Genomic DNA, 57,528 nt, shown 5'->3' on the forward strand with positions numbered 1-57,528 from the left:
ACTCTCCTCGTCCCCGTCAGGGGATCATAATTGGAAAATTCCAGTTCAGACTGGCCTAATTTGGCGGGGGCACGTCAGTCGCCACAAACAGCGCCAACACTAGAAGGTCCATCGCGGCCTCCCGGTTTTCCCTGATACATACCGAATCTGGGGCGGCACAAATAACCCGTCAACAGCCCAATAAATTCAATCTGAGGACTAACAAAGATCGCCCGCCATCCGCTAAGATGGCCGGATGACGAAAACAAAATCATGGCAGTCAAAGCTGCTCGATGAACCGAGGATAGGCTTTGTTGACGAGCACGGTTCGCGCGAGGCCAATGCAGAGCGCGCTAAGCTGGCCGAGGGCCGGCCCAGGTCGACGCCATCCCTTCAAACGATCACGAGGCCTGATCCTCTCGCGAAGATTTTAAACGAACAGCGGGTTGGGTTCGATGCGATCCGTCGGCCTGAGAGATCAAGATCGCCGAAATAAAAGAGGCCGCCCACCAGGGCGGCCTTTGGTTTTTTCCAGAGAGAGGTACGGGGCAACTCGGAAGAATGCACCGACCAAAAACAGCAAGGCCCAAACGGCAGGCATCGACCGGAACGGTGGCGGATCGTCGGCGCAATGCTCGGGCGGCTTTTGTGATAAAAGCATTCGGCCTTATGGGGGGATGTCGGCCAAACGGCGCCTGTCTTCCCCAGCGGTTTGACCTACGGCGCGCACGCGTATGGGCGATCCTGGCAATCGCATTTGCGACATCTTCGGCTGTGGGTGAGTGTCGTCCTGATCAAGCGATCTGAGAGCGGCGAGAATATCGCCGATCCTGACGGTCTCGTTAGAGCCGGGGATCTGTCGTAGCCAAGGCTTCCCTTCGACAGCAAAGGCGTCTGACGCCCAGGCTGCAAGAACACATCGCTTTTGCATGGTGTTTAAGAAGGGAGTCGCGCGAACCTCCCGCGGGTGCATGAAGGTGCCGGCAAGGAGAAAATTTGCGTGGATGTCATTCATCGACACGGCAGATATTGTCATGTGGCGCCTCCTAACTCCTTTCGTTTAAAGGCGTTTCTCGATGTGGATCTCCCATTGTGCCGGTCAAGGGGCGCCGTCAAAATTTTGTTCGTCTTTAAGCCTCAGCGACGGTTCGTTGCATCCACGCTGGGGCCGGCAAGGAGAGGTCCCCCTGCCATTGGCACTGAAACAATCAACGGCAGGGCTCGCACCAGCGAGGCTAGGCGGCCGCTTTGTCGACGGGCTGATTGCAATCGGCGTGACGCTCGGCAATCAGCTTCATTGCCTTATGCTGCCACATCTCTGCTTCAGCTAAATGTTTCCAGCTTTCCTCAGGGAAGAACGAAGCTCGCTGACGGCATAGACTTTCCTTGGCACGGCAGGTCTGAATATCTTCCATTTTATGCCTCCCCATGCGGGCTTACGGAATTGGGACTCAAGCGGCAGGCGGTTCGTTGGTTCCGAGGCGCGCAGCAAAAAAGCCCTCCGGTGAGAGCGGGCTTTTTCATCAAGGAAACGCTCGATTCCTTTTCCGCATGACCGGAGCCGGGCGATGCCGTCTCCGGCGAGGCCTCGCCGTCGAGCCAGTCCTCTAGCCGTCCTCTGCCTGGGCCAAACGCGAGCCATGCCGCTTCCATGCGCCTGAACCGATGCCTGGTCCCGGGAGCGGCGGAACAACCTCAGGCGCCGCGGCATAATATCGGCATGAAACCAACGAAGTCGCTGAGGAAGCAGGCCGAGAAAGCCGAGGCCGCAGCTCGTCGCTCGGAAGACACCGAGCATGCTGAGCGGATGCGGAATCTGGCTGACGCGTTCCGTGCGCAGGCCGATGCGCTGAAGGCCATAAGGAAGAGAGGGAAAGCGAAGAAATAGCGCAGTTCTCTCGTCCATCCCTTGGAGGAGGCCGGCACGATGCCGAGAACGAAAGAGGTCGCTGAAACGGCCTTACTTCTTTGGATTGAAGCGCCCGCCCAGGGTTTTGATACTTCCGGCCGAAGGTTGCTTGTTCGTGAACTCGGCTATGGCCTCCGCCAGCTCAGCGTCTGACATCGGATTGACGGGCTGATGCAACGAGCCGTCCCGAAAGCCACGCTCGATGGCCGCATAGTGTTCAGACTCATCTACAAGAATGAGTTTCCTAATTCTGGCCAGGATTGCAGAGAAGGGCATGGCGCGACTTCGGCAAGTTCTAATTCGTGAGACAGTCTACCTGTCGGGTACGGCGGGCAATATAGCTCCGGAGTTTGGGAAGAACTGAAGCACCTTACGCCTCGTTATCCCGGCCGGGGGATTTTAAGAACAAGTTGTTGCAGAGACTGACTGATGAGGCTGGCATCTAGCTGCGGTGCAGCAACTTGATGCTTCCGTCCCGAATGACTATCGACCACCCGAAATGAAAGAGGCCGCCCACTGAGGCGGCTTTAACTACTCAAATCCAGTCACTCCCTTGGTGCGCAGATTTTGTGTCATTTTGGCTATCCTGTCCCGGGCAACCGTTATCCAATTATAAGTAATCTCACCTTGCCGGTATGCTTCTCCGAACTGAGGTTTCACTAATTCACGCGTGCTCTCTGACGGGTTTTCGGGGAGCTTTTGCAGTGCATCAATTGCGTTTTTCAAGGCCCGACTTACCTCGCCTCTCGCAGCTTCATGTTCCAGCGCAAGTGCAAAACGTAACTGCTCTTTTACGCGACCGTATTTTTCCAAGAGAGCGTCAATTGGTTTCCAAACCTCATCTGGCAACGCCATGTTCATCTGCTGCAGGGCGTTAGCAAATCCCTGAACGCCTCTGTTGGGGATATTCCCTTGCCAGTTTGCTGTAGCTTCAGTGATTTTGTAAGTGGCAGGAAATATATGCTTCTCTATCAGATCGTGGGCATCTGCCAGACCGTCTAAGAGTTCGCGAATGTCGCGTTCTGAATATGTAATTCGTGTTTTTGGTGGCGCATCGACTTTGACGTCTGGCGACGCTGATGCTTGATTCTTAAATGTCGCAAGTTGTTCTTGCAGTGTAGCAATTTGAGGATCCGGCATTTCGGATCGACGCCACTGCCATATCAAGCCGGCGAGCGCGACAGCTAGGCCGGTCGCGATAATATGAGAAGGTTGCACTCCAGCCATAAGCCAATCTCTGTTTGTTGCAAGCCATACCACCAAACAGACGAGTGCGAAGAAGCCCGACAAGTAAAAAATAGAGTCGGCAAGCCATTTGTGTTGGGGCCATTTCATCGGGGCCACCCCAGCGGACGTCTGAACCGCAAAAAGAAATAGTGTGAGAAATAGAGCGGTGTCCAAAGGTAAGCCCATCCATCCAGCGCAGTGAACGACAGGCTAAGACATTTTTGAAAACAGGCCACTGCCATTTTCAAACTAGGCCACTGAGGTCCGAAACGGGCCAGTACCCAAATTCTCAAAAGAACATATTGCGAACATAGAACGAATAGGGTACATTGATTTCACCCCGAACAGCGCTGCCGTCCTTTGGCGCTTGCCGTTTGTCCCTGTCGCGAATCCCTTCATAAGGAGCTAGATCAATGGCTACCACTCCGACTGCCCTGCGTATCGTTGAAGGATCCTCCATGGACAAGACCAAGGCCCTGTCGGCCGCGCTCTCCCAGATCGAGCGCCAGTTCGGCAAGGGCTCGGTGATGAAGCTCGGCAAGAATGATCGCTCGATGGATATCGAGGTGATCTCGTCGGGCTCGCTCGGCCTCGATATCGCGCTCGGCGTCGGTGGCCTGCCCAAGGGCCGCGTGATCGAAATCTACGGGCCGGAATCCTCGGGCAAGACGACTTTGGCGCTGCATTGCGTGGCCGAAGCCCAGAAGAAGGGCGGCATCTGCGCCTTTATTGACGCCGAACACGCGCTCGATCCGGTCTATGCCCGCAAGCTGGGCGTCAATGTTGATGAACTCCTGATCTCGCAGCCGGACCACGGCGAACAGGCGCTGGAAATCGCCGACACCCTGGTGCGCTCCGGCGCGGTGGATGTGCTGATCGTCGACTCCGTGGCCGCGCTGGTGCCGCGCGCCGAACTCGAAGGCGAAATGGGCGATGCGCTGCCCGGCCTGCAGGCCCGTCTGATGAGCCAGGCGCTGCGCAAGCTGACCGCCTCGATCAACAAATCCAATACGATGGTGATCTTCATCAACCAGATCCGCATGAAGATCGGTGTGATGTACGGCTCGCCGGAAACCACCACCGGCGGCAATGCGCTGAAATTCTACGCCTCGGTGCGTCTCGACATCCGCCGCATCGGTGCGATCAAGGAACGCGACGAAGTGGTTGGCAACTCCACCCGCGTCAAGGTCGTCAAGAACAAGCTGGCGCCGCCCTTCAAGCAGGTCGAATTCGACATCATGTATGGCGAAGGCGTCTCCAAGATGGGCGAAATCCTCGATCTCGGCGTGAAAGCGGGAATCGTCGAGAAGTCAGGCGCCTGGTTCTCCTATGACAGCCAGCGTCTCGGCCAGGGTCGCGAGAATTCCAAGGCCTTCCTGAAGGCCAATCCGGACATGACCGCCAAGATCGAAGCCTCGATCCGGCAGAATTCCGGCCTGATCGCCGAGCAGATTCTCGCCGGTCCCGTCGAGCGCGACGAAGACGGCGGCGACGGCGAGGAGCCGGCAGAAGATTAATCGGATCGGGTTCGGTGGATCTTGCCGGACCGATCTTGCAGCCGACATTTTCGGCTGAATGATTTCGCGGTGGGTGCTGTGGGGGTCTGTTGCCGATACCCTGCGGTGCCTGCCGCGTTGTCGTTTGCAGGCGCTCTGATTTTAGTGCGCTCAGGTCCCAGCTATCGCCGCGTGGCGGGAGCAGCCTCGCTTGGCGGCGCGATCAGTTTATTGACTGCATGACAGGCGACGCCGTCGACCAGATCCGGCACGACCTTCCGGCAGAGATCGAACACTTCAGGGCAGCGCGGATGAAACGTGCAGCCGGAGGGCGGATCGATCGGATTGGGAATCTCGCCGGAGATCGCAATGCGCGCACGGCCTGACATTGCAAGGTCAGGCACTGCGCCCAGCAGCATGCGCGTATAGGGCATCCGCGGTGCGCGGAAGAGTTCGCGCCCTTCCGCAATCTCCACGATCCGGCCGAGATACATGACCCCAATCCTATCCGCCATGTGCCTGACCACGGCAAGGTTGTGGCTGATGAACAGATAGGTCAGACCGAATTTGTCCTGCAGCTCGCGCATCAGGTTGAGAATCTGCGCCTGCACCGACACATCCAGCGCCGAGGTCGGCTCGTCGCAGACGATGAACTCGGCCTCCGAGGCGAGCGCGCGGGCAATGGCAATACGCTGGCGTTGGCCCCCGGAGAACTGATGCGGATATTTCTGCCCGTCGTCGGGATGCAACCCTACCAGCGTCAGTAGTTCGCCGACGCGGGCGCGAATGTCGCGCTCGCCCTGAATGAGATCGAAGGCGCGGATCGGCTCGGCAATGATGGCATCGACCCGCAGCCGCGGATTGAGGCTGGCATAGGGATCCTGGAAGATCATCTGGATCCGCTTGCGCAGCAGTTTGCGCGCGCTGGCCTGCCCGGGATCGCTCATCGAGACGCCGTCGATGATAACCTCGCCCGAGGTCGGCGGCAGCAGCCCGACCACCATGCGCGCCACCGTGCTCTTGCCGGAGCCGGATTCGCCGACCAGCGCAAAGGTCTCGCCGCGCCTGATCTCGAACGACACGCCGTCGACCGCTTTGAGAAACTCCATCGGGCTGCGCTCGATGAGGCGGTTGAGCCAGGGCTTCGAGACGTCGAATGCGCGTTTGAGATTGCGTGCCTGCACCAGCGCCGTCATGCCGCGCTCTCCGCATGGGCATGATCGTAGAGATGACAGGCCACCTGCTGCGTGCCCACAGAGATCAGCTCCGGCCGCTCCACCCGACAGCGATCGAACGCAAAACTGCAGCGCGGATTGAAGGCGCAGCCTGGTGGAATGGCCGAGAGGCGCGGCATGCTTCCCGGAATCTGCACCAGCCGCTGCGACGCATCGCCCGTCAGCGTCGGGATCGCACCCATCAGCCCCTTGGCATAGGGATGCAGCGGGTTCTGTACGACATCGCGCACCGGTCCGATCTCGGCGATGCGCCCGGAATACATCACGGCGACGCGGTCGGACGTCTCGGCGATCACGCCCATGTCGTGGGTCACCAGCATCACCGCCGTGCCGTGGTCGCGGCCGAGCCGCTTGATCAGCGCGATGATCTGCGCCTGCACGGAGACATCGAGCGCGGTGGTCGGCTCGTCTGCGATAATCAGTTCGGGCTCGGCCGCAATCGCCAGCGCGATCACCACGCGCTGCCGCATGCCACCCGAGAACTCATGCGGATAGGCATCGACGCGCTTCTCCGGCGCGGGAATGCCGACTTCTGCCAGCAGGTCCACTGCGCGCCGGCGCGCCTGCGTCTCCGACAGATTGAGATGGGTGCGGATGGTCTCCACCAGCTGGTCGCCGATCCGATACAACGGATTGAGGCTGGTTAGCGGATCCTGAAAGATCATGGCGATGCGCTTGCCGCGAATCCGGCGCATCTGCTCCGCCGGCAGATTGTCGATGCGCAGTCCGGACAGCAGGATCTCGCCACCCGAGATGCGCCCGGGCGGATCTATCAGTCCGATGGCTGCGAGTCCCGTCACCGATTTGCCGGCGCCGGATTCGCCGACCACGCCCAGCACCTCGCCCCTGGCGATATCGAACGACACGCCATCGATGGCGCGCAGCACGCCGCGCCGTCCGGCGAATTCGACGCGCAGGTTGCGTACGGAGAGGACGGGCACGCTCATATCGGGCACTGTCGGATGCGACATATCATTGCAGCTTCGGGTTCAGCGCGTCGCGCAGCCAGTCGCCGAGCAGGTTGATCGACAGGATCAGCGAGGCCAGCGCGAGACCGGGGAAGGCGATCACCCACCATTCGCCGGAGAACAGATAGTTGTTGCCGATGCGGATCAGCGTGCCCAATGACGGCATGGTGTCGGGCATGCCGGAGCCGAGAAACGACAGCGTCGCCTCGGTGATGATGGCGAGCGCCAGATTGATCGTGGCGATCACCAAGATCGGGCCCATGGTGTTGGGCAGCACATGGCGGATCATGATCACCCGCGCGGGCAGGCCGATCAGCTGCGCCGCCGCAACGTAGTCCTTGTTCTTCTCCACCATCACCGAGCCGCGCACGGTGCGGGCATATTGCACCCAGAAGCTCAGCCCGATGGCGACCACCAGCACGATCAGCGTGGTCGATGCATCCAGGTGATTGCCCAGCGCGGACTTCACCACGCCGTCGATCAAGAGCGCGATGAGGATCGCCGGAAAAGTGAGCTGCACATCGGCGATGCGCATGATCAGGCTGTCCACCGCGCCGCCGACATAGCCGGCGATGAGGCCGAGCCCGATGCCGAGTACCGCCGCAAAACTGACGCCGAGTACGCCGACAACCAGCGAGATCCGCATGCCGTAGAGGATTGCGGAATAGATATCGCGCCCCTGTTCGTCGGTGCCGAGCAGGAACGGCCTCTGCCCCTCCGCCGTCCAGAGCGGCGCGATGCGGGAGTTGATCAGTTCGAGCTGGGCCGGATCGAACGGATTCTGCACTACGAGGACGGGTGCGAACAACGCCATCATCAACAGCACGAACACGATCGCTGCGGCAACCATCGTGAGTTTGGAGCGGCGGAACGAATAGAAGATGTCGCTGTCGGCGATGGCCGCGAGCCAGCGGAGCGGGAAGGCGCGGGGTGAGGTTGTGATGTCTGTCATGACGCCCTCATGCCGGCCGGTTGATAGTGGCACGCAGACGCGGATCGACCACGGTATAGAGGATGTCGACGATCAGGTTGATGGTGACGAAGATCAGCGACACCACCAGCAGATAGGCCGCCATGATCGGGATATCGACATTCTGCACCGCCTGCACGAACAGCAGCCCCATGCCTGGCCACTGGAACACGGTCTCGGTGATGATGGCGAAGGCGATGACCGAGCCGAATTGCAGGCCGGCGACGGTGATCACAGGCACCAGCGTGTTCTTCAGCGCATGGCCGAAATGGATCGCGCGGGTGGTCAGGCCGCGGGCGCGCGCGAAGCGGATATAGTCGGTGCGCAGCACTTCCAGCATCTCGGCGCGGACGAGGCGCATGATCAGCGTCATCTGGAACAGCCCGAGCGTGATCGACGGCATGATCAGCGCCTTCAGGCCGGAGATCGTCAGCAGGCCGGTGGTCCACCAGCCGAACTTGACGACATCGCCGCGCCCGAAGGATGGCAGCCATCCCAAAGTGACCGCGAACAGATAGATCAGGAGAATGCCAATGAGGAAGGTCGGCAGCGAGATGCCGATCAGCGACACCGCCTGCAGGACCTTGGCGAAAAACGAATCCTTCCGCAGCGCCGAATAGATCCCCATCAGGATGCCGAACACCAGGGCGATTACGGTGGCGCAGGTCGCGAGCTCCAGCGTTGCCGGCATGCGCTCCTTCAGCAGCGCCGACACCGGCTGGCGAAACTGGTAGGAGACCCCGAACTTGAACTGGACGGCGTTGATGAAGTAGCGCGCGAATTGCACCGGGACGGGATCGTCGAGGCCGAGCGACGCGCGCACCTCGGCGCGCTGCGCTGGCGTGGTGTCCATCGCCACCATCTGGTTTACCGGATCGCCGGCGAAGCGGAACATGGTGAAGGCGATGATGCCGACGGCAATCATCACACCAATGGACTGCAATGCGCGGCGCAGGATGAAAGCGAGCATGGGCTATTTCGCTTTCTGTTATTGAAACATCTGGGACCTCATGGGGAGGAGGCGCTTCTTCAGCGCCGTCTCGAACCATGAGATGATGCAGGCCACCATCCTTCGAGACGCGGCGAAGGCGCCGCTCCTCAGGATGAGGACTGAGATCGGGGCGACCTGGCCTTCCACGCGGATGCCAGACCTATTCCGACTTCACCGCCCAGTATGGCAGCACCTGATTGTCCGGGCGCTGCACGATCTTCACCTTCTTGGCGACGCCCCAGGCCAGCGCCTGCTGATGCAGCGGGATATAGGCCCAGTCCTTGGCGGCGATCTCATAGGCCTGTTTGATGAGCTGGTCGCGCTTCGCGGTATCAGTCTCCTGCAGCACCTGATCGGTGAGGGCGTCGAACTGCTTGTTGCAATAGCCACCGAGATTGGTGGCGCCGCGCGGGCTGTTCGGATCGTCGCGGCAGCCCATGATGTCGAACATCACATTGTGCGAATCCTGCGTGCCGGGTGTCCAGCCGAGCAGATAGAACGAGGTGTTGAAGCCGCCGGTCTTGAAGACCTTGGCAAAATACAGCGCCTTCGGCTGCGCGTTCAGCGTGACCTTGACGCCGATGCGCGCGAGCATGCCGACCACCGCCTGACAGATCGCGGCGTCATTGACGTAGCGATCATTCGGGCAATCCATGCCGACTTCGAAGCCGTCCGGATAGCCGGCCTCTGCCATCAACTTCTTGGCGCCGTCGGCGTCGTATTTCGGCCGCATGAAGTCACCGGAGAGCTTGAACAGCGGCGGTGCGATCATCAGCGCCGACGGCGTCGACAGGCCGCGCATGACCCGTGTCTTGATCAGTTCGATGTCGATGGCCTTGTAGAAGGCCTCGCGGACGCGGATGTCCTTGAACGGGTTCTTGCCCTTGATGTTCGAGAACAGCAGCTCGTCGCGGATCTGGTCCATGCCGAGGAAGATGGTGCGCAGCTCCGGCCCGGCCATGACGGCGGCGTTGGCTGATCCATTGACGCGCGCGATGTCCTGCACCGGCACCGGCTCGATAATATCGACCTCGCCGGACAGCAGCGCCGCGACGCGGGTGGCATCGGACGCGATCGGCGTGAAGATGATCTCCTTGAGATTATGCTCGGGCTTGCCCCACCAGTTCGGGTTGACCTTGAAGACTGTCTTTACGCCCGGCTGGTGGCTCTCGATGGTGAAGGGGCCCGTGCCGTTCGCATTCAGCGATGCGAAGCTCGGCGAGGTCGCCGCGGCCGGCGTGGGCGCGAGGGCATTGTTCGCCTCCGCCCATTTCTTGTCCATGATGTACCAGACGTCCCATTGTGACGTCAGGATCGGGTTCGGCTTGGTCAGCACGAAATCGACGGTGTAGTCGTCGATCTTGAGTACTTTGGCATCGGCCGGAATGACCGTCGTGAAGTCGGAGCCCTTGGCGCGCACGCGGTCAGCGGAGAACACGACGTCATCGGCGGTGAAGGGGTCGCCATTGTGGAATTTGACACCCTTGCGCAGGTGGAAGCGCCAGCGCGTCGGCTCCGGTGTTTCCCAGCTTTCGGCAAGCGCAGGGATGATCTGCAGATCCTTGCCGCGCCCGACCAGGCCTTCATAGACCTGGCCGTGATGGGCGATGGTCGTGGTCTCGCGCAGCGTATAGGGATCGAGCGATTTCAGATCGCCCTGATTGGCATAGCGCAGCGTTTGCGCGGAGGCGGGCAGTGTGGAGGCAGGGAGTGCAGCGAGGGCAATCAGCGATGCAGCGGCGGCAATCAAGGTCTGGCGGATCGACATACTGAGCTTCTCCATTGCATGACCGCGATTGCATCACCACGCGGCCGCCCGACAGTTGAGCGACCGTCACATTGTTGGCAGAGATTGCACGTCGTGCAAGCGGCATTTGTCAGCTATGCGCTGCACAATGAGGCGGCTGGCGCGATCCTTGCTAGGATTGGGCATAGGCAATTCCACGCATTGCGCGCGTGCATCATTCGGTCACGACAAAGCGCTAACAGGACCGCCAGAACGGCAAGTTTTCGGAGCAGGAATGGCGGAACTCAAGGCTGATGTGCTTGTGCTCGGCGCAGGCATGGTCGGTGTGTCGGCAGCGCTGCATCTGCAGGCGCGCGGTCGCAATGTGGTGTTGGTCGATCGGCATGAGAAGGCCGGCGAGGAGACCAGCTATGGCAATGCCGGTCTGATCCAGTGCTGCTCGGTTTTTCTCCACATGCTGCCGCGCGATCTCGGCAAGCTCTTCAGATTTGCGCTGAACCGCGCGCCGGAGGTGCATTATCATCTCAATGCACTGCCCGGCATGCTGCCGTGGATCACCAGATATTTCCTGAACTCGTCGCCGGAGGGATCGCTCCGCAGCGCCATGGCGGCGCTGCCGCTGATCCAGCGCAGTCTGACCGAACATGAGGCGCTGATCGCCGAGGCCGGCGTGCCCGAACTGCTGCGCCGGATGGGATGGATCAACCTGTTCCGCTCCGAGGCGACCCTTGCGAAAGGTATTGCAGATCTCGAACGCCATGGCGCCTATGGCGTTCCGGGCGATATTCTGGATGCCGCCGCCATCGCCGGGCGGGAGCCGAACCTGTCCACGGATTTTGCCGGCGGCGTCCACTGGACCTCGCCGGGCTTCGTTCCCGATCCCGGCGGTCTCGCCAAGGCCTATGCCTCGCTGTTCATCCGCAAGGGCGGACGCTTCATCGCGGCCGACGCGCGAACGCTGGAGCAGGGCGACCGCAACTGGCGCGTCGCCGGGCCGAACGGGGCGCTGGTTGCGCGGGATGTCGTGCTCGCAATGGGGCCATGGTCGGATCACGTGTTTCGGCCGCTCGGCTATAACATCCCGCTCAAGAGCAAGCGGGGCTACCACATTCATCTCAAGCCGTCAGGTAACGCGGTGCTGCGTCATCCCGTGCTTGATGCCGATCGCGGCTATCTGCTGGCGCCGATGAATCGCGGTATCCGCCTGACGACGGGGGCCGAGTTCGCGCTCCGCGATGCACCGCCGACCCCGGTGCAGATCGAGCGGACGCTCCGGGTGGCGCGCCAGACCTTCCCGCTTGGCGATCCCGTCGAGGCCACACCCTGGATGGGCGCGCGTCCCTGTCTGCCGGACATGCTGCCGGTGATCGGTCACGCACCACGCCACAAGGGCCTGTGGTTCGACTTCGGCCACCAGCATCACGGCTTCACGCTGGGGCCCGTGACCGGGCGTCTGATCGCGGACATGGTGACGGGCGTCACGCCGTTCACCGATCCCAAAGCTTTTGCGGTCGAACGCTTCGGCTGACATCTCGCAACTGCAATGTGGATGTCACATCGCTTGCATCGGGCAGGCGTCAGCGGCGATACTGCCGCTGCGTCGCCATCTTCGCGAGAGCGGCGGCTTTGCCTGGGGAGTTGAGAATGAAAGTGATCGTCACCGTGGACTGCACGCCGCTCGAGGCGCGCGAATTCCTGGGGCTGCCTGATGTGCAGCCGATGCAGTCGGCGATGATGGATCAGATGCAGAAGAAGATGATGGAGAACATCGACAAGTTCTCGCCGGAGTCGATCATGCAGAGCTGGTTCTCATTCGACCCGAAGATGGGCGAGCGCTTTCAGGAGATGTTCGCCAACATGGCCGGTCTCGGCGCTGCGCGTCCGAAGGACAAGAAGTAAGCGGAAATGTCCTAGGATGGGTGGAGCGAAGCGAAACCCATCATCTTCTACCGCGACCATGATGGGTTTCACTCCGGCGCGATGCGCCTTCGCTCTACCCGTCCTATGGACTGCGATTTGCGATACTAGCCCGCGCGGCGCGCGCCGGCCTGCAGCGGCTGCTGCAGCTTCGCGCCATGCGCATGCCGCGAGATGGCGTCGATCACCATGGACCACATCGAGATCGGCAGGGCGTGGCCCATCCGGTCGACCATCATCAGCTTGGCGCCGGGAATCGACGCGGCCGTATCGCGGCCGGCGGCCGGATGCACCAGAGGATCGATCTTGCCGTGGATCACCAGCGTCGGCGCGGTGACCGTGGCGAGACGCTCCTTGCGGCTGCCCGACGCGAGGATGGCGCGGAGCTGCCGGCCGACGCCCTCGGGATTGAGGCCGCGGGCATAGGTCCGCTCAGCGCGGTCAAGATCGCGTGCCTCGTCGTCGGGGAAACTGCCGACGCGCAGGAACAACCATGTCTGCTTGAAACGTTCGAGGAACGCCTCGTAGCCTACGGGCTGCGGCTTCAGCAGCAACAGCGACACCGCGCGGCTCGGCTGCGGCAGGCGCGGATTGCCCGTGGTCGACATGATCGAGGTCAGCGAGCGCAGGCGCTCCGGATAGGTGATCGCCATTTCCTGCGCGATCATGCCGCCCATGGAGGCGCCGACCACATGCGCGGAGCGGATACGCAGCACGTCGAGCAGGGCCACCACGTCGGTCGCCATGTCGCTGAGCTTGTAGGGGGCGGAGACAGGCGTACCGAGAAAACGCAGCTTGGCCAGTTCGAACAGGGTGAACGGCTTGCCGCCGGCCATCTTGGAGGACAGGCCGATATCGCGGTTGTCGAAGCGGATCACGCGAAAGCCATTGCTGGCCAGTTCGCGGCAGAAGTCGTCGTCCCAGTGGATCATCTGGGCGCCGAGGCCCATGATCATCACCATCGGTTCCGCGTCCGAATAGCCAAAGATGTCGTAACAGATTTCGATCCCGTTCGCGCGCGCCAGCTGTGGCGGCTCGTACGGCACATCAATCGGTTCGGGGGATCGGGCGGAACGTGGGCTCATGTCAAACATATGACATGGAAAGTCCCTGCGAAAAAGTGACAAGCGCGTCATGCGCCAAACAAATCGTCGCAGCGATTAATGAGAGATTGCGCGCACGGCAATTATGACAGTGCGCGCGGTCTTTTATGACAGCGATTGTGACAATGGAACTGGTATCAGCCTCTCGCTAGCTCCCGGCCCAGACGTCGAGCACGTAGCGATTGCGCGTGCCGAGGTCGTCGATCCAGGTCAGCGCCGCCGCTTCGTCGCCGCCGCTGCGCTCGCGCTGGATCGCCATCAGGGACGCCTTCACATCCGGCTCCATCTTGCCGCCATCGCCGCAGACATAAGTAATGGCGCCCTGCTGGATCAGATCCCAGACGCGGTCCTTCTGCTGGGTGATGAGGTGCTGCACATAGGTCTTCGGCCCATCGCCGCGCGAGAAGGCGATGTGTAGTTCACAGATACCATCGGCAGCGAAGCCCTTGAGCTCCTCGGCATAGAGAAAGTCCTGATCGGGATGGCGGCAGCCGAAGAACAAGAGTGCCGGGCCGAGCCTGGCACCTTGCGCCTTGAGCGCCGCGCGCTCCTGCAGGAAGCCGCGGAACGGCGCGAGGCCCGTCCCCGGTCCGATCATGATCAGCGGCACGAGGGGATCGCCGGGCAGGCGGAAGCCGGCCTTGGTCTCGCGCACAATGGCATGCACGGTATCGCCGGCACGCCGACCGCTGAGATAGTTCGAGCAGACGCCCTTATAGATGCCGCGGCCCGAATGCGCCGGGCCATGAACGACGGCCGTGGTGACGCTGCAGCGTGACGTCTCGCCCTGCGGCGACGACGAGATCGAGTAATAGCGCGGCGCCAGCAGTGACAGCATTTCCAGATAAGTGTGGAACGGCAATTCGCAGGCCGGATGTTCTTCGAGCAGGTCGAACACCGATTTACGCTTGGCGAGGACGTCACTGCGATAGCGCTCGCTTGCGGCGGGATCGTCGCCGACATAACCGAGCAGTTTCGGCCTTGTCATCGGGCAGCGCGTGTTCTCCGCCATGATCTGGATTTGCTTGCGGGTCGCGACCTGCTGCAACTCCACGAATTCCGTGAGCAGGCGGCCGACCGAGACGACGTCGCCGACCGGCAGTTGCGCGCGACGACCTTCCGCGACCTGCAGCCGGATCTGGTCGTCCGGCAGGAAGCCGAAACGGCGCGCGACTGCATCGACAAGCGCGGGATCGTTGCGCGGCACCACGCTGAGATGATCGCCGACGCGGTAACTGGTCCCGGCAGGAAGTTCGATCTCGATATGCCGCGTCGAGCGATCGGACGCGCCGTTCTGCAGCTCGCGATTGCCCAGCACCTTCATCGGCACCACGCCGCCCAGCGCAACGACGGTATTCACCGCGCTCGGTGCAACAGGTTCGATCCGATAAAGCGGTGCATCGTCGGCGCTGCGCTCGAATCCAGTGTCGAGCCCGAACTCCTTCACCGCAAGTGGTCGTAATTTGGCGAACCAGTCCTCGAACTGGCCGTCGAGGTCGTCGCGCGCATCGCCTTCGCCGCGGACATAGGCGTTGGTCGCGCCGTGTTCGCGGAGCTTGTCGTCAATGTATCGTGGGATCGACTGATAGGTCGCCAGCCAGTCGCTGTTGCCGCAGCCGAACACGGCATAGCGCACCTTGGCGAAGGCGTCCTTCGGCAGGTCGGTGCCGAGCCAGTTGACGAATTGCGTGGCATTGTCCGGTGCTGCGCCGTTGTAGGAAGCGCAGAAAATGAGAACGCCGCCTTCGGTCGGCAGTTTGCCAACGAAGTCGTCGAGCGGCGCGAGTTTGGTGGCGAAGCCGTTGACCTCGGCGAGATCGGCAACACGCGTCGCCAGTTCCTCGGCGGTGCCCAGGTTGGAGCCGTAGAGCACCAGCAGTGGCGTGTTGTGACTCGGCCGCGCGCGGCCGGTGACGACAGGCGCGAGCGGCGCGGCCGCGGTGGCTGCGTTCGCGCGTCCAGCATAGGCGCCGCGCTCGTGATCGTGGCGTGGGCGCACCTTGATCTTGAAACCATCGGGCTTGATGGTCAGTGTTTCCTTGAGCACCATCTGGTAGCGCTTGTGATCCATCATCTTGAAACGCTGCAGGATCATGCCGAGCGCCAGCGCAGCTTCGTGCATGGCGAAGCCGCGGCCGATACAGGCGCGCTGGCCGTTGCCGAACGGTTTCCACGCGTTGATAGGTCGTGCGGCTTCGGCCTCCTTCGAGAAATTTTCGGGGTCGAAGGCGTCGGGATTGGGTCCCCAGACCGAGGGATCGCGATGCAGCGCCAATACCAGGATGGTGACGAAGGTGCCCTTGCGGAGCTTGTACTTGCCGCCGCCGATGGTTTCGTCCTGCACCGGTGCGATGCCATAGGCCGGTGCCGGTGGCCACAGCCGCAGCGACTCCTTCAGGATCTGCGTGATGTAATGAAGCTGCGTGACCTGCTGATAGGTCGGCTTGGCATTCACATCGGGTCCGAAGACGCGGTCGACTTCCTCATAGGCCTTCTTCAGCACCTCCGGATGTTTCAGCATCGCATAGATCGCGCATGACAGCAGACCCGATGTGGTCTCGTGGCCGGCGATCAGGAAGGTGTTGATCTGGTAGCGGATGTTGACGTCGTCGAGCTGTTCGCCGGTGGCGCGGTCGACGCCGGTCATCATGGCGCCGAGCATGTCCTTCTTGGCCTCGGTCGCCTCGGCATTCTTGCGGCGCTCGGCGATGATCTCGTCGACCATGGAATTCATGAAGGCGACGTCGCCGGCGAGATCGCGGCGGCGCTTCTGCATCCACAGACTCTCCAGCGGCAGGCCGCGGGTCATCATGATGGTCTCGAGCGAACGCACCAGCGATTCCACGAAGGGGTGGTAGTCGCTCCGGTAGAACGAATTGAAGCGATAGTCGAAACCGCACAGGCCGATCGTGTCCAGCGTCAGCGCCGTCATGTCATGGACGACGTCGATCTCCTCATCGGTGTTGAGGCGTTCCCATTTCTTTACCAGCTGCTCGGCGATATCCACCATGCTCGGGTGATAGGACTGCATCGCGCGGTTGCCGAACGGCTGCAGCAGGATGTTGTGCGCCTTGGCCCAGTTCGGCTCTTTGGTGTCCGCCGTGAACAGCCCGTCGCCGCCGACGGCGCGGACCCGGCGCAGCGCGCCGCGCACCGCCTTGTCGAAGCGCTTCTCGTCGCTGAGCTCGTCCACAAGATCGTGGCCGCCGACGATGACGATGGGCGAGCCCATCATGTCCAGCCAGAAGATCGGCCCGAGCTCCTTGGCTAGCCGTGCCAGATCCTGCACCGGCGCATTGGCATCCAGCGACAGCATGTTGCCCACCACCGGCTTCTTCGGCGGATGCGGGATCGGAGCGAGTTTGTTGGTGGAGGACATGTCGCGACGTTTCCTGCTGCGTCTTTGCGTAGGATGGGTAGAGCACTTGCGAAACCCATCGCGGCAATGTTTTGTTTGATGGGTTTCGCTGCGCTCTACCCATCCTACGAACTAACCAAACCGTCTTCGCCGCCAGTCGATCAGCACCTGGCTGACCTCGTCGGGCTTCTCCTGCTGGGTCCAGTGGCCGCTATCCTTCACCAGATATTTCTCCAGGTCGGGAATGATGTTCTCCATGCCATCGGCGGAGGAGGGCGGCAGCACCGCATCGTTCTCCGCCATGATCATCAGCGAGGGCACGCGCACGGTGTGATCGAGTCCCTCGGCGCGCGCCCAGTTGGCACTCATGTTGCGGTACCAGTTGATGCCGCCGGTGAAGCCGGATTCCTTGAAGGCGTCGACAAAGATCTTCTTTTCCTCGTCGGAGAGGATTTTCTGGCGTGGGTCCTTCGCCGGATCGTAAGCAGCGACCATCTGCGGGAATGCGAGATTGGTCTTCGACGAGGCACCGATGCCGCCGACGGGCGCCTCACCCACATTGGCGTGCTTGCGCGGCATCGGCTTGCGCATGAAGAAGTCGAAGGCCTTGTCGACATTCTCGCCGAAGATGCGATCCGGCTCGTGTGCGGGATCCTGGAACTGGACGATATACATCGTCTCGCCGAAGCGCTTCCTGTAGATCAGCAAGGGATCGACCGGCGCGCGGTCGGTGTGCGGCGTATTAACGCCGACCACGCCGGCGACGCGATCGCGATGCCGCAGCGGCATCTGCCAGACGATGAAGCCGCCCCAGTCATGGCCGACGAAAATCGCCTTGTCGATCTTGAGGTGATCGAGCAATGCGACGAGATCGCCGGTGAGATGTTCGATGCTGTAATCCTCGACGGCGTCAGGCCGCGACGTCGCGCCATAGCCGCGCTGGTCCGGCGCGATGACACGGATGCCGGCGGCGGCCAGTGCCTTGATCTGATGGCGCCAGGAGAACGCCATTTCCGGCCAGCCGTGACACAACACTATCGGCGGTGTGTCGCTCATGGGGCCGGCATCGTAATATCCCATGCGAATGCCATTCAGCTTGGCGAACTGCAACGGGGGCATTTCAATCATGATGGGTCCTTAGCTGGCGGTCTTGAGAGCGTCGGGCGGGGCAAACGCCGCCTGCAGCAGCGCGAATTCACCCGGCAGCATGTCGGCAAGCACCTGCACATGCGGAATGATGTTGGCGCCCGCGATGAAGCCGAAATCGAGCTGGTCGCGATAGCTCTGCACGGTGATGTTCAGCGCCAGCCCATGGGTGGCGATGGATACAGGGAAAATGTGCAGCAGCTCGGCGCCGGCCGCATAGAGCGTCTGCCGCGGGCCGGGTACGTTGGAGACGGTGATGTTGGCCGCTGGCGGCAGCACGTCGGAGAGATTGGTGCGGCTGTAAAGCAGCGCCAGGATCTGCACCATGATGGGGGCGCCGAGCATCGACAGGTTCGATACCTGGGGCATCAGCGCCCGCAGCGGATGCGACATCTCCTTGGACTTGGTGGACTGCGCGATAATGGCTTCCAGCCGCTCCTTGGGATCCTCGATATTGCTGGCGATCGAGCAGATCATGCCGAACACCTGATTGTTCGAATCCGTGTTGCCTTCCTCGCGCAGCGAGATCGGCACCGCGGCGGTCATCGCCTTGGCGGGCAGGGCACCCCTCTCTTTCAGGTAGCGCCGGACCACACCCGACGAGAGCGCCAGCACCACGTCATTGAGCTTGCCGCCCGCCTGCTTCGCCACCGCCTTCGCGGCCGAGAGCGGCACCGAGACGCCGGCAAAACTGCGTTCAGACGAGATCGTCTTGTTGAGCAGCGTGGGCGGCGACAGCATGCTGTTGAGATTGTCGCGCGATTTCGGGTCGGCGATCCTGGCCATCACGTCGGAGGCGCTTTTCACGATGGTCGGGATCGAGCCGGCGAACTTCACCGCGCTCTCGATCTGGAACATGGCGTTGTCGAACAGGATCGAGCCGATATCGCTCTTGCCGGAGCGCGGCAATTCGATGCCCTTGGTCGTGCTCTCCAGCGGCTGGCGCCAGAGCTGCTGATAGGAATCGATGAAGCTCGCAGCTATGTCGCGCGGCTCCTGCCGCAGCTTGGCGCGTACCTCCGGCTTCTCGATCTCGCGGGGGATCGGCGTCACGTCATAGATCATGCTGGTGAGCGCGGCGCCGGCGCCGCCATCGATGCAGGCATGATGCATCTTCGAATACAGGCCGATCTCGTTGTCCTTCATGCCTTCGAAGACATAGAACTCCCACAGCGGCCGGGCGCGGTTGAGCAGCTTGGCATGCATCCAGCCGACGATGCGTTCCAGCGTGGCGCGGTCATGGGGGGCGGGCAGGCTGCCGCGAAAGATGTGACGGTCGATGTCGAACTGGTCGTCCTCGACCCAGGAGGGATGGTCGATATCCAGCGGGGCCTTTTCCAGCCGTGCCTTGAGGATCGGCGCCATATGTAGGCGCGAGGCGATCATTGCCTTGAAGTCCTCGAAGAAGTCGCCCTTGTAGTCGTCGGGCAGGCGAAAGATCGCCATGCTGCCGACATGCATCGGCATCTCCGGCGTTTCCAGATACAGAAACGACGCGTCCATTGAGGACAGCTTCCTGCTGGCTTCCGCCATGATACGTCCCTCCCTCGAACATTACTTTGACGTCGCTTGGCGCCTTTGCGGCGCTCTACCGATGAGTGTGCCCATCCGGAACGGGAATATGCAATGGCAAAGGCGATAGGGAGTTAGTCTGAGCACCGCTCCCTTCGAAATGTCCCGAAAAGCATGAGTTTGACAGCTATGCGCGCCGATTAGGCGGAAGCTTCCGATGAGTGCTCGTTCGGATGCCCGAAGTCGCTCCGCCCGAAACACTAAGTTGTAAAGCTAAATCAAGGGGTCAGGCGCGGTCCCCTTTTTGCAGTTCAGCGGTAGCCCGTTAGTGCATCGTTGGGTGCCCAGTAATATCGCAATTCACGTATTCGTGATGTTGCGATGCACCATCAATGTTGCGGTGCATTATTTACTATGTCATAGAAGTTGCACCCCGGGCCCACAACGGCGGGACGGGGCGAGCCGAGCCTTATTTGAAGGATGGCTGAAACCCGAGGATGACCCCCGAGGATGGAGACGAACATGACGATCGAGACCGAAACCAATTCCGTGCTGAACAACGTCAAGCAGGCTTTCGCGCCCGTCACCGAGGCGTTCACCAAGCTGCAGAACCTGGAAGTGCCCGAGGCGACCCGTGACTTCGTCAAGCGCGCTGCCGGCACTGCCAAGGACAAGGCCGCCGACTTCCAGGCCAATTCCGAGAAGGTGACCTCTGCCATCGAGACCGCCGTGTCGAACTCGGTCAGCGAAGCCACCAAGATCAGCCGCAACGTCCAGGACGCATTCTATGCGGACGTCCAGTCGTTCTTCGCCGGCATCGACAAGCTCGCTTCGGCCAAATCGCTGAGCGAAGCCTTCCAGGTGCAGACCGATCTCGTGCGCGCCCATGGCGAAGTGCTGAGCTCGCGCGCCAAGGCTTCGACCGAATATCTCGGCAAGCTGGTGTCGGAAAGCGCCAAGACCGCGCAGGACAACTTCTCGAAGGTTGCGTCGCTCGCCAAGACCGCCTGATCCATACGCGATCACGCGACATGAGTTCAAAAGGCCCGCGCAAGCGGGCCTTTTTTGTTGCTCGTTCTGGCAAAGCAGGTCGTGCATCCGGGCGTCGGAAGCATGCTCACTTGATTGTCACGGTAATCTTGTTCGAGACGATTGGTGGGCTGAAGGGATAATGAGCGCCGTCTCCCAGCACGAGCTGGAGCGTATGTTTGCCGGGGGGCAATTCGATGCGTGCTTCGGTCTGGCCGGCTCCGAAATGAAGATGCGACTTGTCCTGCGGGATCGGTTCCTTGGGATCGAGCGGGTCGTTCACATCGACCAGCAGATGATGATGGCCGCTGTTCTGGAAATTATCCCCTGCATGCGTGACACCCATGTTGCGTAAACCGAAACGACACCAGAACGCGCCCTTGATCACCGCTTTATCCTGCGGCCACACGAAATAGAGAACCGCATCTTTCGGCGCGGGCTTTCCTTGCGCATGGACTGCAAGGGGCTCCATTGACAGCATTGCGGATAACACGATGAGCCCGGTGATCCTCATGACGCAGCCTTTCTCTTGGGGGCGGTCTCAGGACGAAATGGCAATCCGGAAGCCGTGGGTCGGATATCGCACATTGGTGTCGTAGCTATCGCGGCTTGCGGGCCGGACGTAACGCGCATCGTTTTTCCAGGAGCCCGATCGAATGACGTGCGACACGCAGTCGTTCTCGACCCACGGCAGGCCATTCTGCGGGGCGCCCTGATAGTTCTTGTGCCAGCAATCCTCTGTCCATTGATTGACGCCGCCACCCATATCGTAGAGTCCGAATGGATTTGGTTTCAGGCTGCCGAGCTTGAGCGGCTGTTCAGCCGCTGCGGTGTCCGCGCAGTTCTTGCAATTGGCCATGCCGGGTTGCAGCTGGTCGCCCCACCAGTATTTCGTTTGCGTGCCGCCACGCGCGGCATACTCCCATTCAGCTTCGCTCGGGAGCCGGAAGGCTTTTTGCGTTTCCTTCGCGAGCCATGCGACGAACTGCTTGGCATCGGTCCAGCTCACATCCGTGACCGGAATGTCCTCCCGCCCAGTCACCAGGAACGGGCATGCATTCGCAGCAGCACACGCGTTCCACTCCCGGACCGAGACCGGATACTTGCTGATCGCGAAGGGCTTGATCGTGACCTGGTGGATCGGCTTTTCCGATATGTCGTCATTGCTGCCCATCGCGAAGGTCCCGCCGGGGACCGGGACCATGACGGGCTCTATGACCGGCTTTGGTGGTGCTGGCGGCGCGACAGGCGTGACCGCCGGAGCAGGTTCAGGCCGGGCTTGCTTGGCGGCGGGCGCTGACCGGGGGCTCGCATTTCCTGTCTCTTGCGCAGGCGCTGCGGGAGCTGACGCCTGATTGCCGGTTTCACCGCGCGGGTAAGCCCTCAGGTACCAGACGCCGGCGCCTGCGATGGCCAGCAAGATCGCGCAAAACGAAATGATCAGAACATGTTCACGCCGCTTCCGCGCCTTGTTGAATGCCGCGGGATCGGGAAGCACCCGGTAGACGCGCACAGGGTCGGTAATGTTCTTGATCTTGCGATCTCCAAGGGACTCATAGCCGCAGACGAGCTTGTGCTTGATCTGCTCGTAGATCCCACCCGAGATGTACACTTGGCCGGGGTCGGCAATCCCCTCGAGGCGCGCAGCGATATTGACGCCATCGCCGAAGACATCATCGGGCTCGATGATCACGTCTCCCAGATTGACGCCAATGCGATATTCGATCCAGGAATTCTTCGGCAGCGCCGCATTGCGTCCGATCATGCTTTGCTGGATGACGATCCCGCATCGTACGGCTTCGACCGGACTATCGAATATCGCAATGAACCCATCGCCGGTCGTTTTGACGAGTTTGCCGTCGTGCTCGGCAATGCTCGGCTCGATGAGGTCACGCTCGATGCGCCTGACGCGCGCATGCGTCCCTTCCTCGTCCAGTTCCATGAGGCGGCTATATCCGCAGATGTCGCCCACAACGATCGCCGCGAGGCGGCGCGGCGTTCCGACGCGCGGAACGGAGGGGTCTTTATCCCTGCCTGAACTGATGTCACGAATCTCGCCGCGCATGACTTCGCGCCTCTCACTGGACACACGAGGTTCACTAGCTGTTCGGTCGACCGTCATGACGCTACGCTCAACGTCTCCGTCAGACAATTAGCTGAAAACGTTAATCGGATGATCCCGGCGGAGGCGCGCGGTAGCGAGATGACGAAGTCTCTCGCTTTCGCAGTATCGATATACCCGGCGCCAATAGAATACGGCCGCCGCGAAACAGGTTCTCAGTTCACCTGCCGTTCTTTGCCCACCCAATACGGGTCGCGCAGCTGCCGGCGCAGGATCTTTCCCGAGGCATTCCTTGGCAGTGCGGCGATGAAGTCGATGGTCTTCGGCGCCTTGAATCCTGCGATGCGCTCGCGCGTAAATTTCATCAGGTCGGTCGCGCTCAGCTCCTTGCCGGGCTTCAACACCACTACGGCCTTCACCGCTTCGCCCCAGGTATCATCGGGTACGCCGACCACCGCGACCTCGGCCACATCCGGATGGTCGCAGATCGCGCTCTCCACTTCGGCGGGATAGATGTTCTCGCCGCCGGAGATGATCATGTCCTTGATGCGATCGTGGATGTAGAGGAAGCCGTCCTTGTCGAGATAGCCGGCATCGCCGGTGCGCAGCCAGTTGTCGCGGTCCAGCGTGCGCGCGGTGGCGTCCGGCAGGTTCCAGTAGCCGACCATGTTCGACGCCGAGCGCGTCGCGATCTCGCCGACTTCGCCCACCGGCAGGGGCTTGCCGTCGGCATCGAGAATGGCGATCTCGATTCCCGGCAGTGCCTTGCCGGCCGAGCGCATGCAGTCGCGGCCCTCGACATGATCTTCTGGGGCCAGCACCACGATGGTGCCGGTGGTCTCGGTCATGCCGTACATCTGCACGAAGCCGCAGCCGAACACGCTGATACATTCCTTGAGCAGGGCGGCGGGGATCGGCGATGCGCCATACATGATGTAGCGCAGCTTGCTGAAATCCATCTCGCGCGCGCGCGGCTGGCGGACGATGAACTGCATCGCGGCCGGCACCAGGAACAGCTTGCTGATGCCGTAGTCGCGGAAGAAATCCAGCACCTTGTTCGGGTCGAACTCCCGCGCGATCACGCTCTTGGCGCCGTGATAGAGTCCGAACACCGCCCAGCCGACACCGCCGATGTGAAATACCGGCATCGCCACCAGCGAGACGTCGTCGGCGGTCCAGACATTCCAGTCCGGGTTTTCGTCGGTGCCGCCGATGCGCAGCAACGACAGGAAATTCTGGTGCGACAGCATCGCGCCCTTTGGTTTTCCTGTGGTGCCCGACGTATAGAGCTGGATCGCCACATCATCCCTGGTCGTGGCGATGTTCGGATCGTTGTCGCTCTGCGCGTCGCGCCAGGCCGCAAAGTCCTGCCACTCCGGTGCACCGCCTTCCATGGTCATGATAATGCGCACATTCGGCAGTTGCGACTGCAGGCTGCGTACAAGGTCGACGAATTCCGGGCTGACGAACAGGATGGCTGCCTTGGCATCGTCGACGATGAAGGCAATCTCCGGTGCGGCGAGGCGCCAGTTCACGGGGGCCGTCACCACCTTGGCCTTCACGGCGCCGATCAGGAGTTCGATGAAGAGGTCGCTGTTCTTGCCGAGATAGGCAATGCGTTCATTCGGCTTGACGCCGAGCGCCATCAGCCCGTTGGCGACGCGATTGGCATTGCGATCGAGTGTCTTGTAGCTGGTCTCGCGGCCCTCGAACACCAGCGCAATTGAATCGCCGCGTGTCTTTGCTTGCACCCGAATGACATCGGCCAGTGTGGCCGCTTCCGCAACGGACATGTGTCTCCCTCCCGCAGTTTATTAGTTGTGGAGAGTGTGCGGGTGTCCGGTTGTGCTGACAAGATGAGAAAGGTGCTGCGGTGCGGTGATATCGCCACATACGCCTGGTCTTCATGCGGCGAAAGTCGTCGCCTGCGAAGCGGACGCGTTGCTTGTTGCGCGAGAGCTGCTGCAGCAGCCGCGTGGCTGAGAAAGCAAGGCAACGCCTTGCGCGTGGTGATGCTTCGTAGGATGGGTAGCGCGTCTTCGCGAAACCCATCGCTTTCTTCGGGGGTGATTGATGGGTTTCGCTTCGGCGCGGTGCGCCTTCGCTCGACCCATCCTGCACCGGCGCAGCTCAGCCCCGCTGCGCCTTGTCCTTCTCGTTCTGCGCCTTGATGCTGTCGCGGGCCTGGATCCACTCGGCGTCGGACCAGTCGCGCAGCTGATAGAAGTTGCCGCCCATGGCCAGCGCCTGTGCGCCGTCCATGGCGATGGTCTCGCCACTGATCCAGTCGCAGCCGCCGGAGATCAGGAACACTGCGAGGTTCTGCAGCTCTTCCATCTTGCCGACGCGGCCCATCGGATTCCAGGCGCGGGTACGTGCGCCGGCTTCATCGCCCGGCTTGATGCGCTTGCTCATGCCTTCGGTGGGAATTTCACCGGGCGCGATGGTGTTGAGGCGGATGCCGTAGCGGCCCCATTCGGTGGCCAGCGACATGGTCATGGCGTGGATCGCCGACTTGCTCATGGCGGAGGGCACCACATAGGGGCTGCCGTTGCGTACCCAGGTCACGGTGATCGAGACCACGTTGCCCGGCACCTTGTCGGCGATCCAGCGGCGTCCGACGGCATGGGTCATGTAGAACGTGCCGTGCATCACCGTATTGGCGACGGCGTCGAAGCCGCGCGCCGACAGGTCCTGTGTCCGCGAGATGAAATTTCCGGCGGCGTTGTTGATCAGGTCGGTGAGGGGGCCGTCGGCCCAGATGCCTTCGATCATCGCATCGACCGCCGCGGCATCGCGGATGTCGACGCCGTGGCTGGTGACCTTGCCGCCATATTCCGCCATCAGCTCGGTTGCGGTTTCGTCGCATACAGCCTTGCGGCGACCGCAAATATGCACTTCGGCGCCGAGCTCGAGAAATTTCGCCGCCATCGACTTTCCGAGGCCAGTGCCGCCGCCTGTAACGAGGATTTTCCGGCCTGCGAGAAGCTGCTGATTGAACATGGGAGCCACCTGATTTAAGAGGATGCGGACGGATTAATTAGTTGATTGACTAAATCCCGACAACGCTTTCCTGTAAAGCGACGATAAGAACAAGTCTAGGAAGGAAACCTCCCATGGAAGACCGCATCTCTGTGTCCATGACGGACGGCGTTGCCGATGTTCGGCTGGTCCGCGCGGACAAGATGAATGCGCTGGATGCGGCGATGTTTGCGGCATTGGTCGATACCGCCGATCGGCTCAGCCGCGAGAAGGGACTGCGCGCGGTCGTGCTGTCCGGCGAGGGCCGGGCGTTCTGCGCCGGCCTCGACATGGGACGATTCGCCGCGATGAAGGAGAGCGGCGGCGACGGTATCGGCGGCGGGCAGAAGCGTGACCTGGCGCTGCGCACCCACGGTCTTTGCAATCACTCCCAGCAGGCGGTGTGGGGCTGGCGCCAGTTGCCGGTGCCGGTGATCGCGGCGGTGCATGGCGTCGCCTTCGGCGGCGGTTTTCAGGTCGCGCTCGGCGCCGACATGCGGTTTCTCGCGCCGGACACGCGAATGTCGGTGATGGAAATCAAATGGGGCCTGGTGCCCGACATGGCGGGCACGCCGATCCTCGCCAGCCTCGTGCGCGACGACATCCTGCGCGACCTCACTTACACCGGCCGCGTCTTCTCGGCGCAGGAGGCTTTGAGCTACGGCCTCGCCACGCGCATCTGCGACGACCCGCGCGCCGCGGCACTCGAGACCGCGCGCGAGATCGCCGGCAAGAGCCCGGATGCAATCCGCGCCGCCAAGCGCATGCTCAATAATCTGACGATCGATCCCGGTCCCGCGCTGCTCGCCGAATCCGTCGAGCAGATGAAACTGATGGGCGGGCCGAACCAGACCGAAGCCGTGCGCGCCAATATCGAGAAGCGCGCGCCGAAATTTGTGGATTAACAGACCAACACCCCGCCCTCATCCCAGCCTGAACGCAATTGCGTTCAGGCGAGAGAAGCGACTTCTTTGTCGCGTTTCGAAGGATGGTGGCGCACACCAACTCATGGTGCGAGACGCGCGAAGATGCGCTCCTCACCATGAGGGCCTCGGAGTGACGCGCTAGCTTCTCTCTTCAATCAAAAACAAAAATCCGGAAACGTATCCATGTCGACAAATTCCCTGTTTCAAGGCGTCATGTCAGGCGATCGCCGTCGCGGCTTTACCGAACTGACCGAACGTGCGAGCCGCATCGCCGGCGGGTTGTCGCGGCTCGGCGTCAAGCAGGGCGACAGCGTCAGCATCCTGATGCGCAATGACATCGCGTTTCTCGAGGCGGCCTATGCGGTGGCGCAGCTCGGCGCTTACGGCGTGCCGGTGAACTGGCACTTCAAGCCGGAAGAGATCACTTATGTGATCAAGGATTCCGGCAGCAACATCCTGATCGCCCATGCCGACATGCTGCATCAGCTGCGCGATGCGATCCCGCAAGGCATCGTGTCGCTGAGCGTGCCGACGCCGCCGGAAATCGTTGCCAATTACAAGGTCGATCCCGCGCGTCTCGGCACCCCGGACGGCGCCATCGATCTGGAGAGCTGGCTCAAGGAGCAGGCGCCCTATGACGGTCCCGCGCTGCCGCAGCCGCACAACATGATCTACACATCGGGTACGACGGGTCATCCCAAGGGCGTGCGCCGCTTTGCGCCGACGCCGGAGCAGGCCGCGTCCGCCGACCAGATGCGCGCACGCGTCTATGGTCTCAAGCCTGGCGCGCGCGCATTGCTGCCCGGGCCGCTGTATCACTCGGCTCCCAATGCCTTTGCGCTGCGTGCCGGGCGCCTCGGTGGCGCGCTGGTGCTGATGCCACGCTTTGATCCCGAAGAATTCCTGCGCGTGGTGCAGGACGAGAAGATCGACACCATCTTCATGGTGCCGACCATGTTCATTCGTCTGATGAAACTGCCGGAGGATATCCGTAAGAAATACGACATGTCGTCGCTGCGCCACATCATCCATGCCGCTGCGCCGTGCCCGGCCGACGTCAAGACGGCGATGATCGACTGGTGGGGCCCGGTGATCTACGAATTCTACGGCTCGACGGAATCCGGCGCCGTGACCTTCGCCAATTCCGAAGATGCGCTGAAGAAGCCCGGCACCGTCGGAAAGATCGCGCCCGGCGCTGAGTTGCGCTTTCTCGACGATGACGGGAAGATCCTGCCTCAGGGCGAGATCGGCGAAATCTATTCACGTATCGCCGGCAATCCGGATTTCACCTATCATAACAAGCCGGAGAAGCGCGCCGAGATCGACCGCGACGGTTTCATCACCTCCGGCGATGTCGGCTATCTCGATGCCGACGGCTATGTCTTCATCTGCGATCGCAAGCGTGACATGGTGATCTCCGGCGGCGTCAACATCTATCCCGCCGAAATCGAATCCGCATTGCATGCGCTGCCCGGTGTGCATGACTGCGCCGTGTTCGGCATTCCCGATGAGGAGTTCGGCGAGTCCCTGATGGCGGTGATCGAGCCGCAGCCGGGTGTCGTGCTCGATCTCGCAGTGGTGCGTGCCGATCTGAAAAAGGCGCTGGCCGATTACAAGGTGCCGAAGCAGATGGAAATACAATCGAACTTGCCACGGGAAGATTCTGGCAAGATCTTCAAGCGCCGGCTGCGCGATCCCTATTGGGCCAAGGCAGGACGAACAATCTAGGAGGTGATGCGTGGCAACGATTGGAAACAGAGTTGCCGCGCAGATCGCGGCGATCGCTCTGCTGGCGGCGGCGTTTGCCGGGCCTGCGATGGCCGTCGATCCTGATATACGGCAGGTGCTCGCCCCAAGCGGCAAGCTGCGTGTCGGGCTCTATCCGGCCACGCCGACGTCTATTCTCGTATCGCAAACCGAAGGTCCGCGCGGCGTCGGCTACGATCTCGGCAAGGAGCTCGCGCGACAGCTGGGCGTGCCCTATGAGCCGGTGGTGTTCTCCAGGAACGCCGAGGTGCTCGAAGCGGTGAAGACAGGCCATGTCGATGCCGCCTTTACAAATGCGTCGGCATCTCGCGCCAAGGACATGGATTTCGGCCCGTCTTATCTGGAAAGCGATCTCGGCTATCTTGTTGCGAAGGATTCCAGGGTTGCAGGGCCCGATGACGTCGATGTCAAAGGCATCCGTGTCGGCGTGACGGCGAGCAGCTCATCCGACGCGGCGTTGTCGCGTGATCTGAAGAATGCGGAGGTCGTCCGCGTGCCGGCGATCACGCTCGTTCCGGAGATGCTGGCAAGCGGGAAGATCAATGTATTCGCCACCAACAAGGCGACCCTGTTCGAACTGGCGGTGCAGGCGCCGGGCGCGAAAATCTTGGAAGGGCGCTGGGGCGTCGAGCGGCATGCCATCGCGATCCCCAAGGGGCGCGATCAGGGGATGGCATTTGTCCGCAAATTCACCGAGGATGTGAAAGCGCAGGGGCTGGTTGACGCTGCCATCGCACGATCCGGACTGCGCGCTGCGACCACAGCCAGGTAGCACTATCAAGTAGCAACGACACGAGATTGTTGCGCAATATTACAAGAGGGACGACCACCCATGCCCGTGTCTTTGCCTGCGCCCATGAAACTGGCCATCGCCACGGCGGCTGCGCTGCTGTCTTTCGCCAGTCCGTCGCTGCAAGCCCAGACGTTTCCGAGCAAGCAGGTGACGATCCTGGTGCCCTATGCGGCAGGCGGCGCGGTCGATGTGCTGGCGCGGACCTTTGCACAATCGCTGTCGAAGACCTGGGGCCAACAGCCCGTCGTGGACAACCGTCCGGGCGCTGGCGGCATCATCGCCTCGCAGGCCCTCGCGAAGTCGCCGCCCGATGGATACACGCTGATCCTCGTCGCATCGGGGCACCCGCTCAACCAGTTCTTTTATCCAAAGCTGCCCTACGACACGTTCAAGGATTTCACGGCGATCAGCGAAGTCGCCTATTCGCCGCTGGCCATCGTGGTGTCGAAGGACAATCCGGCAAAGAACCTGCAGGAGTTGCTGGCGCAGGCGAAAGCCAAGCCGGACTCGCTGTCCTACGGCATGTCCGGCAACGGCACCTCGGCGCATCTCGCCGGTGAGTTGCTGAACCATATGGCGGGCACGAAGATCGTCTCGATTCCTTACAAGGGCGGCGCACCGGCGCTTACCGCGGTGATCGCCGGCGACATTCCCATGAGCATCAACCCGCTGCCCGAGATCGTCGGCCAGCTCGAAGGCGGCGCAGTCCGCGCCATGGCCGTGACGACGGCGACGCGTTCCGCGGCGCTGCCCAACGTGCCGACCGTCGCCGAATCCGGCGTCGCCGGTTATGATACGGCGGTGTGGTGGGGCTTCCTCGGACCTGCCGGCATGCCGGCCGATGTCGTGTCGAAGATCCATGCGGATCTCGTGACAGCCTTGAAGGATCCGGTGGTGCTCGCGGCGTTGAAGAAGATCGATGCCACGCCCGTCGGTTCCTCGCCCGCAGACTTCGACAAGTTCATGCATGCCGAAGCCGACAAATGGGGGCCGGTGCTGAAGGCGGCAAACATCAAGGTCCAATAGACAATATGACGGAACGTTCGAACCAGTGGCATGTCGGCCTGATCGGCTATGGCGAAGTCGGGCGCATTCTCGCCGAAGACCTGCGCAAGCAGGATCTCCGCGTCAGCGCCTATGATCTCAAGCTCGACGGCAAAGATGCCGGGGCGCTCCGCGACCATGCCGCGACCCATGGTGTCACGCTCGCATCCTCGCATGCGGATCTGGCCTCGCGCGCCGACTTAATCGTCTGCGCTGTCACCGCGAGCCAGACTGTGCCGGCGGCGCAGGCCTGCGTGTCCGGTCTGAAGCCGCAGGCGTGGTTTCTCGATTTCAACTCGGCATCTCCCGGCGCCAAGCAGCGTGCGGCCGCGCTGATCGATGGCGCAGGCGGCCGCTATGTCGAGGGCGCCGTCATGACCTCGATCCCGCCATGCCGCATCAAGGTGCCGCTGCTGCTCGGCGGTGCCGGGGCGCGCGATCTCGCGCCGCTGCTCAACGCCATCGGCTTCGATGCGAAAGTCGCCAGCGACAGGCTCGGCGTCGCCTCGGCCACCAAGATGTGCCGCAGCATCATGATCAAGGGCCTCGAGGCCATGGTGATCGAGAGCTTCACCACGGCGCGCGCCTATGGCGTCGAGGACGCCGTGATCGCCTCGCTGGTCGAGACGTTTCCGTCCATCGACTGGGAGAAGCAGGGCGCCTATTTCTTCCAGCGTGTCATCGAGCACGGCCGCCGCCGCAGCGAGGAAGTCCGCGAAGTCGCCGAGACCGTGCGCGAGATCGGGCTGACGCCATGGTCGGCCGAAGGCACGGCGGAGCGGCAGGGCTGGATCGCCGATCTCGCCGATGACGGCCTGTTCGGCGCTAGGGGTGAGGCGGGTTTCGCGCGCAGTGCTGACTGGCGCATCGAGGCGGATCGGATTTTGGCTAAAGTGAAGCCGAAGGGCTGAGTTCCGACCGGCGCTGCGCACCGCAACTTCGTCTTGCATCGCAGCATGAGTTGCGACCAAATGGGGCGCCGGCAACTTCCTGGAGCGTCCTTGTGTCCCTGACCCTGTCCACCGAAGAACCTGCACTCCAGCGCGGTGACGATCCTGCTCACCAGGAGGCCGATGCCCGGCTGCGCGAGGACATCCGGCTGCTCGGCCGCATCCTCGGCGACACCGTGCGGGATCAGGAAGGCGAGGCGGTGTTCGCCCTGGTCGAGAATATCCGGCAGACCTCGGTCCGCTTCCACCGTGACGAAGACAAGCTGGCGCGGCGCGAGCTCGAAGCCATTCTCGACGGCATGTCGATCGCCGAGACCGTGCGCATCGTCCGCGCCTACAGCTATTTCTCGCATCTCGCCAATATCGCCGAGGACCAGAACAACATCCGCCGCATGCGGGCACAGCGCGCGAATGCGGCCAACGCATCCGGTACGCTGGCCCATGCGGTGAAGCGTGCGCGCGAGGCCGGCATCGATGCCACACTGCTCAGCAAGTTCTTCGGCCAGGCGCTGATCTCACCGGTGCTGACGGCGCATCCGACGGAAGTCCGGCGCAAGAGCACCATCGATCGCGAAATGGAAATCGCGGCATTGCTGGACCGGCGCGAGCGCATGCAACTCACCGCCGAGGAGATCGAGGCGTCGGAAGAGCAATTGCGCCGCGCCGTCGTCACCCTGTGGCAGACCAACCTGCTGCGCCGGAGCAAGCTCACGGTGCTCGACGAAGTCGCCAACGGATTGTCATTCTACGATTACACGTTTTTGTGCGAAGTGCCGCGGCTGCATTGCGCGCTGGAAGACAGCCTGCGCGCGCAGGGCGGCGCTACCGAACTCGGCTCGTTCCTGCGTATGGGAAGCTGGATCGGCGGCGACCGCGACGGCAATCCATTCGTCACCGCCGATGTCATGCGCGGCACCATGCTGCTGCAGAGCAGGCGCGCCTTCAGCTTCTATCTCGACGAGCTCCACGCGCTGGGCGCGGAGCTGTCGATGGCGGCGCATCTCGCCGACGTCTCTGACGAGCTGCGCGCATTGGCCGAACGCTCCCCGGATCCATCGCCGCACCGCGCCGGCGAGCCCTATCGTCTCGCGATATCCGGCGTCTACGCACGCATGGCGGCAACGGCACATGCGCTCGAACTGCCGAACCGCCGCGCGGCGGTGGGCGATGCCCCGCCCTATACGTCGGCGACTGAGTTCAAGGCCGATCTCGACGTGCTCGACCGCTCGCTGATCGCTGATAATTCCGCTGTCATCGCCCGCGGCCGGCTGCGCCAGCTTCGCCGCGCGGTGGATTGTTTCGGCTTCTATCTCGCCAGCCTCGACATCCGCCAGAACTCGGCGGTGCATGAACGCACCGTCGCCGAGCTGATCGATGCGGCGATGCCCGGCACGTCCTATCTCGCGCTCGGCGAGGAAGCCCGCATCACATTGCTGGCGGGCGAATTGAAGAATGCGCGGCCGCTGGGCTCGCTGTTCGTCAAATACAGCGACGAGACGCTGGGCGAACTCGCGCTGTTCCGCATGGCGGCGCAGGTGCACGCGAAATTCGGCGCGGCGGCGATCCCCCAATGCATCATCTCCATGTGCAAGGGCGTCTCCGACATGCTCGAAGTAGCGGTGCTGCTGAAGGAGGTCGGGCTGGTGGATTGCTCCGGCCGCAGCGCCATCAATATCGTGCCGCTGTTCGAGACCATCGAGGATCTGCAGGCCTCTGCAGCCATCATGGACCGGATGTTCTCGCTGCATGATTACCGCAAACTGGTGGACAGCCGCGGCGCGATGCAGGAAGTCATGCTCGGCTATTCCGACAGCAACAAGGACGGCGGCTTCGTCACCTCGGGCTGGGAACTGTACAAGGCCGAGATCGAGCTCATCGAAGTGTTCGAACGGCATCACATCCGTCTCAGGCTATTCCACGGCCGCGGTGGCTCCGTAGGCCGCGGCGGCGGCCCGAGCCATGATGCGATCCTGGCGCAACCCGGTGGCGCGGTGGACGGCCAGATCCGCATCACCGAACAGGGCGAGATCATCTCCAGCAAATATTCCAATGCCGAAGTCGGCCGCAACAATCTGGAGATTCTTGCGGCCGCGACGCTGGAAGCGAGTCTGCTGGCGCCGAAGCACAGCGCGCCGCGCCGCGAATATCTCGAAGCCATGGAGGAGATTTCCGGATTGGCCTTCAAGGCCTATCGCGGTCTGGTCTACGAGACCGAGGGCTTTGTTGATTATTTCTGGGAATCCACCGTCATCAACGAGATCTCGACGCTGAACATCGGCAGCCGTCCGGCCTCGCGCAAGAAGACCCGCGCCATCGAGGATTTGCGCGCCATTCCCTGGGTGTTCTCCTGGGCGCAGTGCCGCTTGATGCTGCCCGGCTGGTACGGTTTCGGCAGCGCCATCGAGGCGTGGCTCGCCAATCATCCCGACAAGGGCATGGCCTTCCTGCAGGAGATGCACCGCGAATGGCCGTTCTTCCGCACGCTGCTGTCGAACATGGACATGGTGCTGGCCAAGAGCTCCATCGCCATCGCCTCGCGCTATGCCGAACTCGTCGCCGACCAGAAGCTGCGCGAGACCATCTTCGGCCGCATCCGCGGCGAATGGCATCTGTGCATCGAGACGCTGCTCGACATCATGGAGCAGGAGCGCCTGCTGCAGAACAATCCGCTGCTCGACCGCTCCATCCGTAACCGCTTTCCTTATCTCGATCCGCTCAACCATGTGCAGGTCGAACTGCTCAAGGAGCATCGCGCGAACAATCCGGACGAGCAGGTGCTGCGCGGGATTCAGCTGACCATCAACGGCATCTCGGCTGGGCTGCGCAATAGCGGGTAGGGAGTCCTCCCTTAAGCACCGACGCGTAGGATGGGTAGAGCGGAGGCGCATCGCGCCGGAACGAAACCCGTCGACCATACGGAAGCTGATGGGTTTCGCTGCGCTCTACCCATCTACGCACTTGCATTATCCCTGCGTCATGCCCGGGCTACCGTTGCGATGAGGATGCTGCACAATTCGATGCTGCGCGCGGCCATGGCGGTGCACAAGCGCGCATCGCCGCGCGGTGAACGTTTTGATAGTTCCACGCGACCAACACCAAATCCCTCAATTGGTGTGTGGTCCCGATGTCATACTTTCCCTCTCGCATGCTCGTTGCTGCCGCCACGATCACAGTTGTGCTGTATGGAACATTGCTGCCGGCATCGGCCGAGATGAGCGCCAAATGTCGTCTGCCGATCAATGAGCGCATGATCGCGGGATGCACGGAGATCATCGATGACGCCGCGACGGCGCCTGCGGAGCGCGCGGAAGCCATGAGCTATCGTGGGGCCGCACAGATGTCTCGCGGCAATCTGGAGCGTGCGCTGGCCGACTTCTCGGCTTTCATCGCGATGAGCCCGGACAGCGCACACGGCTATTACCTGCGAGCGACGGCCCATGAAAGGCAGGACAATCACGAACTCGCCCTCGCCGATTACGACAAGTCCATCGCGCTCAATCCGAACTATCCGTTTGCCTATGCGGCACGTGGTGCCATCTATGCCGCCAAGGGTGATTTCGATCGCGCACTGAAAAACCACGACGAGGCGATCCGGCTGAAGCCGGAACTGGCTGCGCTTTATAACAACCGTGGTCTGGTGCGACGGAACAGCGGGGATATGAAGGGCGCGATCGCCGATTTTTCCACGGCTATCCGCCTCGATCCGAAAAATACACTGGCGCTGGCGTTTCGCGGCAACGCCTATCTGTCGCGCAACGAGTCCGGCCATGCGCTCGCCGATTTCGAAGCCGCGCTGCGCCTGTCAACAACCAATCAGGACATGGCCTATTACGGCCGTGCCGAGATCAAGCTGGAGCGCGGCGACAATGACGGCGCGATTGCTGACTATAGCAAGGCGCTCGAATTCGCTCCCGATATGGTCGATGCCTATATCAACCGCGGCGTTGCGTTTGTCCGCAAGGGAGATTACGCCGCCTCTATCCCGAACTATGACGCTGCGCTGAAGCTGACGCCGAATGATCCCGCCATTCGCAACCGACGCTCGCACGCGAATTTCATTACCGGTCACTTCGCCGAAGCGGCAGAGGATTTCGGCGATGTCGTGGAGAAGAGCCCGGAATATGGTCTCGCCAAGCTGCTGCGCTATATCGCGCGGGCGCGCAGCGGCGACTACGACTTGGGCGAGTTGAAGCGCAATACCGAGACGCTTGACCGCACGGGCTGGCCGTGGCCGATGGTGGCGGTCTATCTCGGCCAGATGACGCGCGACGAGATGCTCGCCAAAATGAAGAACATGCGGCTCGAGGACGACTTCGGCCCTTGCGGCGTGTCGTTCTATCTCGGCCAGTATCTGATGGTGAAGCGCAAGCCGCAGGAGGCGTTGCCCTATCTGAAACAGGCAGCCGAGGTGTGCCGGGGCGATGGCGAATTCGAGCGCGACGCTGCGCGTAACGAGCTCAAGCGGCAGCAGGCGTCGAACTGACAAACAAAAAAGGGGCAGCGCCAGCGCTGCCCCTTGAGCTCGTCATGCGAGCGCGCTCAGACCTCGTGTTTGTCCGATGCGAAGATCGCGATGAGCGTGATCACTGCGGCGGCGAGCACGTAATAGCCGATATAAGCGAGACCGTAATTCGCCTGCAGCCAGGTGGCGATATAGGGCGCCAGCGAGGCACCGAAGATGCTTGCCAGGTTGAACGTCATCGACGAGCCGGTATAGCGCACGGTGGTCGGGAACGGTGCCGCGAGTGCGGCGCCGATCAGGCCGTAGTTGATGCCGAAGATCGCCAGACCGATCAGCGCGAAGGCATAGATGCCCGCTACGCCGCCTGACAGCAGCGGCGCCAGGAAGAACGAGAACACGATCACCATCAGGCAATTGGCGATCAGGAGCGTGCGGCGACCGATCTTGTCGGCGAGCAGGCCGGCCAGGATGTTGGTGGTGCCGAAGGCGACGGCGCCGGCGATCTGCACCTTGAGCGCATCGAGCAACGACATCTTCGCCACGCCGACATTGTAGGACAGCAGATAGGCCGTGCAGACATAGAAGAACACGAAGGTCATCAGACCGACCAACGTACCGAGCAGGAGACTGCGCTTGTGCTTGCGCAGCAGCTCCATGGCGGGCACAGCCACGCGCTCGGCCTTCTCGATTGCCTTCTGGAATTCAGGCGTCTCGGTGATCGAGAGGCGGACCCACAAGCCGATGGCGATCAGCACGATGGAGGCGAGGAACGGCACGCGCCAGGCCCAGCTCAGGAAGGATTCCGGCGAGACGACATGCAGCAGGATCCAGAACGTGCCGGACGAGAGGAACAGTCCGAGCGGCGCGCCGAGCTGCGGGAACATGGCGTACCAGTTGCGCTTGCCTTCCGGTGCGTTCTCGGTGGCGAGCAGCACCGCGCCGCCCCATTCGCCGCCGAGACCGAAGCCCTGGCCGAAACGGCACAGCACCAGCAGCAGCGGCGCGGCGAGGCCGATCTGGGCATGGGTCGGCAGCAGGCCGATCACAACGGTGGAAATGCCCATGGTCAGCAAGGCTGCCACCAGCGTGGTCTTGCGGCCGACGCGATCGCCGAAATGGCCGAACACGATGGCACCGAATGGACGCGCGAAGAAGGCGATCGAGAACACCGCGAAGGACGCGAGCAGCGCCGCCGTGTCATTGCCGGCGGGGAAGAACAATTTGGGAAACACCAGCACCGCGGCAGTGGCGTAGACGTAGAAGTCGAAGAATTCGATCGTGGTGCCGATCAGGCTCGCCAGCAGCACGCGGGCAGGGGAGTTCAGCGGCTTGGTAAGCGGCGCCGTCGCAGCGGAGGGCAAAGCGCCCGCGTGATCTGTCATGATGTATGTCCAGCAAATGCGGTTTCGTCCGCAGATGCGTGACGTCAAACCCGTTGATTGCTGGTGACATAGCCGGTCTTGGCCGGTGTTTGAATTCTTTATGACGAAATTAGCGCGATATGGGGTCAGATAAGACCGATATGCATAGCTATTTGAGTAATATTGTTTCGCTTTCTAGTTTTGGTTGTAAGGGTAGCAATTGTAGGATGGGTAGAGCGAAGCGAAACCCATCGCTTCGTCTCGGAAATGATGGGTTTCGCAAGGGCTCTACCCATCCTACAAAACGTCCTAGACCGGATCCCAGCTGAAAATGTCAGCCGAGCGGTCGAGCTTGTAGAATGACGGCTTCAGCGCCGGCATGCCGTGTTCGGCCAGGGTCTGCGGGGTCCAGCCTTCGTCGCGATGGACCGAGCGCAGCGGGCGCGACTGGCCCATCAGGAAGATCTCGTTCATGCGCGCGGCGAAGATCTGCCCGGTGACGTCCTTGCCGGCGTCCGAGAGCAGATAGGCGACGAGCGGTGCGATCTTTTCCGGGCCCATGCGCTGGATGCGTTCGACGCGGGCCTTCTCGGCCTCGGTCTCGGTCGGGATGCTGCCGATCATGCGGCTCCAGGCGAAGGGCGAGACGCAGTTCGAATTGACGCCGAAGCGGCCCATGTCGAGCGCGATCGACTTCGACAGGCCGACGATGCCGAGCTTGGCAGCCGCGTAATTGGCCTGGCCGAAATTACCAATGAGGCCAGAGGTCGAGGTGAAGTGCACGAACGAGCCGGAATTCTGCTCGCGGAAGTAACGCGCGGCGGCATGCGAGGTGTAGAACGAGCCCATCAGATGGACCTTGATCACCATCTCGAAGGCGTCGATGGACATCTTGTGGAAGATCGCATCGCGCAGAATGCCGGCATTGTTCACCACGCCGTCGATCTTGCCATAGGTGTCCACGGCCTGCTTGATGATCTTGCTGGCCGGGATGGCTTCCGCAACGGATTCGAAGTTGGCAACGGCAGTGCCGCCGGCCTTCTTGATTTCCTCGACGACTTCTTCCGCCGGAGCGGCACCATCGCCGCCCGATCCGTCGGTGGCGACGCCGGGATCGTTGACGACGACCTTGGCGCCTTCGGCGGCGCAGAGCAGCGCGATGCCACGGCCGATGCCGCGGCCCGCGCCGGTGACGACGATGACCTTGCCGTCGAGTGATTTGGTTTGTGCCATATGGTGTTCCTTCTTGGTTGGATTTCAATGTTGCGGACTAACCTCTCCCCGCCTGCGGGGAGAGGTCGCCGCGTCTTCGCGGCGGGTGAGAGGGCTCTCCACAAACTCCGAGCCTGCGGGGGCTCCCCCTCATCCGTCCCGGCTTCGCTGCGCTACGCCGGGCCACCTTCTCCCCGCAAGCGGGGCAAGGCACTAAGCTTCATTCGTGAAAATCACCGTGCCCGACGCGGCGAACATGCCGCCGACGCCGTGGCACACTGATATCTTCGCGCCCTCGACCTGCGCCGGCGCGATGCCGCGCATCTGGCGCACGCTTTCCTGCAGCGCATACATGCCGTACATGCCGGAATGCATATAGCTGAGGCCGCCGCCATTGGTGTTCATCGGCAGCTTGCCGCCGGGGCGGGTGTTGCCGTCGGCGATGAACTTGCCGGTTTCCTCATGCGGCATGAAGCCGAGATCGCCCAGACCATAGAGCGGCAGATGGGCGAAGGCATCGTAGATCATCAGATGATCGACGTCCTTGTGGGTGATCCCTGCCTCGCGGAACGCGGTGGGGCCGGCCACCGTGAAGGCGCGCGAGGAATCGAACGTCTTCATCTGGCTAACCATCGGGGTTTCCACGCTCTCGCCGGTGCCCAGAATATAGACCGGCTTGTTCGGGAAGTCCTTGGCGCGATCGGCCGAGGTCAGGATCAGCGCGCCGCCGCCGTCGGTAACGAGGCAGCATTGCAGGATGCGGAACGGATAGGCGATCATTTTCGAGTTCAGCACGTCCTCGACGGTGATCGGCGCCTTCATCATGGCACGCGGATTCTTCGCGGCCCATTCGCGCTGGAACACGGCCACTGAAGCGATCTGCTCATGGGTGATGCCGTGCGTCTTCATGTAGCGCAGCACCGGAATCGGGAACATGCTGGGCGGACCGTAGACGCCATAGGGCGCCTCGAACTGGCCTTGCAACGAATCCGCCGGAATCGAGCGCGGCAATTTGCCGATCATCGACTTGCCGGATTCGGCATGGGTGATCAGCACGGTCTTGCAGAGACCAGCCTCGATCGCCGCAGCCGCGTGGCGAACATGCAGCATGAAGGAGCAACCGCCCACCGATGTCCCGTCGACCCAGGTCGGCGTGATGCCGAGATAATGTGCGATCTGCTGCGGTGTCTCCACGGCGGTGGCGATGCCGTCGATGTCGGACAGCTTCAGCCCGGCATCCTTGATGGCATTGAGCGCCGCATCCGCGTGAAGCTGGAGCTGCGACATGTTGGGGATGACACCGAGTTCGGTGGTCTCGGCTGCGCCGACGACGGCAACTGCGTTTCTGCGCATGATCTCAGCCCTTCGCCGGACGGAATACGGGGAGGGTGATGGTGTCGTCCAGCTTCTCGAAGGCGACCTCCAGCTTCATGTCGAGCACGAGCGCTTCCGGCGTCTGCGGACAATCGATGATGTTGCTCATCAGCCGCGGACCTTCCTCGAGCTCGACCACGGCGATCGCATAAGGCGGCGTGAAGCCCGGCGCGGCGGGCCGGTGATTGATGACGTAACTGTAGAGGAAACCCTTGCCCGAAGCCTTGAACACCGAGACCTTGCGCGAGGCGCAGCCGGGGCAGAACGGCCGCGGCGGAAAATACACATTGCTGCAATCGTCGCAGCGCTGCAGGCGCAATTCGCCGGCTTGGGCGCCATCCCAATAATGCCGGGTTTCAGGTGTCGGTTTCGGGCGCGCGCGGGCTGGTTCAGCCATGTGTCGTGTTCTCTCCCTTGGACGGGGATCTGGCCCCGTTCGTTGTGCTCTGGATGGACATTCCACATTCCACCGGGGGCGGTCCAGCGCGCGTGCTGCATGGCCGTATCTGCCCACTGCGGGACGGCACGGAATTCGAATTGGCATTCAGGTTGAAATACGTGCGAGGCTTGTCCCGCTGCAACCGGGCAGGGTAGGTTGGTACGGATGGTTCAGGGAGCTGACGTGAAGCTGCGCGAGATCGCCCATTCCCGCACAGGTGACAAAGGCAACATTCCAACATTTCGGTAATTGCCTTTGACGCAAAGCTATATCCGTTGATAGTATCGCAGGTGACCGCCGCGCGCGTGAAGGCCCTGTTTGCGGGCATCGTCGCGGGCGAGGTGGTCCGCTATGAACTGCCCAATCTGGCGGCCTTGAATTTCGTCATGGATCAGGCGCTTGGCGGCGGGGTGACGCGATCGCTGGCGCTCGATGCGCATGGCAAATCGCTCAGCTCCGCGCTGCTCGATCTGGAAATCGAGGATACTTTCGGCGATACCGACCGGGCGCCGTGACCACTTGCGGGTCCGGCAAGACACACAGGATGCCGCGACCATGACCAACGACTTCCATCAGATCGCACCGACCCTCGCCAGCCTGGCCGCTGATCTCGCCGCCGGCCGCACCACCTCCCGCAAACTGGTCGAAGCCTGTCTGGCCAAGATCGCCGATCCGAAGGGGGAGGGCGAGCGCACCTTCATTCATGTCGACAAGGATGCGGCGCTGGCTGCCGCCGATGCGATGGATAGCTTACGCAAGGCCAATGCCGCGCCGTCGCGCTTCGCCGGCATTCCGGTCTCCATCAAGGACCTGTTCGACATCAAGGGCCAGGTCACCCGCGCCGGTTCGCGCGCGCTGGACGATTCCGCGCCGGCCGATGCCGACGCGCCGACCGTCGCGCGTCTGCGTCGCGCCGGCTTCGTGGTGATCGGCCGCACCAACATGGTCGAATTCGCCTATTCGGGCATCGGCACCAATCCGCATTACGGAACCCCCAAAGGCGCGTGGAAGCGCGAGGTCGGCCATGTGCCGGGCGGCTCGTCATCGGGCGCCGCGGTCTCCGTGCTCGACGGCATGGCGCATGCGGCGCTGGGCACCGACACCGGCGGTTCGTGTCGCATTCCGGCGGCCTTCAACGGCATCGTCGGCTACAAGCCGACGCAGCGCCGCGTGCCGCTCGATGGCGCGGTGCCGCTGTCCTTCACGCTGGACAGCATCGGTCCTCTGGCGCGCTCGGTTGCTTGCTGCGCGGCGATGGATGCGGTGCTGGCCGGTGAACCCGAATTTGAGCTCACGCCGCGCCCGATCAAGGGCATGCGTCTTGCGGTGCCGATGACACTGGCGATGGACGATCTTGATCCCGTCGTCGCAACCGCTTTCGAGCGCGCATTGAAGAAGCTCGCCGACAAGGGCGCGATCATCGAGCGCATCGAGGTGCCTGAGTTCAACGACATCGCGCCGATGAGCACCAAAGGCGGCTTCACGGCTGCGGAAAGCTATGCCTGGCATCGCTATCTGCTCGCCAGCAAGGGCGACGTCTACGATCCCAGAGTCGCGCTGCGTATCCAGCGCGGCGAGACCCAGAATGCGGCCGACTATCTCGATCTGCTGCCGATGCGCCGTTCGCTGATCGCGCGCACCGAAAAGCGCATCGCGCCTTACGATGCGCTGGTGCTGCCGACCTGCGCGATCACGCCGCCATCGATCGCCGACATGGGAGATGACAAGGTGTTCTCGAAGCAGAACCTGATGGCGCTGCGCAACTGTACGCTGATCAACATGATCGACGGCTGCGCCATCTCGCTGCCGATCCACGCCAAGGATGAAGCGCCTGTCGGCCTGATGCTGGCCGCCGCCGGCGGCTCCGACCGTCGCATCTTCGAACTTGCCGCGGGCATCGAAACCACCGTTCGCGGTTAATCTCTAAAACCTGAGGATACACGCATGACCACCGAGATCGCGTTCACGCTGGACGCAAAAGGCACCAGGACGCCGCTGACGCTCAAGATCACCCAGGGCGTCATCGCCGGCTGGACCGGCCGCGATCCCGTCGCGCGCGATCATCACATCAAGGAACTCGAAGCGCTCGGCATCGCGCCGCCGGCCTCGACGCCGATCTACTACCGCTGCTCGGCGCGCCGCTTCACCACCGACGGCATGATCGAATGCACCGACGAGAATTCATCGGGCGAGGTCGAGTTCTGCCTGATCGCCTCTGGCGGCAAGACCTATGTCGGCGTCGGCTCCGACCACACCGACCGCAAGGTCGAGACCTACAACATCACCGTGTCGAAGCAGATGTGCGACAAGCCGATCGCGCCGGTGCTGTGGGAACTGTCCGAAGTGCTTCCGCATTGGGACCAGATCATCCTGCGTTCCTGGGCCACCATCAAGGGCGAGAAGGTGCTGTATCAGGAGGGCCTGCTGAGCGGCATGCTGCCGGTCGCCGAACTGATCAAGAAGGGGTTTGACGCGGACAAGCTGCCCGACGGCACCGCCATGTTCGGCGGCACCTTCGCAGCCAAGGGCGGTATCCGCCCGGCCGAGCGTTTCGACTACGAGATCGAGGACCCCGTGCTGAAGCGCAAGATCAGCCATGGGTATGATGTGAAGACATTGCCGGTGGTTGGCTGAGGCGCTGCTTCTTAACCTCTCCCCGCATTGCGGGGAGAGGTTGGCTAACCGGAAATCGGGTGGCTTCACCCACTCATCTCCCCAAAATGGCCGGATGGCCATGACATGATGATCGCGGCCGGATGACGGAGGCGATGACATGGTTTCACTCGCGAAGAAGACCACCGAACGCGGCGACCTCGCACAGGCGCGCGTGGACGCGATCGACTGGCAGCGCATCGCCGCGGAACTCGACGCGCAGGGCTGCGCCGTCTTCGAGAAGCTGCTCACCGCCGATGAATGTCGTCACCTTGCATCGCTCTATCCCGACGACGGCCGCTTCCGCAGTCGCATCGTCATGGGCCGCCACGGCTTTGGCCGCGGCGAATACAAATATTTCAATTACCCGCTGCCCGATCCGATCGCCGGCCTGCGCCCCGCGCTCTACGGACCATTGAGCGCGATTGCCAATCGCTGGAACGAGACGATGGGGATCGACGTCCGCTTCCCCTCCGATCACGCCGCCTTCCTCAAGCGTTGTCATGAGGCCGGCCAGACCCGGCCGACGCCGCTGCTGCTGCAATACGAGGCCGGCGACTATAACTGCCTGCATCAGGACCTCTATGGCGAGCATGTGTTTCCGCTGCAGGTCGCGATCCTGCTGTCGGAACCCGGTGAGGATTTCACCGGCGGAGAATTCGTGTTGACGGAGCAGAGGCCGCGGATGCAGTCGCGCGCCGAAGTGGTAGGCTTGCGGCAGGGCGATGCGGTGGTGTTCGCCGTGCATCACCGGCCGGTTGCCGGCACGCGCGGCAGCTATCGCGTCAATCTGCGCCATGGCGTGAGCCGCGTGAAATCCGGTCGGCGCCATACGCTCGGCGTGATCTTTCACGATGCGAAGTGACGGGACGACTGACGCACTGAAATGACCGACCTGTTCGCGGACATCACCGACGCCCAGCCTGCGCGCGAAGAACTCGCCGAGGGGGCTGTGCTGCTGCGCAATTTCTTCGTTGCCGAACAGCCGGATGTGATCGCGGCCCTGCGCATCATCGTGAAAGCGGCGCCGTTCCGCCATCTGACCACGCCCGGCGGCCATACCATGTCAGTCGCCATGACCAATTGCGGCCGGGTCGGCTGGGTCTCGGACCCATCAGGCTATCGCTATGACCCCATCGATCCCGACAGCGGCAAGCCATGGCCGGACATGCCGGCACCGTTTCGGGACCTCGCGGCGCGCGCCGCTGCGCAAGGTGGCTTCGATGCTTTCACGCCCGATGCCTGCCTGATCAATCGCTACAAGCCCGGTGCCAAACTCTCGCTGCATCAGGACAAGGACGAGCTCGATTTGCGCGCGCCCATCGTTTCTGTCTCGCTCGGCCTGCCGGCAACTTTCCTGTTCGGCGGGCTGTCGCGCAGCGATCCCGTGAAGCGTCACCGTCTGACCCATGGTGATGTCGTGGTCTGGGGCGGCCCGGCGCGGCTGGCCTATCACGGCGTTGCGCCGCTCCCCGATGGCGAACATCCGGTGATGGGCGGCCAGCGGATCAATCTCACTTTCCGCAAGACGAGATAAGAACTCGTCATTCCCCGCCACTCCAATTGGAGTGGCTGAGGGGCGCGGGAGGCGGAGCCGGACGCGAACCCGGAATGACGGCGTTTGAGCGGCACGATTTAATCGCGCGATTAAAAACTGCTGGCCAAGCCATGCGGCCGCCATTACGCTTTCCTCAATAAAAACCAGAACGAGGAAACGACAATGACCCGAATGGGCATATTGGCTGCCATCGCTGTTGCGTGCCTGAACGGTTCGGCGCTTGCCGAACCCATCACCAAGCCTCTCAGCATCGCCGTGCTGAACGACAAGAGTTCGGTGTTTTCCGATGCCGGCGGCACCGGCAGCGTGGTTGCGGCGCAGCTCGCGATCGACGATGTCGGCGGCAAGGTGCGTGGCCAGCCGGTGAAGCTGCTCGGCCCGGATCACCAGAACAAGACCGATATCGGCGTGTCGCTGGCGCGCGATCTCTACGATCAGCAGGGCGTCGATGCGATCTTCGACATCGGCAATTCCGCGATCTCGCTGGCGGTGCAGAACATGGCGCGCGAGCGCGGCAAGGTGCTGGTGCATGTCGGCTCCGCCACCGCCGACGTCTTCGGCAAGCAATGCGCGCCGACCGCCGCCATGTGGCTGTACGACACCTATTCGCTGGCGCAGGGCATCGCCAAGGCCGTCGTCAAGCAGGGCGGCGACACCTGGTATTTCATCACGGCGGATTATGCGTTCGGCATCGCCATGCAGGCGGAGGTCTCGAAAGTGGTGGAAGCTGCCGGCGGCAAGGTGCTCGGCGCGGTGAAACATCCGGTCGGCACGATGGATTTCTCGTCCTTCCTGCTGCAGGCGCAATCCTCCGGCGCCAAGGTGATCGCGCTCGCCAATGCGTCCGGCGACACCGTCACCAATATCAAGCAGGCGCGGGAATTCCAGATCGGCGAGGGCAAGCAGAAATTGGCCGTGCTGATCTTCTATCTTACCTCGGTGAAGGCGCTCGGCTCGGAAGCCACGCAGGGCGTGCAGTATCTCGAGGGCTATTACTGGGACAATGATGACGCCAGCCGCGCCTTCGGCAAGCGTTTCATGGCCAAGCACGGCAAGATGCCGACCCATGCGCAGGCCGGCGTCTACAGCGCCGTGAAGCACTATCTGCGCGCCGCCGAAGCCGCCAACAACAACGATGGCCTCACCGTGATGCGTCAGATGAAGGCGATGCCGGTGGATGATTTCTTCGCGCCGGGCGCCCGCCTGCGCGAGGACGGCCGGCTGATGAACGACATGCTGCTGGCCGAAGTGAAGAAGCCGTCGGAGGTTAAAGGCGAGTGGGACCTGCTCACGATCAAGGGCAAGGTGAAGGCCGAAGACATCATGCGCCCGATCTCGGAGGGCGGCTGCACGCTGCTGGATCCGCCGGTGAAGCAGTAAAGCGCACACTCGTCATTCCGGGGCGGCGCTCACCTCTCCTCGCATTTGCGGGGAGAGGTTAAGCTGGCTTCTTCGGATGAATGAACGCCCACGGACTCACTTCGGAATCCCTGACCACGTCGATGGCGATCAGATACGGCCCGCCGTCCGCCAGCGCCTTTTCCAGCGCCGGCTTGAACTCCGCCGGTGACGTCACCCGGGCAGCACCGACGCCGAAGGATTCCGCGAGCTTGACGAAATCCGGATTGACCAGGTCCGCCGCCACCACGCGGCCGTCGAATACCTGCAACTGGTCGCGCCGCACATTGCCATAGGCATTGTTGTTGAACACCAGCGTCACCACGCCGATCTTGAACTGCACGGCCGTCGCCAGTTCTTGCACGGCGAACATGAAGCCGCCATCGCCGGTGATCGCGACGACAGGCCGGTCCGGATGCGCGACCTTGGCTCCGAGCGCTGTCGGGAAGCCCGAGCCGAGCGTGCCCTGATAGCCCGAGGTGATGAAGGTGCGCGGCTGATAGACCGGAAAGCCGAACCATGAGGTGAAGCCGACCTGCGACAGCTCGTCGGTGACGATGGCGTTGTCCGGCAGCACGGCGCGCAGCACGTCGAGATAGGCCATCTGCGGCTGGATCGCCTGGATGTCCTTCTGCGCTTTCGCCGAGGCGGTGCGGATCGTCTCGCGGCGGCCTGATGTCTTCGTGTATCCGACCTTGCTGACTTCAGCGATCAGCGCGCGTGTGCCGGCCTGCGCGTCGGCGATGACAGGCGCATCGACGGTCAACCGCCGCATCTCGACGGGATCGATATCGATACGGACGGACTTCAGCCCTTCCGGACGGAACGGCCAGCGGAACGTGGTCGGCAATTCCATGCGCGAGCCGATGCCGATCATGAGATCGGTCTGCGGCCACAGATTGTAGGCGGCGGCCATGGTGAGGCCGAGCTCATGCGCATTGCTGACGATGCCGCGGCCGGAGCGGAATGCGACAACGGGCGCGTCGATCATTTCCGCGAGTTCGAGGATGGCGTCGCCCGCCTCCATCGCGCCGGCGCCGACGAAAATCATCGGTGCCTTCGCGGCCTTGATCAGCGCAGCTGCGGCCTTGATGCGCTCAGGATCGGGCGAGGGCGCGGCGAACGGTTCAAGCGTCGTCGCTGCGGCGGTTTCCGCGCGCTGCGTGAAGACGTCCCACGGCATTTCCAGCGCAACAGGGCCGCGGCGGCCGGACATCATCTCCTGAAATCCGCGCGCCACTTTTGTCGGCGCATCCGCCGGATAGTCGATGCGCTCGGCCCATTTGACGAAACTGCGGAGCGTCGCGAGCTGGTCGGGCATTTCATGCAGATGGCCGCGGCCCTTGCCAAGGTAGTCGCTCGGCACCTGTCCGGTGAGGCACATCACCGGCTCGTTGCAGCCGAAAGCGGTGAGCATCGCCGCACTGGCATTGAGAATGCCGGGGCCGGGCACCACGCTGAACACGCCGGGCTTGCCCGAGGCGCGGGCATAGCCGAACGCCATATAGCCGCAGGCCTGTTCGTGGCGCGCGCCGATGACATTGAGCTTCGCCTGGTGAAAGGCGTCGAACAGGCCATAGACCTGCGCGCCGGGCAGGCCGAAGATGGTGTCGACGCCATGCGCCTTGAGCCCGCTGACGATGGCTTCGCCACCGGTGAGAACAGTCATGCGTATTCCAATCCGTTAGTGTTCGTCGACGACGCCATTGCGCAGCGTGCCGACGCCGTCCGCCTTGATCTCGATCACATCGCCGGGCACGAGATAGCGCGGCGGATCGAAGCGCGCACCGGCGCCGGTCGGCGTGCCGGTGACGATCACGTCTCCGGGCACGAGAGTCGTGAAGGTCGAGATATAGCTCAGGAGATAGCGGAAGCCGAACATCAGCCGCGAGGTGCGATCGTCCTGCCGAAGCTCGCCATTCACATGCGTGGTGAGGCGGATATCGGCGATCTGGCTCTCGTCGGTATAGGGCACGATCCACGGCCCGAGGCTGCCGGTGGAGTCGAAATTCTTGCCCTGCGTGACATTGAACTTGGCATGCCGCACCCAGTCGCGGATGGTGCCTTCGTTGCAGAGCGTCAGCGCCGCGATGTGATCCAGCGCATCGCCCTCGGCGATGTGGCGCCCGGCCTTGCCGATCACCAGTACCACTTCGCCTTCATAGTCGAGTTGCCTCGATACGCGCGGCCGCGCCAGCGGCGTCTCATGTCCGACGAAGGAGCGCGGCGTGCGCATGAACATCGAGGGATATTTCGGCGCGTCCTGACCATCCTTGTATTCGGCATTGCGGTCCGGATAGTTGACGCCGATGCAGATGATCTTTTCCGGGGCGGGGATCGGCGGCTGCCAGGTGATGGCGTCCAGTGCGAAATCCGCAGGCTGGTTGGCCGCGGCATCCGCGAGCCGATGCAAGGCGCCATGGGCGATGGCCTCGCGCAGCGTCGGATAATCCCCGCCGTAGCGCGCGGACAGATCGACGATCCCGTCGTCGGTGACGGCGCCGTATTTCAGCGAGCCGTTGACGGTGAAGGTGGCGAGGCGGGAATGGGTCATCGCGCGTGTTCCTCACACTCTGTTGTCATCTCAATCCGCAATCGTCACATCCGCCACAAACGCAGGCTCACGTACGGCCTGCCCGTTGAATGGCGAACCCTGTTCGAACCACGAGCGCGGCGCCGGCGCGCCCCACAGGGTCTGGCGGCGCGGGTCCTTCAGTGACCAGCGCAGCGGTTCGTGATCGGTGTCCATGGTCTGATAGTCCGACGTGTAGAGCTCGAGACGATGGCCATCAGGGTCACGCACATAGAGAAAGAACGCGTTGGAGATGCCGTGGCGGCCGGGGCCGCGCTCCAGGTTCTTCAGATAGCCCGATGACGCCATCACGTCGCAGAGATGCAGGATATTCATCGCGGTGGGCACCCAATAGGCGAAGTGATGCAGCCGCGGTCCCCTTCCATTGGTGATGGCGAAGTCGTGGACATTGCCCTTGCGATGCATCCAGGCCGCGGCGATGCGACCGTTATCGCCGTCTTCCTCGCCATATTCGGTGAGACGGAAGCCGAGCCGCGCATAGAAATCGACAGTGTCCTGCACTTCGGCGGCGAAGACGTTGAAATGATCGAGCCGCTGCGGATGGCAACCCTTATAGAGATCGAATCTCCGCAGCAGATGCGGGCGCTTCTCCATCGTTGCATAGAGTTCGATCTGGAAGCCGAATGGATCGGTGACATGCATCGTGCGGCCCTGGAACGGGCGTTCGACGAAGGAATAGGTGATGCCGTTGGCGGCGAACCAGGCGGCGGCCTTGTCGAGATCGTTCTCGCTGGCGACGCGGAAGCCGAGCCGGTGGCAGGCGGCGGTGGCCGCCTTGCGCAGCACCAGCGAGTGATGCTGGTGTTCTTCCACGGCGCGCAGATAGACGGTCTCGCTGTCGGCATCCTCGACATGCAGGCCGACCGCGTTCTCATAGAAGGCGCGGCTGGCCTTGAGATCGGTGACATCCAGCACGACGTGGCTGGAGCGCAGGATGTTGAAGGGCGGATCGAATATGTGGGTCGGCACGGGCATGGGAGGGGTCCTGAGCGTTTCCTGAATTTCTTGTTCGCAACTCACTTGTCATTCCGGCATGCCTGCAGGTCAGCGAAGCTGGCCGTAAGGCAGACCCGGAATCTCGATGTGTTCATCACCTCTGAATAGCGGGCGTTTCAGAGGTGATGAACATTCGGAGGTTCCGGGCTCGCGCCCGCCTTGCGGCGTTCGAGACGCCGGAACGACGAGTTAAATTCCAAGTCTTAAATTCCAAGTCTCTGAATCTTGTGCGTCCCCTTCGCCAGCGAGACGTGTTTGGTTTCCATATAGAAGTCGAACGAATAGTCGCCGCCGTCACGGCCGATGCCGGAGGCTTTCATGCCGCCGAACGGTGTGGGCAGATGGCGGACATTCTCCGAATTGAGCCAGATCATGCCGGCTTCCAGCGCGTCGGCGACGCGCAGCGCGCGGCCGGTATCCGCGGTCCAGACATAGCCGGTGAGGCCATATTGCACGTCATTGGCGATGGCGATGGCATCCGCCTCGTCCCCGAACGGGATCACCGTGAGGAACGGACCGAACACTTCCTCCTGCGCCACGCGCATGCCGGGCTTTGCATCGATCACCAAAGTCGGCTGCACGTAATGTCCGCCGCCGGGGCCGTCATGCGGCTTGCCGCCGACCGCGATGGTGGCGCCATCCTGCCGGGCGATGTCGAAATAGCTGCAGACTTTTGCGTGGTGTCGCTGATGGATCAGCGGGCCGACCTCGGTTACGGGGTCGAGCGGATGCCCGACCTTCAGCGCACGGACGCGGGCCGTGAGCCTCTCGATGAACTTGTCGGCGATGTTTGCCTGCACCAGCAACCGGCTCGACGAGGTGCAGCGCTCGCCATTCAGCGAGTAGATCATGAACACCACGGCATCGAGCGCGCGGTCGAGATCCGCATCGTCGAACACGATCACGGGGTTCTTGCCGCCGAGTTCGAAATGCACGCGCTTCAGGGTCGGCGCGCCCTGTGCCATGATCGCGGAGCCGGTGGCGCTCTCGCCGACGAAGGCAATAGCCTTGATGGCGGGATGCTCGGTCAGCGCCTTGCCGGATTCCTCGCCGAAGCCATGCACGGTGTTGAGCACACCGTCGGGAAGCCCGGCCTGTTTTGCGAGCTTTGCCAGCAAATCCGCGGTGATCGGCGACCACTCCGCCGGCTTGTGCACCACCGTGCAGCCGGCGGCCAGCGCCGGCGCGATCTTCCAGGTGGACAGCATGAACGGCGTGTTCCACGGCGTGATGACGCCGACCGGGCCGATCGGCACCCGCGTCGAGACATTCCAGTGCTCATCCGCCGGCATGTTCAGGCCGTCGCGGGCCTCGAGGCACCTGTCGGCATAGAAGCGGAAATTCTCCGCGCCGCGGATGGCGGCCTTGGCCATGAAGCGATGCGCCTGGCCGGTGTCGATACATTCCAGCACGGCGATGTCGTCGGCAGTGTCCTCGATGGCGTCCGCCACCCGGTGCAGCAGCTTCTTGCGCGTGGTCGGCGCCATGTCGCGCCAGTCCCTGAAGGCGCGCTGGGCGGCCTTGGCGGCACTGTCGATATCCGCCGCTGTGCCGCGTGCGACTTGCGCCAATACGCTGCCATCGATGGGCGACGTCGTCTCGAACACCTCACCCGACGATGACGGCACGATCCGGCCATCGATGATATTGCCGATGCCGTCGGCCCTGAGTGTCTTCAGCAGCGGCGCGGCGCGCTCCTGATTGGCAGCGAAGACGGCGGCGGGATCGGCAGGTGTCTTAGCCATTGTTGGCCTCGGCTTTCAGCAAGTCGTGAATGGTATTGCGTTTCCAGCTCGTCGCGCTGTCGTTGATCTGCATGTCGAAGGACAGCGCAAATCGGCCGCCGGCGAAAGCATTGTCGAGATGGTGCGAGACGGTCTGGAAAATCTGTTCGCCGGCCTGCTGTCGGGCCTCAAGGGTGCGGCCTTCGCCGATCCGCAGCAGGATATCGAGAAAGCTGAGTCCGGCGCGGCCGTCGGCAATGGCATAGTGCTCGCAGCGGATCGCGCGCACGCGGATGCCGCCGAGCGGGAAGATGCCGGTCTGCACGGCGGCGTTGCGCACCACTTCACACAGCGCGCTGATATCCACGACGCCGTCGAGATTGGCCGAATATTCGATGGTGAAATGCGGCATGTGATGTCCCGTAGGTTGCGGATCAGGCGAAATAACAGCTCACGGTGCCCCACGGGCCATAGTCCGCCTGGATCGTGTCACCTTTGCGGGTCTCGATGGGGCGAATGAACGATCCGGCAAGCACCACCTGGCCGGGCTCCAGCGCCAGTCCATGCGGCGCGATCTTGTTGGCCAGCCAGGCGACGCTGGTGGCGGGATGGTTCAGCACGCCGGCGGCCAAACCCGTCTCCTCGAGCTGGCCGTTGCGATGGCACATGGCGCCGACCCAGCGCAGGTCGGTCTCCAGCGGACGCATCGGGCGGCCGCCGAGCACGATCCCGGCATTGGCCGCATTGTCGGCAATGGTGTCGAAAATCTTCCGGGTGGCTTTGGTCGCCGCATCCACGCGTTCGACCCGGGTATCGAGAATCTCCAGCGCCGGCACCACGAAGTCGGTGGCGTTGAGCACGTCGAACATCGTGCAGTCCGGTCCGACCAGTCGCGTCTTCATCACGAAAGCCAGTTCGGCCTCGACGCGGGTGGCGATGAAACGATCGGTGGGAACGAGGCCGCCATCGGCGAAGAACATGTCGTCGAGCAGCACACCGGAATCCGGCTCATTGATATTCAGGGCGCTCTGCATCGCCTTGGAGGTGAGGCCGATCTTGTGGCCGCGCACGATACGGCCTTCACCGACCTTGATCTCGATCCAGGCTTTCTGGATCGCATAGGAATCGTCGATGGTGATATCAGGATGATCCAGCGACAGTTGACGGATCTGCGTCCGCGTCTTCTCGGCGTGGTGCAGGCGCTGCGCCGCGCCTGAAATCTCTGAAGAGGTGAGTGCCATCGCGTCGTCATCCCGCGCAGAAAAGCTGCGCGGAAAACCGATTAACATGTTAAGTTATTGCGATCAAACCCTGGACGCGACAATTCGATTGTGCGCTGCACACGGCGGTGCGCCAGAATCATCTATAGAGGCGACCATGACGACAGCATCGAAGAAGACACGGATCGCCGCCAGGGCTGCTGAAAAAAAGGCCGCCGCGAAAATCCCCATGCGCGACTTCTCGCAATCCTTGCCGATGTCGCTGCTGCGAACACGGGAATCGGTGATGCGACATTTCCGCCCATCGCTGCGAGCGCATGATCTCACCGAACAGCAATGGCGCATCCTGCGCGCGCTCGCGGCGTCGGGCGAGATCGAGGTTACGGAACTCGCGCGCGTTGCCTTCCTGCTCGGGCCGAGCCTGTCGCGCATCCTGCGCGATCTCGAAGGGCGCAAGCTGATCGAGCGGCGCCTGCTGAAGGCCGATTTGCGCCGCAGCATCGTTTCGATCACGTCAAAGGGATTGAAATTGATCGAGGCTGTCGCGCCAACATCGGAGGCGATCTATGCCGAGATGACGAAGCGCTTCGGCGCGCGGAGGCTGTCGGACCTGCAGACCCTGTTACACGAGCTTGAGACGTGCCTGCTCGCCATGCCGGCGGCGCACGAGGCCGATGACGACGACGCAGGGGAATAATTGATCTGCATATTTTTGCGGCAAAACCCTCTCGCGGCCTCCGATCGTTAATTCGTCGTACGAATTTCGCTGGGCTGTAGACAGGAGAAGAATTTTTCGCTCAACTCCCGCCATCAAAAGAAGGCTGGCGCTCAAGTCCGGCCTCTTAGGGAGAGAACGATGACGCTCACGAGACGTGGATTCACGGCTGGTATCGCTGCCGGCCTTGCAGCCCCCTACATCATTGGCAGCGCGCGCGCCCAAGGCGCTGGAGGCGGGGGAACGATCAAGATCGGCATGTGCGCGCCGATTACGGGACCGGCCGCGGAAGCGGGCAAATATGCCACCGGCGGCGCCAAGCTCGCAGTCGAAGCCATCAACAAGGCGGGCGGCATCCTCGGCAAACAGATCGAACTGATCATCGAGGACGACCAGACCACCAATCCCGGCATCGTGCTGGCTTTCTCCAAGCTCGCTGCCAATCCCGACATCGTGGGCTTCCTCGGCTCGATCCGCTCGACTCAGGTCCATGCGATGGCGCCGGACGTCATGAAGCTCGGCAAGCCGGTGATGTTCGGCGGCACCGATCCGAACCTTACCAAGCTCGGCAATCCCTGGCTGTTCCGTTTCCGCCCGAATGACAGCTATTCCGGCCGCGTCATCGCCGAATATGGCGTCAAGAATCTCGGCAAGAAGAAGTGGGCCGTGCTGCACTCGACCGACGCCTTCGGCACGGCGGGCGGCAAGGCATTGACCGAAGCGCTCGGGCCGCTGGGTGCCACCGTCGCGCTCGATCAGGGCTATGCCAATCAGAGCCAGGATTTCACCCCCGTCGTTCTGGCGATCAAGCAGTCCGGCGCCGATATTCTCGGCTCCTATTTCACCTTCGAGAACGATCTCGGCATTTTTGCCCGTCAGCTCCGCCAGCTCGGTGTCAACATTCCGTGGGTCGGCTCGCCCTCGATCGTCAACGTCACCGCGCTGAAGCTCGCCGGCCCCGCGCTCTACGGCACCTATGGCGTCGCCGATTACGCGGAAGATTCCTCCGAGGCGTCGAAGGCGTTCGGCAAGGCCTATCGCGATGCCTACAAGGTCGCGCCGGATAACCAGAGCTCCTGGCCGTATGATGCGATCAACGTGCTGACAACGGCGATCAAGAATGCCGGCTCGACCGATCCGCAGAAGATCCGCGAGGCCATCGTCGCCATCAAGAAATATCCGGGCGCCGAAGGCGAATATAATTTCGACAAGAACGGCGACGGTCTGCACGGCTACAACATCGTGAAAAACGAGAAGGGCAACATCGTCTTCGACAAGCACATCGAATTCGATAACTAGCCAGGCATCGTCGTTCCGGGGCGCGTGCGCATCAGCGCATGCGAACCCGCCTCACACTGTCATTCCGGGGCACGCGCACCGCGCGTGAATCCGGAATCCCGAAATGTTCAGCGCCTGTTGCCGCGCTCACCATGTCGAGATTCCGGGTCTGCGCCGAAGCGGGCGCATCCCGGAATGACGAGTTCTTGGCAAATTCACCTCCCACCGAGCACGCCTGATGGATCTGGTACTGCAGTTACTGTTTACGGGAATCGGCATCGGAGCCGTCTATGCGCTGGTCGCGCTGGGCTTCGTGCTGATCTTCCGAGCGACAAACGTCGTTAATTTCGCGCAGGGCGAGTTCTCGATGGTCGCCGCCTATCTCATGGTGGTCTGCGCCGTCGATCTGGAACTGCCCTATTGGCTGTCCTTCATCATTGCGCTGGCCGGCATGGCCGTCATCGGCGTCATCTTCAATCTCGGCGTCTATTATCCGCTGCGTCACCGCACCTATCTGCCGGTGATCATCGCCACCATCGGCGCCTCGATCCTGATGGCCAATGGCGTGCTGGCACTCTACGGGCCGCAGCCGCAGGTGCTGCCGGGCTGGTTCGACACGCCCGGCATCCAGCTCGGGCCGGTCTATCTCGACAGCCAGTATCTCCTGATCATCGTGGTCACCCTCGCGCTGGTGATCTTCAATTACTGGTTCTTCGAACACACCATGATCGGCAAGAAGCTGCAGGCGACGTCGCAGGACAAGGAGATGGCGTCGCTGCTCGGCATTTCCGTCTCCACCATGATCATGATCACCTTCATTTATTCGGCGGTGCTTGGCGGTCTCGCGGGTCTCCTGGTGGCGCCGATCCTGTTCGTCTCGATCCAGATGGGCTCAACCATCGCGCTGAAGGCCTTCGCGGCCACCATCATCGGTGGCTTCGGCGATGTCACCGGCGCCATCATCGGCGGCCTTGCGCTCGGGATCATCGAGACTTTCGGCGCCGCCTATATCTCCGTGCCGTATAAAGACGGCTTCGCTTTCCTCGTGCTGGTGCTGTTCCTGGTGTTTCGTCCGCAGGGCATCTTCGGCGAACGTGTCGCGGAGAAAGCATGAGCACCTCCAGCGAGAATATCCAGGCAGTGGTCATCACCCGTCCGAAGCCGCTGCTGCTGCGCCACGCGCCGTATTTCATCGGTGCCGCCATCGTGGTGTTTCTGGCGTCGTCGATGCAGTTCGACGGCTACATCCTCAACATCCTGATGCAGGCCACCACCTTCGCCATCGCCGTGTTCGGCCTGTCGGTGGTGCTCGGCCTGTGCGGCCAGATCAATCTGGCGCAGGCGGCCTTCTTCGGCTTCGGCGCCTATGCGGTCGGCATCGGCACCACGGACTATCAGCTCAGCTACTGGCTCTGTCTGGTCGCCGGCTGCGTGATGGCGCTGGTCGCCGGCGCGGTGCTCGGCCTGTCGACGCTGCGGCTCGGCGGCCACTATCTCGCAATGGTGACGATCTCGTTCCAGCAGATCGTCACTTTGGTGATGATCAATGCGATCTGGCTCACCAAGGGGCCGGACGGCGTGTCGAAGATCGGGCGGCCGTCGCTGTTCCTGTCGTCGCAGTCCTATCTCGCTTTCTGCGTCGCGATGCTCGCTTTGATCGGCTATATCGTCTGGCATCTGCCGGAGACGCGGCTCGGCCGTGCCATGCGCGCGGTGCGCGACAACGAACTCGCGGCCGGCGTCAACGGCATCGATGTGTTTCGCACCAAGGTCTATGCCTTTGCCATATCGGCCGTGCTCGGCGGTCTTGGCGGCGGACTGTTCGCCGGCGGCTTCGCCTATATCTCGCCGGATCAGTTCTCCTTCGCCGAATCCATCGTGTTTCTCACGATGTCGTTGCTCGGCGGCGTGGCATCGCCGATCGGCTCGGCCATCGGCACGGGCTTGCTGATCTTGATTCCGGAATGGCTGCGCTTCCTCAAGAGCGTGCCGGGCCTCTATCTCGCCATCTACGGCCTGTCGGTGATCCTGATCATTCGCTTCATGCCGGACGGCATCTGGGGCTTCGTCACCGCGGCCTATGATCGCATGCGCAGCAGCAAGAAGGTGGCCGTGACAAGCGCGCCGCTGCAGCTCCGGCCGGCGGCGACCGGCGGCGACATGGTGCTCGAAGTCACCGGCCTGTCAAAACATTTCGGCGGCTTGAAAGCCGTCGATCAGGTCGACATATCCGTGCGCCGCGGCGGCGTTCATGCGTTGATCGGGCCGAACGGCTCCGGCAAGACCACGACGCTGAACGTGCTGTCGGGTCTCTACAACGCGACCTCAGGCAAGGTGGTCCTGGACGGTACCGACGTCACCACCATGCCGCCGCATCTGCGCGCGGCTGCGGGCCTCGGACGTACCTTCCAGAACATCCGCCTGTTCCGCTCGATGACCGCGCTGGAAAACGTCATCATCGGCGCCGAGCGCCCGGGCAATACGCTGAACGGCAAGGGCGATGAAGCCGCGCTGACCGAACGTGCGCTGGCGGCACTGACCTTTGTCGGCCTCGGGCCGCGCGCCATGGAGCTGATCTCCAGCTTCTCCTACGGCCATCAACGCCTCATCGAGATCGCGCGCGCACTGGCGGCGAACCCGACGCTGCTATTGCTGGACGAACCCGCGGCCGGACTGAACTCGACCGAGAAGCTTGAGCTGCACGAACTGCTCAAGCGCATCGCGGCGCAGGGGCTCACCATCCTGATCATCGATCACGACATGACGTTGGTGTCGGAAGCAGCCCAGCACATCACCGTGCTGAATTTCGGACGTCGCATCGCCGATGGCGAGTCGATGGCGGTGCTGCGCCATCCCGATGTCGTCTCAGCCTATCTCGGAACAGACTGATGCCGCTGCTTGAAATCAACGACCTCAATGTCCGTTACGGCGAAATCGTCGCGCTCCGCGGTGTGTCGTTCAATGTCGAGGAAGGGCAGGTGGTGACACTGCTCGGCGCCAACGGCGCCGGCAAGTCGACTACGCTGCGCGCGATCTCCGGTCTCGCCAAACCGGCCTCGGGCGATATCCTGTTCGACGGCAAGTCCATTGCGGGTCTCGGGCCGGAAGCCATCGTGCGGATGGGCATCTCCCATGTGCCGGAGGGCAGGCGGGTGTTTCCCGGCCTGACGGTGAAAGAGAACATCATGCTCGGCGGCTCCAACCGCAAAGCGAGCAAGGCCGAATTGTCTCATGAAGCCGATGCGATGTTCGACCTGTTTCCCGACATACGGAAATTCTCCGATGCGCTCGGCTGGACACTGTCCGGCGGCCAGTTGCAGATGGTCGCCGTCGCGCGCGGGCTGATGGCCAAGCCGCGCCTCTTGCTGCTCGACGAGCCGTCGCTTGGCCTTGCGC

At 62.4% G+C, this 57,528-nt stretch carries 48 protein-coding genes and 1 pseudogene (1 of these 49 only partly in view); 23 read left to right on the forward strand and 26 right to left on the reverse strand.

Going from position 1 to position 57,528, the window contains the following annotated elements:
* Positions 1-1,214 precede the first annotated feature (1,214 nt).
* The gene (locus AC1RLZ_RS00005; RefSeq protein WP_493186968.1) at positions 1,215-1,394 is read right to left on the reverse strand and encodes a hypothetical protein; all 180 of its coding nucleotides are present in this window, start codon (positions 1,392-1,394) and stop codon (positions 1,215-1,217) included.
* A 305-nt stretch (positions 1,395-1,699) separates the two neighbouring features.
* Here AC1RLZ_RS00005 and AC1RLZ_RS00010 point away from each other — a divergent pair, with 305 nt between their 5' ends.
* The gene (locus AC1RLZ_RS00010) at positions 1,700-1,867 is read left to right on the forward strand and encodes a hypothetical protein (protein WP_371422822.1); all 168 of its coding nucleotides are present in this window, start codon (positions 1,700-1,702) and stop codon (positions 1,865-1,867) included.
* A 72-nt stretch (positions 1,868-1,939) separates the two neighbouring features.
* On the opposite strand, the gene AC1RLZ_RS00015 is transcribed toward AC1RLZ_RS00010, so the two are convergent.
* Both AC1RLZ_RS00015 and AC1RLZ_RS00020 read right to left on the reverse strand, forming a co-directional pair.
* Positions 1,940-2,164 carry a hypothetical protein gene (locus AC1RLZ_RS00015; RefSeq protein WP_493186969.1) on the reverse strand — a complete coding sequence of 75 codons (225 nt, stop codon included), beginning with the start codon at positions 2,162-2,164 and terminating at the stop codon, positions 1,940-1,942.
* A 255-nt stretch (positions 2,165-2,419) separates the two neighbouring features.
* Positions 2,420-3,223 carry a hypothetical protein gene (locus AC1RLZ_RS00020; RefSeq protein WP_493186970.1) on the reverse strand — a complete coding sequence of 268 codons (804 nt, stop codon included), beginning with the start codon at positions 3,221-3,223 and terminating at the stop codon, positions 2,420-2,422.
* Positions 3,224-3,528: 305 nt separating this feature from the next.
* Between AC1RLZ_RS00020 and recA the strand changes: the two genes are divergently transcribed.
* Positions 3,529-4,632: a recombinase RecA gene (gene recA / locus AC1RLZ_RS00025; protein ID WP_092146491.1), complete on the forward strand. Its 1,104-nt coding sequence runs from the start codon at positions 3,529-3,531 to the stop codon at positions 4,630-4,632.
* A gap of 161 nt (positions 4,633-4,793) precedes the next feature.
* Here recA and AC1RLZ_RS00030 read toward each other — a convergent pair whose 3' ends face one another.
* The 5 genes from AC1RLZ_RS00030 to AC1RLZ_RS00050 form a co-directional block, all read right to left on the reverse strand.
* Complete coding sequence (locus tag AC1RLZ_RS00030; protein ID WP_493186971.1) at positions 4,794-5,807, reverse strand: ABC transporter ATP-binding protein; 1,014 nt, start codon at positions 5,805-5,807, stop codon at positions 4,794-4,796.
* On the reverse strand, positions 5,804-6,793 hold the full coding sequence (locus AC1RLZ_RS00035) for an ABC transporter ATP-binding protein (RefSeq protein WP_493187507.1): 990 nt from the start codon (positions 6,791-6,793) through the stop codon (positions 5,804-5,806). The genes AC1RLZ_RS00030 and AC1RLZ_RS00035 overlap by 4 nt, the downstream gene beginning before the upstream one ends.
* Before the next feature lie 25 nt (positions 6,794-6,818).
* Entirely contained in the window at positions 6,819-7,766 is a 948-nt protein-coding gene (locus tag AC1RLZ_RS00040) for an ABC transporter permease (RefSeq protein ID WP_493186972.1), read from the reverse strand.
* Positions 7,767-7,773: 7 nt separating this feature from the next.
* Positions 7,774-8,754 carry an ABC transporter permease gene (locus AC1RLZ_RS00045; protein ID WP_493186973.1) on the reverse strand — a complete coding sequence of 327 codons (981 nt, stop codon included), beginning with the start codon at positions 8,752-8,754 and terminating at the stop codon, positions 7,774-7,776.
* A 181-nt stretch (positions 8,755-8,935) separates the two neighbouring features.
* The gene (locus AC1RLZ_RS00050; RefSeq protein WP_493186974.1) at positions 8,936-10,543 is read right to left on the reverse strand and encodes an ABC transporter substrate-binding protein; all 1,608 of its coding nucleotides are present in this window, start codon (positions 10,541-10,543) and stop codon (positions 8,936-8,938) included.
* Between the two features lie 253 nt (positions 10,544-10,796).
* On the opposite strand from AC1RLZ_RS00050, the gene AC1RLZ_RS00055 reads away from it, so the two are divergent.
* Complete coding sequence (locus tag AC1RLZ_RS00055) at positions 10,797-12,050, forward strand: NAD(P)/FAD-dependent oxidoreductase (RefSeq protein ID WP_493186975.1); 1,254 nt, start codon at positions 10,797-10,799, stop codon at positions 12,048-12,050.
* A 116-nt stretch (positions 12,051-12,166) separates the two neighbouring features.
* On the forward strand, positions 12,167-12,421 hold the full coding sequence (locus tag AC1RLZ_RS00060) for a DUF6489 family protein (protein WP_371422831.1): 255 nt from the start codon (positions 12,167-12,169) through the stop codon (positions 12,419-12,421).
* Between the two features lie 125 nt (positions 12,422-12,546).
* Here the strand turns inward: AC1RLZ_RS00060 and AC1RLZ_RS00065 are convergent, their stop codons facing one another.
* From AC1RLZ_RS00065 to AC1RLZ_RS00080, 4 genes are all read right to left on the reverse strand, one after another.
* Positions 12,547-13,524, reverse strand: a complete 978-nt coding sequence (locus tag AC1RLZ_RS00065) for an alpha/beta fold hydrolase (protein ID WP_493186976.1) — start codon at positions 13,522-13,524, stop codon at positions 12,547-12,549.
* A 166-nt stretch (positions 13,525-13,690) separates the two neighbouring features.
* On the reverse strand, positions 13,691-16,921 hold the full coding sequence (locus tag AC1RLZ_RS00070) for a bifunctional cytochrome P450/NADPH--P450 reductase (protein WP_493186977.1): 3,231 nt from the start codon (positions 16,919-16,921) through the stop codon (positions 13,691-13,693).
* 111 nt (positions 16,922-17,032) lie between these two features.
* Positions 17,033-18,028 (reverse strand): alpha/beta fold hydrolase, encoded by a 996-nt coding sequence (locus tag AC1RLZ_RS00075; protein WP_493186978.1) that lies wholly within the window; start codon positions 18,026-18,028, stop codon positions 17,033-17,035.
* Positions 18,029-18,037: 9 nt separating this feature from the next.
* Positions 18,038-19,579, reverse strand: coding sequence for a WS/DGAT/MGAT family O-acyltransferase (locus tag AC1RLZ_RS00080; RefSeq protein ID WP_493186979.1), 1,542 nt, complete (start codon positions 19,577-19,579; stop codon positions 18,038-18,040).
* Between the two features lie 501 nt (positions 19,580-20,080).
* On the opposite strand from AC1RLZ_RS00080, the gene AC1RLZ_RS00085 reads away from it, so the two are divergent.
* The gene (locus AC1RLZ_RS00085) at positions 20,081-20,569 is read left to right on the forward strand and encodes a phasin family protein (RefSeq protein ID WP_493186980.1); all 489 of its coding nucleotides are present in this window, start codon (positions 20,081-20,083) and stop codon (positions 20,567-20,569) included.
* Positions 20,570-20,675: 106 nt separating this feature from the next.
* Here the strand turns inward: AC1RLZ_RS00085 and AC1RLZ_RS00090 are convergent, their stop codons facing one another.
* The 4 genes from AC1RLZ_RS00090 to AC1RLZ_RS00105 form a co-directional block, all read right to left on the reverse strand.
* Positions 20,676-21,101 carry a DUF4399 domain-containing protein gene (locus tag AC1RLZ_RS00090; protein ID WP_493186981.1) on the reverse strand — a complete coding sequence of 142 codons (426 nt, stop codon included), beginning with the start codon at positions 21,099-21,101 and terminating at the stop codon, positions 20,676-20,678.
* Between the two features lie 27 nt (positions 21,102-21,128).
* Positions 21,129-22,652 carry an SUMF1/EgtB/PvdO family nonheme iron enzyme gene (locus AC1RLZ_RS00095; RefSeq protein ID WP_493186982.1) on the reverse strand — a complete coding sequence of 508 codons (1,524 nt, stop codon included), beginning with the start codon at positions 22,650-22,652 and terminating at the stop codon, positions 21,129-21,131.
* Positions 22,653-22,864: 212 nt separating this feature from the next.
* Positions 22,865-24,442, reverse strand: coding sequence for a fatty acid--CoA ligase (locus tag AC1RLZ_RS00100; RefSeq protein WP_493186983.1), 1,578 nt, complete (start codon positions 24,440-24,442; stop codon positions 22,865-22,867).
* A gap of 337 nt (positions 24,443-24,779) precedes the next feature.
* Positions 24,780-25,652, reverse strand: coding sequence for an SDR family oxidoreductase (locus tag AC1RLZ_RS00105; protein WP_493186984.1), 873 nt, complete (start codon positions 25,650-25,652; stop codon positions 24,780-24,782).
* Between the two features lie 113 nt (positions 25,653-25,765).
* Here AC1RLZ_RS00105 and AC1RLZ_RS00110 point away from each other — a divergent pair, with 113 nt between their 5' ends.
* The 7 genes from AC1RLZ_RS00110 (at position 25,766) to AC1RLZ_RS00140 (ending at position 35,633) form a co-directional block, all read left to right on the forward strand.
* Positions 25,766-26,575, forward strand: coding sequence for a crotonase/enoyl-CoA hydratase family protein (locus tag AC1RLZ_RS00110; protein WP_493186985.1), 810 nt, complete (start codon positions 25,766-25,768; stop codon positions 26,573-26,575).
* Positions 26,576-26,779: 204 nt separating this feature from the next.
* Complete coding sequence (locus AC1RLZ_RS00115; protein ID WP_493186986.1) at positions 26,780-28,324, forward strand: acyl-CoA synthetase; 1,545 nt, start codon at positions 26,780-26,782, stop codon at positions 28,322-28,324.
* 10 nt (positions 28,325-28,334) lie between these two features.
* On the forward strand, positions 28,335-29,135 hold the full coding sequence (locus AC1RLZ_RS00120; protein WP_493186987.1) for a transporter substrate-binding domain-containing protein: 801 nt from the start codon (positions 28,335-28,337) through the stop codon (positions 29,133-29,135).
* 84 nt (positions 29,136-29,219) lie between these two features.
* Complete coding sequence (locus AC1RLZ_RS00125) at positions 29,220-30,182, forward strand: tripartite tricarboxylate transporter substrate binding protein (protein ID WP_493187508.1); 963 nt, start codon at positions 29,220-29,222, stop codon at positions 30,180-30,182.
* Between the two features lie 5 nt (positions 30,183-30,187).
* Positions 30,188-31,111 (forward strand): DUF1932 domain-containing protein, encoded by a 924-nt coding sequence (locus tag AC1RLZ_RS00130; protein ID WP_493186988.1) that lies wholly within the window; start codon positions 30,188-30,190, stop codon positions 31,109-31,111.
* Between the two features lie 98 nt (positions 31,112-31,209).
* Positions 31,210-33,987, forward strand: coding sequence for a phosphoenolpyruvate carboxylase (gene ppc / locus AC1RLZ_RS00135; RefSeq protein WP_493187509.1), 2,778 nt, complete (start codon positions 31,210-31,212; stop codon positions 33,985-33,987).
* Positions 33,988-34,274: 287 nt separating this feature from the next.
* The gene (locus AC1RLZ_RS00140; protein ID WP_493186989.1) at positions 34,275-35,633 is read left to right on the forward strand and encodes a tetratricopeptide repeat protein; all 1,359 of its coding nucleotides are present in this window, start codon (positions 34,275-34,277) and stop codon (positions 35,631-35,633) included.
* Between the two features lie 56 nt (positions 35,634-35,689).
* On the opposite strand, the gene AC1RLZ_RS00145 is transcribed toward AC1RLZ_RS00140, so the two are convergent.
* The 4 genes from AC1RLZ_RS00145 to AC1RLZ_RS00160 form a co-directional block, all read right to left on the reverse strand.
* Positions 35,690-36,994: an MFS transporter gene (locus tag AC1RLZ_RS00145; RefSeq protein ID WP_493186990.1), complete on the reverse strand. Its 1,305-nt coding sequence runs from the start codon at positions 36,992-36,994 to the stop codon at positions 35,690-35,692.
* A gap of 288 nt (positions 36,995-37,282) precedes the next feature.
* Positions 37,283-38,206, reverse strand: a complete 924-nt coding sequence (locus AC1RLZ_RS00150; RefSeq protein ID WP_493186991.1) for an SDR family oxidoreductase — start codon at positions 38,204-38,206, stop codon at positions 37,283-37,285.
* A gap of 192 nt (positions 38,207-38,398) precedes the next feature.
* Positions 38,399-39,538: a thiolase C-terminal domain-containing protein gene (locus AC1RLZ_RS00155; protein WP_371422849.1), complete on the reverse strand. Its 1,140-nt coding sequence runs from the start codon at positions 39,536-39,538 to the stop codon at positions 38,399-38,401.
* Positions 39,539-39,542: 4 nt separating this feature from the next.
* Entirely contained in the window at positions 39,543-39,956 is a 414-nt protein-coding gene (locus AC1RLZ_RS00160; protein ID WP_371422850.1) for a Zn-ribbon domain-containing OB-fold protein, read from the reverse strand.
* A 225-nt stretch (positions 39,957-40,181) separates the two neighbouring features.
* On the opposite strand from AC1RLZ_RS00160, the pseudogene AC1RLZ_RS00165 reads away from it, so the two are divergent.
* From AC1RLZ_RS00165 to AC1RLZ_RS00190, 6 genes and pseudogenes are all read left to right on the forward strand, one after another.
* Positions 40,182-40,513 (forward strand): annotated as a pseudogene (locus AC1RLZ_RS00165) (AtuA-related protein).
* A 40-nt stretch (positions 40,514-40,553) separates the two neighbouring features.
* On the forward strand, positions 40,554-41,918 hold the full coding sequence (locus AC1RLZ_RS00170; protein ID WP_493186992.1) for an amidase: 1,365 nt from the start codon (positions 40,554-40,556) through the stop codon (positions 41,916-41,918).
* Positions 41,919-41,942: 24 nt separating this feature from the next.
* Positions 41,943-42,632 (forward strand): DUF2848 domain-containing protein, encoded by a 690-nt coding sequence (locus AC1RLZ_RS00175; RefSeq protein WP_493186993.1) that lies wholly within the window; start codon positions 41,943-41,945, stop codon positions 42,630-42,632.
* A gap of 139 nt (positions 42,633-42,771) precedes the next feature.
* A complete protein-coding gene (locus AC1RLZ_RS00180; protein ID WP_493186994.1) occupies positions 42,772-43,515 on the forward strand; it encodes a 2OG-Fe(II) oxygenase in 744 nt (247 codons plus the stop codon).
* Between the two features lie 21 nt (positions 43,516-43,536).
* Positions 43,537-44,187: a DNA oxidative demethylase AlkB gene (gene alkB / locus AC1RLZ_RS00185; RefSeq protein WP_493186995.1), complete on the forward strand. Its 651-nt coding sequence runs from the start codon at positions 43,537-43,539 to the stop codon at positions 44,185-44,187.
* 183 nt (positions 44,188-44,370) lie between these two features.
* The gene (locus tag AC1RLZ_RS00190) at positions 44,371-45,588 is read left to right on the forward strand and encodes an ABC transporter substrate-binding protein (protein ID WP_493186996.1); all 1,218 of its coding nucleotides are present in this window, start codon (positions 44,371-44,373) and stop codon (positions 45,586-45,588) included.
* A 58-nt stretch (positions 45,589-45,646) separates the two neighbouring features.
* Here the strand turns inward: AC1RLZ_RS00190 and AC1RLZ_RS00195 are convergent, their stop codons facing one another.
* The 6 genes from AC1RLZ_RS00195 to hpaH all read right to left on the reverse strand — a co-directional run bounded on the left by AC1RLZ_RS00195 (position 45,647) and on the right by hpaH (position 52,160).
* On the reverse strand, positions 45,647-47,275 hold the full coding sequence (locus AC1RLZ_RS00195; protein ID WP_493186997.1) for a thiamine pyrophosphate-dependent enzyme: 1,629 nt from the start codon (positions 47,273-47,275) through the stop codon (positions 45,647-45,649).
* A 15-nt stretch (positions 47,276-47,290) separates the two neighbouring features.
* A complete protein-coding gene (locus tag AC1RLZ_RS00200) occupies positions 47,291-48,160 on the reverse strand; it encodes a fumarylacetoacetate hydrolase family protein (RefSeq protein ID WP_493186998.1) in 870 nt (289 codons plus the stop codon).
* A 30-nt stretch (positions 48,161-48,190) separates the two neighbouring features.
* On the reverse strand, positions 48,191-49,174 hold the full coding sequence (hpaD, locus tag AC1RLZ_RS00205; protein ID WP_493186999.1) for a 3,4-dihydroxyphenylacetate 2,3-dioxygenase: 984 nt from the start codon (positions 49,172-49,174) through the stop codon (positions 48,191-48,193).
* 224 nt (positions 49,175-49,398) lie between these two features.
* Positions 49,399-50,940 carry a 5-carboxymethyl-2-hydroxymuconate semialdehyde dehydrogenase gene (gene hpaE, locus AC1RLZ_RS00210; RefSeq protein ID WP_493187000.1) on the reverse strand — a complete coding sequence of 514 codons (1,542 nt, stop codon included), beginning with the start codon at positions 50,938-50,940 and terminating at the stop codon, positions 49,399-49,401.
* The gene (locus AC1RLZ_RS00215) at positions 50,933-51,331 is read right to left on the reverse strand and encodes a 5-carboxymethyl-2-hydroxymuconate Delta-isomerase (RefSeq protein ID WP_493187001.1); all 399 of its coding nucleotides are present in this window, start codon (positions 51,329-51,331) and stop codon (positions 50,933-50,935) included. The genes hpaE and AC1RLZ_RS00215 overlap by 8 nt, the downstream gene beginning before the upstream one ends.
* Positions 51,332-51,353: 22 nt before the next feature.
* Positions 51,354-52,160 (reverse strand): 2-oxo-hept-4-ene-1,7-dioate hydratase, encoded by an 807-nt coding sequence (hpaH, locus tag AC1RLZ_RS00220; protein ID WP_493187002.1) that lies wholly within the window; start codon positions 52,158-52,160, stop codon positions 51,354-51,356.
* A 136-nt stretch (positions 52,161-52,296) separates the two neighbouring features.
* Here hpaH and hpaR point away from each other — a divergent pair, with 136 nt between their 5' ends.
* The 5 genes from hpaR to AC1RLZ_RS00245 form a co-directional block, all read left to right on the forward strand.
* The gene (gene hpaR, locus AC1RLZ_RS00225) at positions 52,297-52,836 is read left to right on the forward strand and encodes a homoprotocatechuate degradation operon regulator HpaR (RefSeq protein WP_493187003.1); all 540 of its coding nucleotides are present in this window, start codon (positions 52,297-52,299) and stop codon (positions 52,834-52,836) included.
* Between the two features lie 159 nt (positions 52,837-52,995).
* Positions 52,996-54,153 (forward strand): ABC transporter substrate-binding protein, encoded by a 1,158-nt coding sequence (locus AC1RLZ_RS00230; protein ID WP_371422862.1) that lies wholly within the window; start codon positions 52,996-52,998, stop codon positions 54,151-54,153.
* 217 nt (positions 54,154-54,370) lie between these two features.
* Complete coding sequence (locus tag AC1RLZ_RS00235; RefSeq protein WP_493187004.1) at positions 54,371-55,246, forward strand: branched-chain amino acid ABC transporter permease; 876 nt, start codon at positions 54,371-54,373, stop codon at positions 55,244-55,246.
* Positions 55,243-57,021 (forward strand): branched-chain amino acid ABC transporter ATP-binding protein/permease, encoded by a 1,779-nt coding sequence (locus AC1RLZ_RS00240; RefSeq protein ID WP_493187005.1) that lies wholly within the window; start codon positions 55,243-55,245, stop codon positions 57,019-57,021. The genes AC1RLZ_RS00235 and AC1RLZ_RS00240 overlap by 4 nt, the downstream gene beginning before the upstream one ends.
* Positions 57,021-57,528, forward strand: the 5' portion of a protein-coding gene (locus AC1RLZ_RS00245; RefSeq protein ID WP_371422864.1) for an ABC transporter ATP-binding protein. It continues 236 nt past the right edge of the window; 508 of the gene's 744 nt are visible here — the first part of the coding sequence; it begins with the start codon at positions 57,021-57,023; its stop codon lies beyond the right edge, outside the window. The genes AC1RLZ_RS00240 and AC1RLZ_RS00245 overlap by 1 nt, the downstream gene beginning before the upstream one ends.

This window comes from Tardiphaga sp. GW822-FHT04G09, from assembly GCF_058800725.1.

Bases quoted from the DNA above. Each gene is read 5' to 3' on its own strand.
- AC1RLZ_RS00005 (WP_493186968.1), bottom strand. From the start codon at position 1,394: ATGGAAGATATTCAGACCTGCCGTGCCAAGGAAAGTCTATGCCGTCAG.
- AC1RLZ_RS00010 (WP_371422822.1), top strand. From the start codon at position 1,700: ATGAAACCAACGAAGTCGCTGAGGAAGCAGGCCGAGAAAGCCGAGGCC.
- AC1RLZ_RS00015 (WP_493186969.1), bottom strand. From the start codon at position 2,164: ATGCCCTTCTCTGCAATCCTGGCCAGAATTAGGAAACTCATTCTTGTA.
- AC1RLZ_RS00020 (WP_493186970.1), bottom strand. From the start codon at position 3,223: ATGAAATGGCCCCAACACAAATGGCTTGCCGACTCTATTTTTTACTTG.
- recA (WP_092146491.1), top strand. From the start codon at position 3,529: ATGGCTACCACTCCGACTGCCCTGCGTATCGTTGAAGGATCCTCCATG.
- AC1RLZ_RS00030 (WP_493186971.1), bottom strand. From the start codon at position 5,807: ATGACGGCGCTGGTGCAGGCACGCAATCTCAAACGCGCATTCGACGTC.
- AC1RLZ_RS00035 (WP_493187507.1), bottom strand. From the start codon at position 6,793: ATGAGCGTGCCCGTCCTCTCCGTACGCAACCTGCGCGTCGAATTCGCC.
- AC1RLZ_RS00040 (WP_493186972.1), bottom strand. From the start codon at position 7,766: ATGACAGACATCACAACCTCACCCCGCGCCTTCCCGCTCCGCTGGCTC.
- AC1RLZ_RS00045 (WP_493186973.1), bottom strand. From the start codon at position 8,754: ATGCTCGCTTTCATCCTGCGCCGCGCATTGCAGTCCATTGGTGTGATG.
- AC1RLZ_RS00050 (WP_493186974.1), bottom strand. From the start codon at position 10,543: ATGTCGATCCGCCAGACCTTGATTGCCGCCGCTGCATCGCTGATTGCC.
- AC1RLZ_RS00055 (WP_493186975.1), top strand. From the start codon at position 10,797: ATGGCGGAACTCAAGGCTGATGTGCTTGTGCTCGGCGCAGGCATGGTC.
- AC1RLZ_RS00060 (WP_371422831.1), top strand. From the start codon at position 12,167: ATGAAAGTGATCGTCACCGTGGACTGCACGCCGCTCGAGGCGCGCGAA.
- AC1RLZ_RS00065 (WP_493186976.1), bottom strand. From the start codon at position 13,524: ATGAGCCCACGTTCCGCCCGATCCCCCGAACCGATTGATGTGCCGTAC.
- AC1RLZ_RS00070 (WP_493186977.1), bottom strand. From the start codon at position 16,921: ATGTCCTCCACCAACAAACTCGCTCCGATCCCGCATCCGCCGAAGAAG.
- AC1RLZ_RS00075 (WP_493186978.1), bottom strand. From the start codon at position 18,028: ATGATTGAAATGCCCCCGTTGCAGTTCGCCAAGCTGAATGGCATTCGC.
- AC1RLZ_RS00080 (WP_493186979.1), bottom strand. From the start codon at position 19,579: ATGGCGGAAGCCAGCAGGAAGCTGTCCTCAATGGACGCGTCGTTTCTG.
- AC1RLZ_RS00085 (WP_493186980.1), top strand. From the start codon at position 20,081: ATGACGATCGAGACCGAAACCAATTCCGTGCTGAACAACGTCAAGCAG.
- AC1RLZ_RS00090 (WP_493186981.1), bottom strand. From the start codon at position 21,101: ATGAGGATCACCGGGCTCATCGTGTTATCCGCAATGCTGTCAATGGAG.
- AC1RLZ_RS00095 (WP_493186982.1), bottom strand. From the start codon at position 22,652: ATGCGCGGCGAGATTCGTGACATCAGTTCAGGCAGGGATAAAGACCCC.
- AC1RLZ_RS00100 (WP_493186983.1), bottom strand. From the start codon at position 24,442: ATGTCCGTTGCGGAAGCGGCCACACTGGCCGATGTCATTCGGGTGCAA.
- AC1RLZ_RS00105 (WP_493186984.1), bottom strand. From the start codon at position 25,652: ATGTTCAATCAGCAGCTTCTCGCAGGCCGGAAAATCCTCGTTACAGGC.
- AC1RLZ_RS00110 (WP_493186985.1), top strand. From the start codon at position 25,766: ATGGAAGACCGCATCTCTGTGTCCATGACGGACGGCGTTGCCGATGTT.
- AC1RLZ_RS00115 (WP_493186986.1), top strand. From the start codon at position 26,780: ATGTCGACAAATTCCCTGTTTCAAGGCGTCATGTCAGGCGATCGCCGT.
- AC1RLZ_RS00125 (WP_493187508.1), top strand. From the start codon at position 29,220: ATGAAACTGGCCATCGCCACGGCGGCTGCGCTGCTGTCTTTCGCCAGT.
- AC1RLZ_RS00130 (WP_493186988.1), top strand. From the start codon at position 30,188: ATGACGGAACGTTCGAACCAGTGGCATGTCGGCCTGATCGGCTATGGC.
- AC1RLZ_RS00140 (WP_493186989.1), top strand. From the start codon at position 34,275: ATGTCATACTTTCCCTCTCGCATGCTCGTTGCTGCCGCCACGATCACA.
- AC1RLZ_RS00145 (WP_493186990.1), bottom strand. From the start codon at position 36,994: ATGACAGATCACGCGGGCGCTTTGCCCTCCGCTGCGACGGCGCCGCTT.
- AC1RLZ_RS00150 (WP_493186991.1), bottom strand. From the start codon at position 38,206: ATGGCACAAACCAAATCACTCGACGGCAAGGTCATCGTCGTCACCGGC.
- AC1RLZ_RS00155 (WP_371422849.1), bottom strand. From the start codon at position 39,538: ATGCGCAGAAACGCAGTTGCCGTCGTCGGCGCAGCCGAGACCACCGAA.
- AC1RLZ_RS00160 (WP_371422850.1), bottom strand. From the start codon at position 39,956: ATGGCTGAACCAGCCCGCGCGCGCCCGAAACCGACACCTGAAACCCGG.
- AC1RLZ_RS00170 (WP_493186992.1), top strand. From the start codon at position 40,554: ATGACCAACGACTTCCATCAGATCGCACCGACCCTCGCCAGCCTGGCC.
- AC1RLZ_RS00175 (WP_493186993.1), top strand. From the start codon at position 41,943: ATGACCACCGAGATCGCGTTCACGCTGGACGCAAAAGGCACCAGGACG.
- AC1RLZ_RS00180 (WP_493186994.1), top strand. From the start codon at position 42,772: ATGGTTTCACTCGCGAAGAAGACCACCGAACGCGGCGACCTCGCACAG.
- alkB (WP_493186995.1), top strand. From the start codon at position 43,537: ATGACCGACCTGTTCGCGGACATCACCGACGCCCAGCCTGCGCGCGAA.
- AC1RLZ_RS00190 (WP_493186996.1), top strand. From the start codon at position 44,371: ATGACCCGAATGGGCATATTGGCTGCCATCGCTGTTGCGTGCCTGAAC.
- AC1RLZ_RS00195 (WP_493186997.1), bottom strand. From the start codon at position 47,275: ATGACTGTTCTCACCGGTGGCGAAGCCATCGTCAGCGGGCTCAAGGCG.
- AC1RLZ_RS00200 (WP_493186998.1), bottom strand. From the start codon at position 48,160: ATGACCCATTCCCGCCTCGCCACCTTCACCGTCAACGGCTCGCTGAAA.
- hpaD (WP_493186999.1), bottom strand. From the start codon at position 49,174: ATGCCCGTGCCGACCCACATATTCGATCCGCCCTTCAACATCCTGCGC.
- hpaE (WP_493187000.1), bottom strand. From the start codon at position 50,940: ATGGCTAAGACACCTGCCGATCCCGCCGCCGTCTTCGCTGCCAATCAG.
- AC1RLZ_RS00215 (WP_493187001.1), bottom strand. From the start codon at position 51,331: ATGCCGCATTTCACCATCGAATATTCGGCCAATCTCGACGGCGTCGTG.
- hpaH (WP_493187002.1), bottom strand. From the start codon at position 52,160: ATGGCACTCACCTCTTCAGAGATTTCAGGCGCGGCGCAGCGCCTGCAC.
- hpaR (WP_493187003.1), top strand. From the start codon at position 52,297: ATGACGACAGCATCGAAGAAGACACGGATCGCCGCCAGGGCTGCTGAA.
- AC1RLZ_RS00230 (WP_371422862.1), top strand. From the start codon at position 52,996: ATGACGCTCACGAGACGTGGATTCACGGCTGGTATCGCTGCCGGCCTT.
- AC1RLZ_RS00235 (WP_493187004.1), top strand. From the start codon at position 54,371: ATGGATCTGGTACTGCAGTTACTGTTTACGGGAATCGGCATCGGAGCC.
- AC1RLZ_RS00240 (WP_493187005.1), top strand. From the start codon at position 55,243: ATGAGCACCTCCAGCGAGAATATCCAGGCAGTGGTCATCACCCGTCCG.